Raw genomic sequence first — 53504 nt, 5'->3', positions numbered from 1 at the left:
CGAGGAGGGCCGCGCGCAGGCGGAGACCAAGGCGCTCGGGGCGGCGACCAACGCCGCCTCCGCGCTCGCCGCCCGCACCGAGGCCGAGACCGCGGCCCGCAACCAGGCCCAACTGGCCGGCCAGGCCGCCGCCGCGGAGCAGGCCGCCCACGACGCCGCGGCCGCCCAGCACGCCGCCACCGAGCAGGCCCTGCTCGACCGCCAGGCCGCCGAGGAGGCCGCCGCCGCCCAGGCCGCGCTGGCCGAGGAGGCTCACGCCGCCCGCCAGGCCGCCGAGGACGCCACCCGCGCCGCCGAGGTCGCGCGGGCCGCGGCCGAGGAGGCCGTGCGCGCCCAGGCCCAGCTCACCCGGGCCGCCGAGGAGGCCCGCGGTGCGGCCGAGAAGGCCACCGCCGCCGCCCTGGCCAAGGCCGCCCAGGCGCAGGTCGAGCGCGAGGAGGCCGAACGGCGTACCGCCGAGCAGCTCGAGGTCACCCGGCTGGCCGCCGAGGCCGAGGCCGCCGCCCACGCGGCCGCCGCCCAGGCCGCCGAGCGGGCCAAGGACGCCCAGGACGCCCGGATCGAGGCCGAGTCGGCGGCGCAGACCCAGGCCGAGCTCGCGAAGGCCACGCTGACCGCGCGGGCCGAGGCCGAGCAGTCGGCGCTGCTCGCCGAGGAGGCCCGGATCGCGGCGCAGGAGGCCGGCAAGGCCGACGCGGAGGCGGCCGCGAAGGCACGTCAGGAACGGGCCGCCGCCGAGTGGCGCACCACGGAGGCGCTCGCCGATCTCGCCGTCGCCGCCCAGGAGCACCAGGAGGCGCTCGACACCGCGGTGGCCGGCCGCCGCGAGGCCGAGGAGGCCGCCGCCGAGGCGGCCCGGGCCCGCGCCGAGGCCGAGGAGGCCGCCGCCCAGACCGCTCGTGACCGCAGGGCGGTCGAGGCGTCGATCCGCCACCACGCCCAGCTGGTCGAGTCGGCGATCCAGGACCGCCTGGCCGCCGAGCGACGGGTGGCCGAGCTCGCCGACGACCTGGCCAAGGCGCGAGCGGTGCTGGTGCGCCTCGGGGTCGAGGCCGACGAGCTCCCACCCGAGCGCGACGTCGAGCCGCCGCGCAGCGCGCTCGCCCAGCTCGAGGAGGCCGGGCTGGCCGAGGAGGAGCCGCCCGCCGAGCCGGAGGCCCACGCGGACGCCGAGGAGCCGGCCGAGCCCGCGGCCGAGCCGGACTCCGCGTCGGCAGCGCCGCCGGGAGGCGACCAGCAGGAGACGGGCGGCAAGGGCCGCTCCCGCTGGCGCCGTACGGTCGGCCGCTCCTAGCCCGGTCCGAGGTCTAGCGCAGCGCGACCGCGACGTCGTCGGCGATCCGCAGCACCGCGCGCCGGGCACTGCGCCCGATGCCGACCACGTTCAGGAAGCCGTGGATCTGGTCGTCGAACCGGGTGAGCGACACCTCGGTGCCGTGGGCGGCGAGCCGGTCGGCGTACTGCTCGCCCTCGTCGCGCAGCGGGTCGAACCCGGCCGTGTAGACCAGCGCCCGCGCGAGCCCGTCGGGCAGCTCGGCCAGCGCCGGCGCGAAGCGGGGGTCGCGCAGGTCGTCGGGGCTCCCGGCGTAGGAGGAGGTGGCGAGCTCCATGAACTGCGCCGTGAGAAAGAACCCGGCGCCGAAGGTGCGCGCGCTCCCGGTGTCGCGCTCCCCCAGCGTGGCGGGGTAGACGAGCACCTGCAGCGCGCACGGCAGGCCGGCCCGCGCCGCCTCGATCGCGATGCCCGCCGACAGGTTGCCGCCGGCGGAGTCGCCGCCGACGGCGATCCGGCCGGGATCGGCGCCGAGGTCGGCGGCGTGCTCGACGGCCCAGCGGTACGCCGACCACGCGTCGTCGTAGGCCGCCGGGAAGGGGTGCTCGGGAGCGAGCCGGTAGGTCACGGCGAGCACCCGCATCCCGGCCCGCTCGGCGAGCAGGCGGCAGGTGGCGTCGTGGCTGGCCAGCCCGCCGTACATGAAGCCGCCGCCGTGGACGAACACCAGCAGCGGGGAGGTCGCCGGGGCGCCGGTGGGCACGAACAGCCGAGCCGGTCGCCCGTCGGCGGTCAGGTCGCGCACCTCGCCGATCGGCTGCCGGCCCGCCGCCAGCAGCGCCTGGCGGTCGAGCGCCAGCCGGCCCTGCGGGATCGGCAGGGTCTCGACGGCCGGCTCGCGGGCGAGCCGCTGGAGCCGCAGCATCAGCTGGGTGTCGACGGCGAGGGTCTGGCCGTCGCGCACCACCGGGCGGCCGGCCAGCAGCCGTTGCGCCCGCTCGGGCAGGGCCATCGCGGCGGCCAGGACGGCGGCCTCGACGCGGATCAGGGCGCTCACCGGGCGAGGGTAGCCGGGGTCGCGGAGCGGCCCGACGGACACCTCCCGTTCACCCGGCGGTGCCACACTGACGAGCATGACCCTCGAGAACGTGTCGTCCGCCGATCCGACTGGCGTCGGGACGGGCGAGGGGGTGCCGGAGGAGAGCTTCGAGGTCGACCCGCCGTACGTCCCCGACCACGCCGCGCTCAGCGCCGTCGAGAAGTACGACGACCGGTTCCTCGACCGCGAGCTGTCGTGGCTGCACTTCAACCAGCGGGTGCTCGAGCTCGCCGAGGACCCCTCGCTGCCGCTGCTGGAGCGGGTGCGGTTCCTGGCCATCTTCACCAGCAACCTCGACGAGTTCTTCATGGTGCGGGTCGCCGGCCTCAAGCGCCGGATCGCGGCCGGCGTCGCCGTTCGCGCCGCCTCCGGCCTGCTGCCGCGCGAGGTGCTGGAGTCGATCTGGGCGACCACCCGTGAGCTCAGCCACCGGCAGGCGCGGCTGTTCCGCGAGGAGATCGTGCCCGAGCTGTCGCGGGCCGGCGTCGAGCTGGTGCGCTGGAGCGACCTCGACCGCGAGGAGCAGAAGCACTGCAAGCGGATGTTCAAGGAGCGGATCTTCCCGGTGCTCACGCCGCTGGCGGTCGACCCGGCCCACCCGTTCCCCTACATCTCCGGCCTCTCGCTCAACCTGGCCGTGGTGCTGCGCAACCCCAAGACCGACAAGGAGCACTTCGCGCGGGTCAAGGTGCCGCCGATCTTCGCCCGCTTCGTGCCGCTGGGCAACGAGCGGTTCGTGCCGCTCGAGGACGTGATCGGCGAGCACCTCAAGAAGCTCTTCTCCGGCATGGAGATCCGCGAGGTGCACAGCTTCCGGGTCACCCGCAACGAGGACCTGGAGGTCGAGGAGGACGACGCCGAGAACCTGCTGGCAGCGCTGGAGAAGGAGCTGCTGCGACGTCGCTTCGGCCCGCCGGTGCGACTGGAGGTCGAGGAGTCGATCAGCCCCGAGGTGCTCGACCTGCTCGTCTCCGAGCTCGGCATCACCCAGGAGGAGGTCTTCCGCCTCCCGGGCCCGCTCGACCTGCGCGGCCTGCACGGCATCGCCGACCTGCCGCGCGAGGAGCTGAAGTTCCCGGCCTTCGTGCCGACCACCCACGCCCGGCTGGCCGAGGTCGAGTCGGCCGCCCCGGTCGACGTGTTCAAGGCCGCCCGGCGCAACGACGTGCTGCTGCACCACCCGTTCGACTCGTTCGCGACCTCGGTGCAGCGGTTCATCGAGCAGGCAGCCGCCGACCCCCACGTGCTCGCGATCAAGCAGACCCTCTACCGGACGTCCGGCGACTCCCCGATCATCGACGCCCTCATCGACGCTGCCGAGGCCGGCAAGCAGGTGCTGGTCATCGTGGAGATCAAGGCCCGCTTCGACGAGGAGGCCAACATCCGGTGGGCTCGCAAGCTCGAGCAGGCCGGCTGCCACGTCGTCTACGGCCTGGTGGGCCTCAAGACCCACTGCAAGGTGGCGTTGGTGGTGCGCGACGAGCCCGACGGCATCCGGCGCTACACCCACATCGGCACCGGCAACTACAACCCCAAGACCTCGCGGATGTACGAGGACCTGGGGCTGATCACCACCGACGAGACGATCGGCGAGGACGCCGCCCACCTGTTCAACAACCTGTCCGGCTGGTCGCGCAACGCGTCGTACGACCAGCTCCTGGTGGCTCCCGACTCGGTGCGCGACGGGCTGATCGAGCGGATCCACCGCGAGATCGGCCACCACCGGGCCGGCCGGCCGGCGCTGATCCGGTTCAAGGCCAACTCCATCGTCGACGAGGGCATCATCGACGCGCTCTACCTCGCCTCCCAGGAGGGGGTGCCGGTGCAGCTGCTGGTGCGCGGGATCTGCGCGCTGCGCCCGGGCGTCCCCGGCCTGTCGGAGACGATCGAGGTGCGCTCGATCCTGGGCCGGTTCCTCGAGCACAGCCGGGTCTACTGGTTCGACAACGGCGGCGAGACCGAGGCCTGGATCGGCTCGGCCGACCTGATGCACCGCAACCTCGACCGCCGGGTCGAGGTGCTGGTGCGGCTGCCCGGCGAGCGCAGCGTGGAGGAGATCCGGTCGCTGCTCGACCTGGCGTTCTGGCACGACACCGGCGCCTGGGTGCTCGGCCCCGACGGGACCTGGGCCCACAACGGCGGCGGTGCCGACCACCAGGAGACGCTCATCGAGCGGCAGCGCGTCCGCCGTACCGCTGGCTGACGGTCGGCGCCGGCGGCCGACGGCTGTTTCGCGAGCGCCGTCGGCGTGTCGCCCGGCGTGTCGTGCGCCTCCGGAGGGTCGCGGTCCAGACCGTGGGCGCCACCGGGGTCCCGACTTGCCAGTCCGGGCGCGCGATCCCCTAGCCTTGAGCCGTTCTTCTCCGCCTCACCAGGAGTTCCACGTGCGTTTCCGCATCCGCCCGGTCGACACCGCGTTCTACGACCTCTTCACCGAGTCGGCCAGCCACCTGGTGGTCGGTGCCGGACTCCTCGCCGAGATGCTCGGCGAGAGCGCCGACCGCGACGACGTCGCGCGGCGGATGAGGGAGGCAGAGCACCAGGCCGACGAGACCACCCACACCCTGTTCAAGAAGGTCAACTCGACCTTCGTCACGCCGTTCGACCGCGAGGACATCTACTCCCTCGGCTCGAGCCTCGACGACGTGATGGACCTGATGGACGAGGCCGTCGACCTGATCCTGCTCTACGAGGTCGTGTCGCTGCCGCCGGAGCTCTCCACCCAGGCCGAGATCCTGCAGCGCTGCGCCGAGCTGACCGCCGAGGCGATGCCGAAGCTGTCGTCACCGGCCTCGCTCGAGGAGTTCTGGATCGAGGTCAACCGGCTCGAGAACGCCGGCGACAAGAACCACCGCCGCACCCTGGCCAAGCTGTTCAGCGGCGAGTTCAAGACCATCGAGGTGCTCAAGCTCAAGGACATCGTCGAGTCGCTCGAGGAGGCGATCGACGCGTTCGAGAAGGTCGCCAACATCGTCGAGCAGATCGCCGTCAAGGAAAGCTGACTTCGTGGACCTCGCGATCGTCATCGCGGTCGTCGTCGTCGCCCTGGTGTTCGACTACACCAACGGCTTCCACGACGCGGCCAACGCCATCGCCACCTCGGTCTCCACCCGCGCGCTGACCCCGCGGGTGGCGCTCGGGATGGCCGCGATCATGAACTTCATCGGCGCCTTCCTGGGCCAGGAGGTCGCCAACACCGTCGGTGGGGTCATAACCCCCGACGGGGAGGGCTCGCACGGCCTGGTCATCGTGATGGCCGGCCTGCTCGGCGCCATCGCCTGGAACCTGCTGACGTGGTACTTCGGCCTGCCCTCGTCGTCCTCCCACGCCCTCATCGGCGGCCTGGTCGGTGCGGCGCTGGCGTCCGGCTCGGTCGTGAAGTGGGACGTCATCCTCGACAAGATCGTGATCCCGATGGTGGCCTCGCCGCTGTTCGGGTTCACGGCGGCGTTCCTGCTGATGCTGGCGATCATGTGGGCCTTCCGCCGGCGCAACCCCCACAAGACCCAGCGCGGCTTCCGGATCGCGCAGACCCTGTCGGCCGCCGCGATGGCGCTCGGCCACGGCCTGCAGGACGCCCAGAAGACGATGGGCGTGATCTTCCTGGCCCTGGTCACCGGCGGCTACGCCGGCGCGAACGACGACCTCCCGATCTGGGTGATCCTCGCGGCCGCCGCCGCCATCTCGGCCGGCACCTGGGCGGGCGGCTGGCGGATCATGCGCACCCTCGGCCGCCGGATCATCCACCTCGACCCGGCCCGCGGCTTCGCCTCCGAGACCGTCGCCGCCGGCGTCCTCTACACCACCGCGTTCGTCTTCGAGGCCCCGATCTCCACCACCCACACCATCACCTCCGCCGTGATGGGCGCCGGCGCCACCAAGCGCTTCTCCGCCGTCCGCTGGGGCGTCGCCCGTTCCATCGTCACCGCCTGGGTCCTCACCTTCCCCGCCGCCGGCGCCGTCGCGGCGTTCCTCTACATCGTCTGCAAGTACGTCTTCCAGCTGCCCTGAGCCGGCCCTTTCGAGGGTCCTCGGCAGGGCACGGCTCGGGGTAGTCACGGACGTTCGGCAGGTCCGACACGCCGCATCGCCTGCCGTACGTCCGTGACTACCGCGGTGCGGTGCTGGCCGGCCTGGCCCGGGTCTCGGTGGCCGGCGGCCGGTAGTCACGGGCGATTGACAGGTCGCCAGAGCGGTCTCGCATGCCGTACGTCCGTGACTACCCCGGACGGCGGTTCACCCGCCACGACGCCGCAGCAGCCGCTCGCGCTCGGCGCCGTCGAGGGCACGGCGCTGCGCAACGGTGCGGGTCGGGGTCCACCACGCAGGCGGGTCGATGGTCCAAGGGCGTGCGCCCTCGGCCGCGGAGCGCGCGCGCCGATGTGCGCCCACCACCCTCGGGACGATCGTGGCGAGCGGGTCGCGGAGGTCGCCGGCCACCATGGTCACGTACTCCAGACCCAGGCTGCGGAACCTGCTCTCGCGGTCGAGGTCCTGCGACCGGCGGTCGTCGGCGAGGTGCAGCCGACCGTCGTACTCGCCCACCAGTCCGGCCTCGGCGTCCAGGAGGTCGGGTGTGCCGACGTGCTGTCCGGAGCGGTCGAAGATCGGGACGTTGCACAGTGGCGGTGGCAGTTCCGCGTCGAGCACCCAGTGCAGGCGAAACAGTGTCTCTCTCGGCGACCAGCTGTTCTCGTCAGCGAGGGTCAGCGCGCGCCGGCAGCGGGGCACCCCGGTCCAGCCGTTCAGCCAGGTCGCCGTGTAGTCGCCCGCCTCGTCGATCGAGACGAGGTCAGCGTGGGCCGCCATGTCCATGGCGACAACCGCGCGGCGGTCGTCCGGCGCGTAGCGCATCTCGAAGGTCAGCGACCGCACCGACGTCGTCACCGGGAGCCCGTCGACGACGGTGAGGTCGTGCGGCGGCAGCCGTTCGCTCGACACCGCGACGCCGGGCTGCGGCCGGATCTCGTCGTGGGTCACCGCGATGCTGACCGGCCGGGGCCCGACGCCACCGGGCCTGGTGCCGTCGAACCAGGCAGCGCCCGACCACCGCAGGGCGGCCCAGCCCGTGACCCCGCCGTACGCCGGCACCAGGACGCCGGCCTCGACGATGCGCTGCTCGGGTAGCGAGGGGTCAACGGTCGCTGGTACGTAGAAGCCCCGGCTGGTACGACGCCAGCCGGCCCCGACCGCCTGACCGCGGGTTGGGCCGGAGCGACCCCTCGGGTCGCGGCGTACGGGTACGACGACCTCGTGCCGGTCGGGGTGCACGTCCATGACAGGACGTCTTCCCCGGTCTGGCCGGTCCGCGAATGCCTGTCCACAGGGACCGGCTCGGGATAGTCACGGGCGTACGGCATGCGGATCGCCCGAATCCACCTGCCGAACGTCCGTGACTACCGCACCGGGGCCCGCCGACCACGCGCCCCCACCCGACCACGCTCAGCCGAAGCGGCCGGAGATGTACGCCTCGGTGGACTCGTTGTCGGGGTTGGTGAACATCTTCTTGGTGGGGTTGAACTCCACCAGCTGGCCGGGCTTGCCGGCGGCGCGGAGGTTGAAGAAGCCGGTGTCGTCGGAGACGCGCGCGGCCTGCTGCATGTTGTGGGTGACGATCACGATCGTGTACGACGACTTCAGCTCGTGGATGAGGTCCTCGATCGCGGAGGTGCTGATCGGGTCCAGGGCCGAGCAGGGCTCGTCCATCAGCAGGACCTGGGGCTCGACGGCGATGGCGCGGGCGATGCACAGCCGCTGCTGCTGGCCGCCGGAGAGACCCATGCCGGGCTTGTCGAGCCGGTCCTTGACCTCGTTCCAGAGATTGGCGCCCTGCAGCGACTTCTCGACGATCGCGTCGGCCTCCGACTTGCGCATCCGCTTGGAGTTCAGGCGGTTGCCGGCCAGCACGTTGTCGTAGATCGACATCGTCGGGAACGGGTTGGGCCGCTGGAAGACCATCCCGATCTGGCGGCGTACGGCGACCGGGTCGATCGTGGGGTCGTAGAGCGACTGCCCGTCGACCACCACCTTGCCCTCGACCCGGGCGCCGGGGATCACCTCGTGCATCCGGTTCAGCGACCGCAGGAAGGTCGACTTGCCGCAGCCCGAGGGCCCGATGAACGCGGTCACCGACCGCGCCTTGATGGTCATGTTGACGCCCTCGACCGCGAGGAAGTCCCCGTAGTAGATGTTCAGGTCCGAGACGTCGATGCTCTTGGCCATGATGTGTGTCCTTGATTCCCTGTGTCAGCGCCCGGTCTTGGGCGCGAAGATGGCACCGATGAACCGCGCGAGCAGGTTCAGCAGCATCACGATGGCGACGAGCACGAGCGCGGCGCCCCAGGCACGCTCGGTGTTGAAGGCCTCGTAGCGACCACCGGTGGTCACCGACGAGAAGATGAAGACCGGCAGCGTCGCCATCCGGCCGTCGAACGGGTTGAGGTTCACCGACGTCGTGGTGCCGACGATGATCAGCAGCGGCGCGGTCTCGCCGGCCACGCGGGCGATCGCCAGGGTCACCCCGGTGATGATGCCCCCCAGCGCGGTCGGAAGCACCACCTTGACGATCGTGCGCCACTTCGGCACCCCCAGGGCGTACGACGCCTCGCGGAGCTCGTCGGGCACCAGCTTCAGCATCTCCTCGGTGGCGCGCACCACGATGGGGATCATCAGCACCGACAGCGCGATCGCGCCGCCGATCCCGAACCGCACGCCCGGCCCGAAGATCAGCGTGAACAGCGCGAACGCGAACAGGCCGGCGACGATCGAGGGGATGCCGGTCATCACGTCGACGAGGAAGGTGATCGTGCGGGCCAGCCGGTTCTTCTTGCCGTACTCCACGAGGTAGATCGCGGCGAGCACGCCGATCGGCACCGAGATCACCGTGGCGCAGGCGGTGATGATCACCGTTCCGAGGATGGCGTGGTAGATGCCGCCGCCCTCGCCGAGCACACCGCGCATCGAGTTGTTGAAGAACGCCCACGAGATCGCGCTGTGCCCGTTGCCGATCACCTCGTAGACGAGGCTGACCAGCGGGATCATGGCGAGGCCGAACGTCGTCCACGCGACCGTGGTCACCAGGCGGTCGATGGAGGCGCGGCGGCCCTCGACGGCGGCCGACCACGCCGGCAGGCCGACGAAGAAGACGACCCAGGCGACGATCGCGACGGGCACCAGGCCCCAGCCGGCGATCAGTGCCACCAGGCCGCCGACGCCGAGCGAGACGACCCCGGCGAGCAGGGGCGCCCATCGCGGCAGCTGGGGGCGGGTGAGGCTGAGGGTGGCGGCCGGCAGCTGCGGCGCCTCGGGAGTCTGGAGGTCAGTCATGGTCACGCCTTCACCTGGCCCCGGGAGGCGATCCAGCGTCCCAGGAAGTTGACCGCGAACGAGACGACGAACAGCACCAGGCCGCTGAAGATCAGCACGTTGATCTTGGTGCCCGACGCGTTGCCGAAGTTGAGCGCGATGTTGGCCGCGATGGTCGAGGGGTTCTGGCCCGAGACCAGGTTGATCGTCACGAGGCCGCTCACCGAGAGCACCATCGCGACCGCCATGGTCTCCCCGAGGGCGCGGCCCAGGCCCAGCATCACCGCGGAGATGACGCCGGAGCGGGCGTAGGGGAAGACCGTCATCCGGATCATCTCCCAGCGGGTGGCGCCGAGGGCGAGGGCGGCCTCCTCGTGCATCCGCGGCGTCTGCGCGAAGACCTCGCGGCAGATCGCGGTGATGATCGGCAGCGCCATCACGGCCAGCACGATCGAGGCGGTGAGGATGGTGCGGCCGGTGGTGGCCGGGCCCTCGAAGAACGGCAGCCAGCCGAGCGTCTCGGACAGCCACTGGTAGACCGGCAGGATCGCCGGTGCCAGCACCGCCCGACCCCAGAGGCCGTAGACGACGCTCGGCACCGCGGCCAGCAGGTCGATCAGGTAGCCCAGCGAGCGCGCTACCCGGCGCGGGGCGTAGTGGGAGATGACCAGCGCGACCCCCACGGCGAGCGGGGTGGCGATGATCATCGCGATCAGGGCCGCCAGCAGCGTGCCGTAGAGCAGGGGCCACACGAACAGGACGATGTTGTCCTTGCCGTAGGCCTGCTCGCCCGAGGCACTGATCGCCGGGGCGCCCTCGACCAGCAGGAAGATGCCGACGCCGGCGAGCGCGACCATGATCAGGATGCCGGCGCTGCGCGCCAGCCCGGCGAAGACCGCGTCCCCGCGCTTGGTCGACGTCTCGGTGTCGATGACACCCGTCGGTTCGGTGGTGGCCACCAGGTTCCTCTCGTGCGGTGGTACGGCGTTCCGGGGTCCGGGCCCGTGGACCCGGACCCCGGTGCGTCGTGTGGTGCCTGGGGTCAGCCGACCTGGATCGCGTCGACGATGCCCGCGACCTCGGTGCGCAGCTCCTCGCTGAGCGGGGCCGAGCCGGCCTCGGCCGCGCCCTGCTCCTGACCGGCCTCGCTGACGATGTAGCCGAGGTAGGCCTTGGCGAGCTCGCCCTCGTCGCCCGCGGGGTAGCTCGGGCAGGCGATCAGGTAGGACGTCAGGACGATCGGGTAGGTCCCGGCCTCCTGGGTCTCGTGGTCGAGGTCGAACACGATCGAGTTCGCGTCGCGACCCTCGACCCGCGGCGAGACCTCGAGGATCTTCGCGGCGGCCTCGGGCGTCGGGGCGACGAAGTCCTCGCCGACCCCGATGTTGGCGACGCCGAGGTCACCGGCCTGGCTGGCGTCGGCGTAGCCGATCGCGTTGGTGCCGCTGCCGACCGCGGAGACGACGCCCGAGGTGCCCTGGGCGCCCTCGCCGCCGTACTGCTGCGGCCAGACCTCGAGCGCACCCTCGGTCCAGACGTCGCCGGCGACGGCGTCGAGGTAGTCGGTGAAGTTCTCGGTGGTGCCCGACTCGTCGGAGCGGTGGACGGGGTTGATGTCCGCGTCCGGGAGCGTCGCGTCGGGGTTGTCGGCCGCGATCTCCTCGGCGTTCCACTTCGTGATCTTGCCGGCGAAGATGCCCGCCAGGGTGGCCGGCGACAGGTTCAGGTCGTCGACGCCCTCGACGTTGTAGATGATCGCGATCGGGCTGATGTAGTTGGGGATCTCGATGGGCGCCGAGCCCTCGCACCGCTCCGTGGCGGCGGTGAGCTCGCCCTCGTCGTCGGTGAGGTAGGCGTCGGAGCCGGCGAACGGGAAGGCGCCGGAGATGAAGCTCTCCCGGCCACCGCCCGAGCCGACCGGGTCGTAGTTCACGGTGACGTCGGGGTTCTCGTCCTGGAAGCCGACGATCCAGGCACCCTGGGCGGCCTCCTGCGAGGACGCGCCGCCGCCGTTGAGCTCACCGGCGAGGCTGCTGGAGCCGCCGCCGTCGCCGTCGGTGCTGCCGTCGCCCTCGTTGTCGGCGCCACAGGCGCTGAAGACCAGCGCGAGGGCGGCGATGCCGGGGACGATCGCCCGGCGGATGGAAGTGCTCTTCACTTCGGTTCTCCTGAGTCTTCTCGGGTCACTACGCCAGCGAAGTTAGGCAGCGCAGGTGTCCGGCTCCGGGGTCGTCGGTGAACGAGGAGTGAACTCGGGAGGGCCGAACGGCCACGCGCGCGCGAGGGTGAGACGGACAACACGTGAACAAGCCCGGGAGCGGGCGCGGAGGCCTTGACTCAGCGGCTGGTGTGGCGCTCGGCGGCCACCACCCGGCCGCGGCGCAGGTGGAGCACGAGCATCTCGCCGGGCTCGAGGCCCGGCTCGGTGACGTCCGGCGCCACCCCGGCGGCCTCGGTGACCCACGGCAGCACCGGACGGTGGGTGCACACGACGGTCCCTCCCGCGTCGGCCTTGCGCTCGAGCAGGTCGTCGACGACCGAGCGCACCAGCCGCTCGACCCCCCGCTGGCTGGCGCCCTCCTCCGAGAGCACGTCGTCGGTCTCGAGCTTCCAGCCCGTGGTCCCGGCGAACGGCTCCAGGGTCTCCACGCAGCGCGTCGAGGACGAGCTGACCAGCCGCCGCACGTCGTACGCCGCCAGCTGGGGCACCAGCCGGAACGCCTGGACCCGGCCAGACTGCAGCAGCGGGCGGGTGCGGTCGTCGGCCCGCCACGACTTGCGGCTCCGCGCGGTCGCGTGGCGCAGCACCACGAGGGTGTGGGTCTTGCGCCGCAGCCCGACGGCCTCCTCGAGGGTGGCCAGGTCGTGGGGGTAGCTGAGCCGGTCGCGGGCCGCGTCGAGCTCGAACCAGCCGAGCCGGTCGACCTCGTCGTTGGCCTCGTAGCCGCTGACGTCGGGGCTGCCCACCGCGCGACCGGTCCAGTAGCTCACCCGCTTGGGCCGGCCCTTGACCGCGTAGCGCTGCGCCGACAACGGCGGGCCCAGCCGCACGTGCAGGCCGGTCTCCTCGGCGACCTCGCGCACCGCGGCGACGCAGGCGTGCTCGCCCCGCTCGAGCTTCCCCTTGGGGAACGACCAGTCGTCGTACTTGGGGCGGTGCACGAGCAGCACCCGCTTGCCGGGACGGAACACGACCACGCCCGCTGCCTCGATCACCGCGGGGTCCCGCGGGGCTGGGGCGCTCGCCATGGCGACTAGTCTCACACCAGTTCGTCGACGACAGGAGACCAGGTTGCCCCGCTGGCTGCCCACGCGGGCGCGCAGGCCGCTCCTGGCCCTGCTGGTCCCGCTGGTCCTGGTGCTCGTCGCCGCCGTCGCGGTCGTCGGGGTGCGCGTCTGGCAGGACCACTCCCGCACCGAGCTCGAGCGGGCGGTCGACCTGGCGCCGTCGGGGTCGGAGCGGTTCGCCTGGACCGACTGGGCCGGCGTACGCCGCGAGCTCGACGCCCCCGAAGGCGACCTCGACGCGCTGCTCGACCTCGGCTTCGACGCCGACCTCACCTCGGCCTCCTCGATGGTCGACTCCGCGGCGTTCCTCGACGACCTGTTCGGCTTCTCGCCCGAGAACGTCGAGTGGGAGCTGCTCGCCCAGGGCGAGTCGGGCGCCGTGGCGCTGCTGCAGATGCCCGACTCCGTCGACCTCGAGGCGCTCGGCGACGGCCTCGAGGGACTGGGCTTCACCCGCCCCGACGAGGAGGACGGGGTGTGGGTCGGCGGCGAGGAGCTGATCGCCGACCTCGCGCCCGGCTCGGGCATCTCACCCCAGTTCCAGAACCTCGCCATCGACGCCGATGAGCACCTGGTGATCGGCAGCGACAACGCCGACTACCTCGCCACGGCGCTCGACGGCGACCGCGGCGTCGACGGCGTCGAGCAGGTGGTCGGCCGCGCCGGCGAGCCGCTCTCGGCGGTCGCCTACGCCGACGACCGCGCCTGCACGGCGCTGTCGATGGCCCAGGCCGACGGCGACGACCAGGCGGAGGCCGACGAGCTCGTCGCCGCCGCCGGCGAGGTGAACCCGCTCACCGGCTTCCTGCTCGGCTCGCTGCCCGACGGCACCGCCCGGGTCGTGATGTCGTTCGAGGACGACGACCAGGCGCGGCGCAACGCCGACGCCCGCAGCACCCTCGCCTCGGGCCCGGCCCCCGGCCAGGGCGGCGGGTTCGCCGACCGGTTCGAGCTCGGCCGGGTCGAGGCCGACGGCGAGGTGGTGACGATGGAGCTCGAGCCCGTCGAGGGCAGCTTCATCGTCTCCGACCTCGGCTCCGGGCCGGTGCTGTTCGCGACCTGCTGACCCGTCAGCGGGCCAGGGGCCGAAAGCCGCGCAGCCGCAGGCTGTTGGTCACCACGAACACCGAGCTCAGCGCCATCGCGGCCCCGGCCAGCATCGGGTTGAGCAGCCCCGCGGCGGCCAGCGGCAGCGCGGCGACGTTGTAGGCGAACGCCCAGAACAGGTTGCCCCGGATCGTGCCGAGCGTGCGCCGCGAGAGCCGGACGGCGTCCGCCGCAACCCGGAGGTCGCCGCTCACCAGCGTCAGGTCGCTGGCCTCGATGGCGGCGTCGGTGCCGGTGCCCATCGCGATGCCGAGGTCGGCGGTGGCGAGCGCCGCGGCGTCGTTGACGCCGTCGCCGACCATGGCCACGGTGCGGCCCTCCGCACGGAGGTCGGAGACCACCGCGACCTTCTGCTCGGGGAGCACCCCGGCGACCACCCGGTCGATGCCGACCTCGGCCGCGACCGCCCGGGCCGCGCGCTCGTGGTCGCCGGTGAGCAGCACCGGCTCGAGGCCCAGCCCCCGCAACGAGGCGACCGCGGCGGCGGAGGTGTCCCTGACCGTGTCGGCGACCGCGAGCACGCCGCGGGCCCGGCCCGCCCAGCCGGCGGCGACCGCCGTCCGACCGGCGGCCTCGACCTCGTCGACCGCGGCAGCCACCTCGGCGGGCACCTCGAGTCCGTGCTCGACCAGCAGCCCGGTCCGGCCCACGAGCACCTCGCGCCCCTCGACGGTGCCGAGCACCCCGAGGCCGGCCAGCGCGCGGAACCCGGTGACCTCCGGGTGCGGGCCCGGGCCCGCGACGGCCCGGCCGATCGGGTGCTCGCTGGCGGCCTCGACCGCGCCGGCCAGCCGCCTCAGCTCCGCCTCGTCCTGCCCGGCCGCCGGCCGCACCTCGACCAGCGCCATCCGGCCGGTGGTCACCGTGCCGGTCTTGTCCAGCACGACCGTGTCGACCCTGCGGGTCGACTCGAGCACCTCGGGCCCGCGGATCAGGATGCCGAGCTGGGCGCCGCGGCCGGTGCCGACCATGAGGGCCGTGGGCGTGGCCAGGCCGAGCGCGCAGGGGCAGGCGATGATCAACACCGCCACCGCGGCCGAGAACGCCGTCGTGGCGCCCGACCCGGTGCCGAGCCAGTAGCCGACGGTGCCCACCGCGAGCGCGATGACCAGCGGCACGAAGACCCCCGAGACGCGGTCGGCCAAGCGCTGCGCCTGGGTCTTGCCGTGCTGGGCCTCCTCGACCAGCCGGGCCATCCGGGCCAGCTGCGTGTCGCTGCCGACCCTGGTGGCGCGGACGACCAGCCGCCCGGAGGCGTTGACGGTCGCGCCCACCACGGGGTCGCCGGGCCCGACGTCGACGGGCACCGACTCGCCGGTGAGCATCGAGACGTCGACGGCCGAGGCGCCGCTCTCGACGACCCCGTCGGTCGCCACCGTCTCGCCGGGGCGCACCACGAAGGTGTCGCCGACCGCCAGCGACCCCGCCGGCACCTGCTGCTCGACCCCGTCGCGGAGCAGCGTCGCCTCGCGGGCGCCGAGCGACAGCAGGGCGCGCAGGGCGGCTCCGGCCCGGCGCTTGGAGCGCTTCTCGAACCAGCGCCCGGCCAGCAGGAACGTCGTCACACCAGCGGCGGTCTCGAGGTAGACGTTGCCCAGGCCGTCGCTGCGCTCGATCCCGAACGAGAACCCGTGGGTCATCCCGGGGTCGCCGGCGGTGCCGAGGAAGAGCGCGACGAGCGACCACGCGTACGCCGCCAGCACCCCCATCGAGACCAGCGTGTCCATCGTGGTGGCGCCGTGCCGCAGGTTGACCCACGCGGCCCGGTGGAACGGCCAGGCGCCCCACACCGCGACCGGCGTGGCCAGGGTCAGCGAGGCCCACTGCCAGTGGTCGAACTGCCAGGCCGGCACCATCGCCAGCACCACCACCGGCAGGGTCAGCAGCGCCGACCCCACCAGGCGCTGACGCAGCGCGTCGAGCTCGGGGTCGGGCACGACGTCCGGGTCGGCGGCGTCCGGCCCGCCCCCCGGCTCGGGCTCCGGCTCGGGGAGCGCCGCGGCGTACCCCGCCGCGGCCACGGTGTCGAGCAGCAGCTCGGTAGCGACGGTCGGCGGGAACGACACGCGCGCCCTCTCCGTGGCGTAGTTGACCGACGCGGTCACGCCGTCGAGCTTGTTGAGCTTGCGCTCGATCCGGTTGGCGCACGAGGCGCAGGTCATCCCGGTGATGGCGAGCTCGACGTCCTCGAGGTCAGTGTGCTCCGGACTCGTCGTGCCCATGCTCGTCACCTCCGTCCGTGACGGTGACCGTGAACGGCACCATCCGCACCGTGCCCTCGTGCTGGAACTCCAGGAACAGCCGGTAGCGGCCGGCGCTCGGGAACGTGGTCGCGAACGTCACCGCCGGGCCGTGGTGGTCACTCTCCTCGGGGTGGACGTGGAGGTAGCCCACGTCGCCGTCGCGCAGCGCGACCAGGTGACCCAGGGCGCCCAGGTAGGGCTCGAGGTCGGTGACCGGCACGCCGTCGCGACTGACGGTCGCGGTCAGCGTGGTCTCGTGACCCGCGGCCAGCCCACCGGCGAGCGTGACGTCGTAGCCACCGACGGCGCCGTCGAGGCGATCGTCCCCCAGCGGCCTCGGCGTCGTCGTGCCCGCGACGTGGAGGTCGGTGCCGAGCACGACCGGGTCGCCCGCGGCGGGGTCGAGGTCGGCCAGCACCCGCCAGGTGCCGGGCGTCAGGTCGACCCGGGTGGTCCAGGTGCCGGTGGCCTCGTCGAGCTCGGGGTGGACGTGCTGGAACCCCGTCAGGTCGCGGCGGACGACGACCAGGTGGAGCTCCTTCTCGTGCTGCACCTCGTAGTCGACCACCGGCTCACCGTCGGGTCCGCGCACGACGAAGGCCAGGCCGCGCCTGCCGGCGGTCGCCACCGGCTCGGCCAGCTCGATCGAGAAACCGTCGGCCGAGCGCTCGAGCCCCACCGGCCCTGCGTGCCCGCCTGCTTGCCCGGCGGTGTGCCCGGCGGTGTGCCCGGCGCCGGCCTGCTCGGGCTGGTGCTCGGGCTGGTGCTCGGGCTGGGCAGCCGGGGCGGGCGAGCCGGTGAGCCGGCCCAGGCCCAGCGCGGCGGCGAACACGACCGCGAGTGCCCCCACGAACGCCGCGACGCGGGCCGCGGTGCTCATGCCAGCTCGTAGCCCGCCTCGGCCACGGCCGCGGCGACGGCGGCGCGGTCGAGCGGGGCGGCGCTGGTCACGACGACCGCACCGGTCTCGAGCGTCACGGCGACGTCCTCGACGCCGGGCAGCTCGGTCAGCTCCTCGGTCACCGACGCGACGCAGTGGCCGCAGGTCATCCCGCTGACGGTGTAGGTCTGGGTCTCGCTCATGGGGCTCCTCCTCGTCAGGACCGGACCAGGCGCGTGATCGCGTCCATGGCCTCGGTCACCTTGTCGCGCGCCTCGGCGTCGCCGGCCCGGGCGGCGTCGACCACGCAGTGGTTCATGTGCTCCTCGAGCAGCGCCAGCGAGAACGACTGCAGCGCCTTCGTCATCGCCGAGACCTGGGTGAGGACGTCGATGCAGTACTGCTCCTCCTCGACCATCCGCTGCAGGCCGCGGGCCTGCCCCTCGATCCGGCGCAGCCGCTTGAGGTGGTCCTCCTTGCGGTGGAGGTAGCCGTGCTGGTGCTCGCTCATGGCGATAACCCTACCCCCCTAGGGTATGAATGCAAGTGCGCGGGAGGAGGCCCCGATCACGGCCGCCCGGACCCGGCGAGTGCCAGGGGCGGACGTTCAGTCGGCGGACGGAGCCTGCGGCGACTGGGGCACGACGCCGAGGATCTCGTCGATCTCGGTCGTGGAGAGGTGCTCGTCGGCCTCGCTGGCCGCGATGATCAGGTTGGTCGTGAGCTCGACCTCACCGAGCAGGTCGGAGTCCTCGAGCGTGACGTCGAACTGGTCGTACACCCGAACCTCCCTCGCGCCCTCGGCGTCGTGGAGAACGCCTGGTGAACTCTTGGGTCCAGCGTACGTGGTCGCGCAGCACGGTGGACCTGATCCGTGCGGGTGGTCCTGCGACCACCCGGGATGACCAGTCGGTACCCGGGCGGGGACCGAACATGCTCGAGGCCCCCACCCACAGGGGGTGGAGGCCTCGAGGGATGTCAGACCAGGAACAGGTCAGACGGGACGGACGTTCTCCGCCTGCGGGCCCTTCGGGCCCTGGGTGACGTCGAACTCGACCTTCTGGTTCTCGTCCAGGGACTTGTAGCCCTGGGTCTGGATCGCCGAGTAGTGCACGAAGACGTCGTCGCCGCCGTCCTCCTGCGCGATGAAGCCGAAGCCCTTCTCAGCGTTGAACCACTTCACGGTGCCCTGAGCCATTGCTCGTTTACTCCTTAGTCGGGGCGAGAGATCGTCACTTCGACGACCCCGCAATAGATGCGGTGACACGTCGCTCCGACTCGTGGATGGGAACCACGAAGCAGAAACGCCGTTGGATCACGTACTCCTTAGGCGTCAGACCAGCTGGAACTTGCACCTGTTGCTGTCACGACAGTACCAACTGCGGCGCCAGCGCAAACATCGCGGGCGACCGAAATCCCATCCTTCGGCGTGAAAGTTCCGCGTCGAGGGCGTGACGAGCGGGCGAACCGGGCTCGGGGGCGGGGTCCGGTGCCGCTCGGGCGGTCACGGCGGGTACCCCAGGGGGCATAGTCGGAACGGGTCATATCGGCGCCCCGATCGGGCAGATCGGCACCGATCTCCTTGCCCCTCCGCGACCCCCGGTCGAGGCTGCGGGTGACCTCCCCCAAGGTCGGCCGGTCGAGCGTCCCCCCACGGTCACCGGCCCCGACCGCCGACGTCCGCGCCCCCCGGCGCGGACGGGGCCCGCACCCCCCGGACGGCCCATGCACCCCCAGCAGCGGATCCGCACCGTCGTCGCCGCGCTCGCGCTCGCCGTCACCGGCTCCAGCCTCGCGCCCACCGGGCTGACCCCGGCGGCCGGCGCCGCTTCGGGCGGGCGGACCTACTACGTCTCCCCCACGGGCTCCGACAGCGCGTCGGGCACCAGCCCGCTCCGACCGCTGCGCACCCTGGCCCGCGCCTCGCGGCTCCCGCTGGCCGCCGGCGACCGGGTGCTGCTCCAGCGCGGCCGGACCTTCGCCGGACGCCTCGAGATCAGCCGGTCCGGCACCCCCGGGCGACCGGTCTCGCTGGGGGCCTACGGCGCGGGCGCCCTGCCCGTGGTCACTGGCGAGTGCATCACCACCACCGGCTCCCACGTCGAGGTGACCGACGTGCACGTGCGCGGCTGCTCGGTCGGCGTCCGGGTGCAGGGCCGGGCCACCACGCTGCGCCGGATCCGGGCGACCCGCAACATCCAGGGCGTCGACATCCTGCCGGGGGCCACCGGCGCCAAGGTGCTGCGCAGCCGGTTCCTGGACAACAACCGACTGGCGCCCGACACCCCCGGTGAGTGGGACGACTACGGCGCGATGGGCGTCGTCGTGCAGGGCGACCGCGCGGAGATCGCCTACAACTACTTCGAGGGGCAGGTCGCCGCGTCGCCGGACTTCGGCACCGACGGCTCGGCCATCGAGATCTACGGCGGCATCGGCACCTCGGTGCACCACAACGAGGGGCGCGACAACCGGGCCTTCACCGAGCTCGGGCACGCGCGCACCGACCGCACGACGTACGCCTACAACGTGTCGGTCTCGTCGGTGCGGTTCGCGGAGTTCCTCGTCACCCGCGGGGCCGGCGACTTCTTCGGCCCGGTCACCCGCACGGTCGCCCTCAACAACACCGTGCGCCACACCGGGCACGGGTCGCAGGGCTTCTACGTCGGCGGCACCTCGACGCCGAGCACGCTGACGATCCGCAACAACATCTTCGACGTGGCGGGCCGGATCGGCTACGCCGAGGGCAGCATCGGCGGGGGCGGCAACCTCTACTGGAACGGGCCGGTCGAGACCCGGATGCTGCCGGGCGACCGGGTGGCCGACCCGCAGTTCGTCAACCGCAGCGGCCGCCAGCTGGTCCCCCGCGCCTCGAGCCCCGCCGTCGACCGGGTGCGCAGGCCACCCGCCCGGCGCGACCTGCGCAACCGCCGCGTCCCCACCGACGGCAACGGCGACGGCCGCCGCGTCGGCGACATCGGCGCCTTCGAGGCGGGTCCCCGTCGGCACCCCTGAGCCCGCGCCCCGGGCCTCTGGGAGGATGGCGGGCGCCGGGGCCCCTAGCTCAATTGGCAGAGCAGGAGACTTTTAATCTCTTGGTTGTGGGTTCGAGTCCCACGGGGCCTACCGCTCGTGCGCCGCGCCCTGTGTGGCGGCTCACCCCACGGGGCGTATGCCCCGGCCGTCCCGGGGCACCATCATGGGACCAGCCCGGACCGGGCATCGGGGCTCCCCGGTCTCTTCCTCCGCACGACTCGAGGTTCACATGAACACCCAGCAGCACGCGCCCGACCCCGACCGCGAACCGGCCTACGCCGACCTCGTGGCCGAGTTCGGGTACGACCCGGTCGCCGCCCCGTCGTACGAGCCCGCCTCCTGGACCCAGGGCCTGCCCGTCGCCCAGTAGGTGATCCGCGGTCACCCGGCCTCCGCCTAGCGGCAGGCCAGGTAGGACCGTGAGGCCGCCTTGGTGCGGCCCTTCCTGGCGGGCTGGAGCACGACCACCGCGCGCAGCGTGACGGCCTTCGTCGCCGGCAGGTTGCGCAGCACCACGCGCCTGCCGCGCTCCACCTTCCGCACGGTGCGGACCTTGCGCCCGTCGACCAGCAGCCGGACGGCGGCCGCCCGGCCCGGGCCGGCGCGCAGCACGATGGCTGCGGAGCCGGCCGCGCAGTCGCGCCCGGTGGGCAGGTCCACCAGCGAGCGGCCCGCGCCCCGCTCGGGGCCGGTGGCGGTGCCGGCCTCCGCGAACGTCGCCCGCAGCCTGCCGGCGCCGCTGACCGACAGGTCGCCGTCCGCCGCGCGGGCGCCGCGCACACCGCGCAGCGTCAGCTGGTGGAGTCCGGCCGGCAGGAGCACCCGCACTGCGCGCCGGTCGTCCGGGAGGGTGGTGGTCAGGTCGGCGACGATCGAACCCCCGGTGCGCAGCCGGGCCTGGGCTTCCCCGAGGCCGGCGTTGTCGACCTGGAGGGTCAGCCAGCCGGGTCGCGGGAGCTGGAGCGGCACCACGAGCTGGGCGGCCTGGACCGCCCGCGCCTGGCAGGTCGCGACGTAGTCGGCGTCGAGGGCGAGCTCGTCGTCGACCACCAGCTCCACGGTCTGCGGTACGCCGCCTCGGGTGGTGATCCGCGGCACCGCGCGGACCTCGCCGCGGATCTCGGTCGACTCCGCGGGCGGGAGGGCGGAGTGGATCGTGGTGTCGACCCCAGCCGTCCGCGGCACCTCGGTGCCATCGGTGGGCACGGCGTAGGTCGTAGGCGTGGCGCTGCCGGCCGAGCCGGCGCACGTGTCGGACCACGCCCGCGCCAGCAGCTGGAGCCGAGGGGACTCCGGCGGCGAGGCCGATGCCGGGGAAGCGGGGACCAGGTTCAGCGCACCGACGGCGAGGCCGGCGCCGGTGAGCGTGGCGAGGAGGCTTGAACGGGAGCGAGGCACGACGGACTCCTGAGGACTTGTCGGGAGCCGTAAACTACCATCGCTAGTTTGGCGGGACAACCTCGTTTCGTGGACGACGCCGACCCGGCGCGGCTGGCGCCGGGTCGGCGGACGTCCCCTCAGCGCGCCTCAGGCGGAGCAGGCGGCGTAGGAGCGGGTCACCGTCTTGACCTTGCTGGGCTTGCCCTTCCGCGCGGGCTTCAGCACGACCACCGACCGCACCGTCGCGGCCTTCGCGTCGGCGAGACCGGTGAGACGGACGGTCTGGCCCTTCTTGGGGGTGCGAACCGTCTTCTTCTTGGCGCCGTTGACGTAGAAGGTCGCCTTCCTCACCTTCCTGGCCGACTGCTTGAACGCCGCGGCGACCGCGTTCCCCGCGCAGTCGCGGGCGTCGGGGAGGGCGACGAAGGTGCGCCCACCGCCGACAGCGGCCGAGGTGGCGGCACCGGCCTCGGTGAAGCCGACCCTGACCGAGGCGGTGCCCGCGGTGTCGAGGTTGCCGGTCTCCACGCTGTGGCCACGGCGGACTTCGGTGTGGAAGAAGTAGGTGCCCGCGACGAGGTAGGTGCGCAGGCTGGCGGAGTCATAGGGGTGGTCGGTCTCGTGGTACCAGTCCTGGGTGCCCGGGGTGTCGAGACCCGTGGCCAGCTCACCGGCGCGGCGGTTGTCGATGTCGGCGGTGAACCAGCCCGGCTCGTCGATCGTGAAGGTGAAGCCCAGCTCGACGCTCTGCATGGAGTAGGCGTTGCACGAGGTGGGGGCGGGCTTCGCCATCTTCAGCGCCGTCCGCAGCGCGATGTCGGCGCTCACCAGTCGACCACCCTGGGAGCGGATGGTGGCGGTGCCGCCTGCCCGGTTGGTCACCGAGGTGCGAGGCCCGGGGTCGGCGGGGTCGTGGACGGTTCCGGTGCGCAGCTGGCCGACCTGCCGCGGGACGCCGTTGGGCGCGACCTGGACACTCTCGGTGCCGGACAGCGTCGTGTGGTCCTCGCACGCGTTGGGGCCGGCGGCGCTGGTGTCGACGTCGAAGGAGCCGCTGCTGGTGCTGGGCGCGGCGGAAACGGTGGGGGCGAGAGCGACCAGCGCGGCGGTCGCCAGCGAGGTGGAGACGGCCAGGGCGAGGGTGCGGTGCGACATGGGTGCCTTTCGGGTTCGGGAGGGTGGCCCGACGGGCCAGGACGTGGACGTACGGCGACCGTAGGTGGTTCCGGGGTCGCCGTACGCGGTCGTGCAGGTGCAGCAGTGTCTAGGCCGAGCAGGCGGTGTAGGACCGGGTGACCGTCCTGGTCCTGCCCTTCTTGCCCTTGCGGGGCGGGTCGAGCCGGAGCACCGCCCTGATCGTCACCGGCTGGGCGGCCGCCAGCCCGCGGAGCCGCACGGTCCGGTTCGGCCGGGGGTTCCTCACCGTCCGGCGCTGGGCACCGTTGACGAAGAACGTCGCCTTGGCGACCTTCCGGGCCGGTCTCCTGAACGTCGGGGTCACCGCGCCGCCCGCGCAGTCGCGGGTCGCGGGGAGGCCCACGAACGACGTGCCGCGGCCCCGCGCCGGACCCGCGGCGAGCCCGCCCTCGACGAACGACGCGGTCACCACGGCCGTGCCCGAGGCGTCGAGGTCGCCGTCGACGGCGGCGTGCTGCTGACGGACCGTAGCGACGAGCTGGTGCTTGCCGGCCGGGAGGTGGACCCGGGTCCGCCGGTGGTCGGAGGGCAGCTGGCTGTCGAGGGTCGCGCGCGTCGCACCCCCCGTCCGCACCGTCGTCGTGACCCGGCCCGCACCAGCGTTGGTCAGGTCGAGGGTCAGGAACCCGCCGCGGGGCAGGTCGAGACCCACCACGAGGTCGGCGTACACCTCCTGGCTCACGCCGCAGCTCGTGGACGGTGGGGCATCCATGGCCATCTCGTCGGCCACCTCGAAGCGGACCTCCCGCAGGGCCCCGCCCGCCGTCGAGATGCGGGCGTGGCCGGTGATCGCACCGTCGACGGTGGTCTCGTCGCCGGAAGTGACGATGTTGTTGAACTCGCCGGCGAACGAGTCGGATCGCGCCAGCGTCGGCTGGTCGAGCGGCACCGGGTAGTGGTGCACCTCGTCCGTCCCCAGGTTGCCCATCGGGGAGCACTGCAGGGACTCGGCCTCTGCGTGCGCGCGCACGCCGATCTGAGCCCCGGTCACGGGGGGCGCGGCCCCGGCCGTCCCGGGTGTTGCCACGAGGACCGATCCGGTCAGCAGGAGCGCGGCGGTCACCGCCACGGCAGGGGGTCGCAGGAGGCTGGGCGCCATCGGTGCTCCTGGGTTCGTCGGGAGTCGAGCCAGAGAACGATAGGCAACGAGCGCCACGCGCGCGACCCATCAGCCCCGCCGTCTGGACCGTTGTGGACGGCGGGGTGTGGGGCGGGGCCGTCAGGGTTCCCAGGTGCCGGTGGGGTCGCGGCGGGCGGTGAGGCCATGGGGGCTGGTCCACTCGACTGTCTGTTGGTCGATCCGGTCGTAGGTCCACATCGCATGTGTCTTGAGGCGGTGATGCCGCCGGCAGAGCGGCACGAGGTTGCAGGAGCAGGTGGGTCCGCCGTCGTCGTACGCCACGGTGTGGTCGGTGTCGCAGCGGGCTGCTGGGCGGGTGCAGTGGGGGAAGGCGCAGGTGTGGAAGATCAGCTCGGCTTGGCGCTTGAGCCGGGCTGGGACCTCGGCGCTGTCGATCTGGTGGTGGGTGTTGAGGTCGATGACCTGCACGGGCTTCACCACGGTCGCCTTCCCGCACCAGTCGGCGACCTGGTCGAGGGTGACGGGCTCGCGGGTGTTGTCGAGCAGACCGACGGCTTGGTCGTGGAAGTGGACCACGACGGTGGTGTCGCCCTTCACGAGCTGACCCAGGGCATTCGCGCGTCGGAGGTCGAGGGGTTCGTCAGTCTCGATGGTCTTGGCGCCGGCCGCGATCGCGGTCTCGAGCTGGAGGGCGGTGGCGGTGTCGACCTGGGCGTCGACCCAGGCGATGCCGTGACGGCCGTGGGTGATCCGCACGTAGCGCTTGGCGAGCGCTGCTCGTCGGTCGCGCTCTGCCCGGTCGGGGTCGAAGCGGAGGATCGCTTCGGTGACGAGGTTCTCGACCTGCCTGGGCCCGAGCCGGGCGGCCTTGGTCTCGAGCTGGGAGTCGACGTGCGCCGCGACCGCGGGCGGCAGTGCGATGGTGTGCTTGGCGACGGTGCGGGCCTTCCAGGCCTGCACCTCGCCGGCCTGCACGCGTGCCCAGAGCCGCTTGAGGCGGTGGCGCAGCTCGAGGGCCTCGGCAAGCAGGAGCCGGGCGGCGTGGGTGGAGGTGCCGAGCGCGAGGCCGAGCTCGGCGACGCAGAACTCCGCCACCTGCGGGGTGCCCTCGCCGCCGAGGACGTCGGCGTCCTCCCACCTCTCCATCGCGGGGACGATCGACTCGGCGGGGTGCAAGTCGGCCCACTCGCACGCGAGCCTGAGCAGGTCTGCCTCGGCGCGGTCGCGGACGTACTTGGTGTCGCGGACCGCGGCGAGGAGCTCTGCCCGGGTGCCTGTCATGCTTCGATCCAAGCATCGACCACCGACAGTGCTCGGCCGGATTTCGCGTTGTCCACAACGGGATTCCGGTTTGTCACCCGATCGTTATCGCGGTCGGGAGGCGCCCACCGCTGGTTGAGGAAGTCGCGCTAGCGACTGTCTCGAAACCCCCGCCGGCCGAACGCAGACCGTCCCCACCCGGAGGGCTCTCGGCTCGCCGGGTAACTGAGTGAAGGACCTCGTCCTTCCTCAACCAGCGATGCGCCAAGCCCGCGCAAGCTGGCGGCGCGAGCTTGCGAGTGCCGGCCGTGCGCCGTCCCACCTGGTCGGGAGAGGCTCGGGGTCAAGGCCGCCGAAGGCGCCGCAGGGAAGCCTTGACGCCGAGACCCGACCAGGTAGGCGCGCGGGCGCCCCGAGTCAGCCGCAGGAGGTCTCCGAACCCTGGTCCAGGGAGGGCGTTCGACTTGCCGGGTTTCGAGGCTCGTCGCTAGCGCTCCTCGCACCTCAACCAGCGCCAACCGTGACCATCGCTGGTTGAGGAAGTCGCGCTAGCGACTGTCTCGAAACCCCCGCCGGCCAAACGCCTGCGGGTACCGCCGACCCCGCGCTTGTTGACGCCGCGGTGCGCCCACCCGGCGTCAATTAACGACGGGTCGGCGATACCCGGGCTGCCCGCGGTGTTGCGGGAGGGCTCTTGTCTCACCGGGTAACGAGTGAAGGACTTCGTCCTTCCTCAACCAGCGGTGGGGCAAGCGCCCGCGCGTGCTGGCGGCGCGAGCTTGCGAGTGCCGGCAGTGCGCCGTACAGCAGGCCGACCGAGGCTCGCGGTCAAGGACGCCCAAGGCGCCGGAGGGAATCCTCGACGGCGAGCGTCGGCCTGCTAGCCGCGGGCGCCCCGAGTTGGCCAGCGGAGGGACCCGAATCCCGAGGAAGGGAGGGCTGTCGTCCCACCGGGCAACGAGTGAGGACCACTCGGACGCACGAACGGCGGCCCGGGAGCCCCGGGCCGCCGTACGCGGTCGATCGTGGTGGAGCAGGTGGGTCAGCCGGAGCAGGCGGTGTAGGACCGGGTGACCGTCTTGGTCTTGCCGGGCTTGCCCTTGCGCGGCGGGTCGAGCTTGAGCACGGCCTTGACCGTCACCGGCTTGGCGTCGACCAGGCTGCCGAGCTTGACGGTCTTGCCCTTCTTGGCGTTCTTGACCGTCGTGCGCTTCTTGCCGTTGACGAAGAACGTCGCCTTCGCGACCTTCTTCGCCGGCTTCTTGAACGTCGCAGTCACCGCGTTGCCCGCGCAGTCACGAGCGGCCGGCAGGTCCACGAACGCCTTGCCGCCACCCTGCGCCGCGGCCGGAGCCGCGCCGCCGGGCACGAACTGGGCGGAGACCGAGCCGGTGAGCTTCTTCGACGCGACGCTCCCGCGCACTGCTTCCCGGGTGACCTCGAACTCCGCGTAGAACTCGTAGTCGCCGACCGGCAGGAACACCCGGCTGGTGTTGTCGTAGACGTCGAACTCCGACCAGGTGTCCTGCTCCTGCTGGTCCCCGTTGTCGTTGCGCTCGATCCAGGCCTCCGCGAAGGTGAACCCGCGGGAGGTCGTGTCGATGGTCAGCCACCCTGCCTGGGCGATCTTGAACTCGAAGTAGATCTCCGTGTAGCCCCGGAGGCGGGTGTCGCAGAGCTGGTTGGCAGGGGTGGACATGGAGTAATCCCCGGTGACCTTGAAGTCCACGGAGCGCAGGCTGCCCGCAGCCGCCGCGACGCGACCGGTGCCGGCCTGGCGGCTGTGGACCGTGGTGACCTCGGCCGGGACGTTGTCGTTGGTCACGGTCGCGTCGTAGGTGTGCCCCGCCGATCGCGCCTCGTTGTCGGTGACGAAGTCCTGCTCCTGGCCCGCGAAGGGCACCGACTCGGTGCAGTTGCCGCTCTGGTTGGACGCGGAGGCCGAGGACTCGATGTAGGCGTTGGTGAGGACGGGGGCGGCGTGAGCCGCGGGCGCGACGGCGGCGATGCTGAGGCCGAGCGCGCCGGACGCCACGAGGGCCGCAGCGCGGCCGAGCACGGGGTGCTTCATGTTGCTCCTTGGTTGTGGGACGAACCCACGGAGCCTAGGGTGCGCGCGCCGACGCGACCATGGCCCGTACGGGGCATTGCCCGTCACGCGACCGTGGGCCGCCCCCGACAACGAGGGCGACCCACGACGCTGGTCCGGTGCCCCTCAGCCGGAGCAGGCGGTGTAGGACCGGGTGACCGTCTTGGTCTTGCCGGGCTTGCCCTTGCGCGGCGGGTCGAGCTTGAGCACGGCCTTGACCGTCACCGCCTTGGCGTCGACCAGGCTGCCGAGCTTGACGGTCTTGCCCTTCTTGGCGCTGTTGACCGTCTTGCGCTTCTTGCCGTTGACGTAGAACGTCGCCTTCGCGACCTTCTTCGCCGGCTTCTTGAACGTCGCGGTCACCGCGTTGCCCGCGCAGTCACGAGCGGCCGGCAGGTCCACGAACGCCTTGCCGCCACCCTGTGCCGCGGCCGGGGCTGCGCCGCCCGGGACGAAGCTGGCCGTGATCCGGGCGCTCATGTCCCTGACGATGTTGCCCTGGGTGGCGCGGTGGTCGCGGTAGGTCTCCGCGTAGAAGCGGTACTCACCGGCCGGCAGCCATACCCGGTCGGTGCCGGTGTGGTTCTCGAACTCGGAGTAGTGGTCCTGGTCGGTGTCGGGACCGGACTGGTTCTCGACCTCGATGTAGGCCTCGACGTAGTTGTAGCCCTTGCTGGCCATGTCGACCGTGAACCAGCCGGCCTGCGCGATCTTGAAGTTGAAGTCGGTCTCGATGTAGCCGTAGGCATAGGTGTCGCACCCCTGGGCCGCGCCCTTCGCGGCCGTCATGCTGAATCGTCCGTTGGTGCGGAAGTCGGCCGACGCGAAGTTGCCGCCCAGGGTCGCCACCTTCATCGAGCCGTTCTGCCGGCTGACCACGTCGGTCCGGTCGGACGCGTCGTTGTCGTTGACCACGGCGCCCGTGTAGCTGTGACCGAGGGTGAGGGTCTGGTTGTCGCTCGTGGTGAAGTCCTTGCTGCTGTTGGCCGAGGGGCTGGTCGCGGTGCACGCCGCTGCGTTGTTCTGCTTGTACGCCGTGGCGTAGGTGTCGATCTCGCCGTCGGTGATGACCGGGTCGGCGTGGGCCGGGGTCGCCACGGCACTGATGGCACCGAGGGTGAGCGCGGCCGAGGCCGTGCCGATCCCGAGGCGGGCCAGAATGGGGTGCTTCATGGGGTGAGGTGCTCCTCGCAGAGAGTAGGTTGACCGCGCCAGCCTAGGTAAAGCCGCTGGGCGCGACCATGGCCCAGACGGGGCATTGCCCGTCACGCGACCGTGGGCCGCCCCCGACAACGAGGGCGGCCCACGACGCTGGTCCGGTGCCCCTCAGCCCGAACAGGCGGTGTAGGACCGGGTGACCGTCTTGGTCTTGCCCTTCTTGCCCTTGCGCGGCGGGTCGAGCTTGAGCACCGCCTTGACCGTCACCGGCTTGGCGTCGACCAGGCTGCCGAGCTTGACGGTCTTGCCCTTCTTGGCGCTGTTGACCGTCTTGCGCTTCTTGCCGTTGACGTAGAACGTCGCCTTCGCGACCTTCTTGGCCGGCTTCTTGAACGTCGCGGTCACCGCGTTGGCCGCGCAGTCACGAGCGGCGGGCAGGTCGACGAACGCCTTGCCGCCACCCTGTGCCGCGGCGGGGGCCGCGCCGCCGGGGACGAAGCTGGCGGTGATCCGGGCGGTCATGGTCTTGGAGACGTTGCCGTGGACCGCGTACTGGTTGCGGTAGGTCTCCGCGTAGAAGCGGTACTCACCGGCCGGCAGCCAGACCCGGTCGGTGCCGGTGTGGTTCTCGAACTCGGAGTAGTGGTCCTGGTCGGTGTCGGGGCCGGGCTGGTTCTCGACCTCGATGTAGGCCTCGACGTAGTTGTAGCCCTTGCTGGCCATGTCGACCGTGAACCAGCCGGCCTGCGCGATCTTGAACTCGAACTCGGTCTCGATGTAGGCGTAGGCATAGGTGTTGCACGCCTGGGCCGCGCCCTTCGCAGCGGTCAAGCTGAACCGCCCATTGGTGCGGAAGTCGGCCGACGCGAAGCTGCCACCGGCGGTGGCCACCTTGATCGAACCGCTCTGCTGGCTGACCACGTCGGTCCGGTCGGACGCGTCGTTGTCGTTGACCACGGCGCCCGTGTAGCTGTGGCCGTTGGTGAGGGTCTGGTTGTCGCTCGCGCTGAAGTTCTTGTCGATGTCGACGTCAGGGGCGGTCTGCGTGCAGGACGCGCCGCCCTGCTTGTACGCCGTGGCGTAGGTGTCGAGCTCGCCGTCGGTGATGACCGGGTCGGCGTGGGCCGGCGCGGCTGCCACGGCACTGAGGACGCCGAGGGTGAGCGCGGCCGAGGCCGTGCCGATCCCGAGGCGGGCCAGGATGGGGTGCTTCATGGGGTGAGGTGCTCCTCGCAGTGGGTCGTCGGTTGACCGCGCCAGCCTAGGTAAAGCCGGGCGAACGCGACCATGGCCCAGACGGGGCATTGCCTGGCAGACGTGACCGTGGGCCGCCCCTGACAACGAGGACGACCCACGACGCTGGTCCGGCTCTTATCAGCCCGAACAGGCGGTGTAGGACCGGGTGACCGTCTTGGTCTTGCCCTTCTTGCCCTTGCGCGGCGGGTCGAGCTTGAGCACGGCCTTGACCGTCACCGGCTTGGCGTCGACCAGGCTGCCGAGCTTGACGGTCTTGCCCTTCTTGGCGCTGTTGACCGTCTTGCGCTTCTTGCCGTTGACGAAGAACGTCGCCTTCGCGACCTTCTTCGCCGGCTTCTTGAACGTCGCAGTCACCGCGTTGCCCGCGCAGTCACGAGCGACCGGCAGGTCCACGAACGCCTTGCCGCCACCCTGTGCCGCCGCCGGAGCCTCCCCGCCCGGCACGAACCGCGCGGACACCGTGGCGGCCGACCGCTTCGTCGCGAAGCTCCCGCCCGAGGCGAAACGACGAGCCTCGAACTCGGCGTAGAACTCGTACTCACCGACCGGCAGGAACACCCGACTGGTGTTGTCGAAGACGTCGAACTCCGACCAGGTGTCCTGCTCCTCCTGCTCGGGAGAGTCGTCGCGTTCGATCCAAGCCTCCGAGTAGGTGAATCCACGCGAGGTCGTGTCGATGGTCAGCCAACCTGCCCGAGCGATCTTGAACTCGAAGTAGAGGTCGGTCTCTCCGCGCAAGCTGGTGTCGCACAGCTGGCCGGCAGGGACGGACATCGACTGCTCGCCGGTGACCTTGAAGTCCACCGATCGCAGACTGCCGCCCGCCGCCGTGACCCGGGCGGTGCCGGACTGCCGACTGTGGACGGTGGTCACCTCCGCAGGCGCGGCGTTGTTGGTCACGGTGGCGTCGTGGCTGTGCGAGGCGGAGCGGGTCTCGCTGTCGGTGACGAAGTCCTGGTTCTGGCTGGTCGAGGGCACCGACTCGGCGCAGTCGCCGGACATGTTGCCCGCGGAACCCACCGAGTAGATGTAGCCGTCGGTGATGACCGGGGCGGCCTGGGCGGGTGCGGCCACGGCGCTCAGGACGCCGAAGGCCAGCGTCGACGACGCCGCCAGGGCCATCGTCCGAGCGATGGTGCGGTGCTTCATGGAGGTAGCTCCTCGGGTAGTGGGGTACAACCCTCGGAGACTAGGCAGCGCCCGTCGTGGTGACCATGGCCCGGACGGGGCATTCGCGGGAGTGACAGGAGTGCTGCGGCGCCGCTACGGCCGCTCGACCACGGCCGCCGCGTCGGCGTAGGAGTGCTGGCTCGTGGTCGAGAAGTAGTTGATGCCGATGAAGTTGAACCACAGCGTCGCCATGCCGACCAGCGCCAGCAGCGCGGCGTTGCGGCCCTTCCAACCGGCGGTGGAGCGGGCGTGGAGGTAGGCGGCGTAGACGACCCAGGTGATGAACGCCCACACCTCCTTGGGGTCCCAGTTCCAGTACGACGACCACGCCTGGTGGGCCCAGATCGGACCGGTGATGAGCACCGCGAAGGTCCACACCGGGAAGGCGAAGGCGTGGATGCGGTACGCCGTGCGGTCGAGCGCCGCCAGCTCCGGGACCCGCGACATGATCGGCCCCACGGGGCGGCGCATCTTGACGAGGTACGTCGCCGAGAGGATCCCGCCGAGGGTGAACGCACCGGTCGCGAGCACCGCGGAGACCACGTGGATCACCAGCCACGGCGAGTTCAGCGAGTCGCTGAGCGGGCCGACCGGGTTGTAGAGCCAGATCACCGCCACCATCAGCAGGGTGACGACCAGGCCCACGACCAGGGGCGCCATCCAGGCCAGCCGGAACCGGCGGTAGAGCCCGACGTAGCCGGCCGCCACGACGAACGTGCCGGCCATCGTGAACTCGTACATGTTGCCCCACGGCACCCGGTTGGGGTCGGCGGCCAGCCCGCGAGCGACCAGCGCCACGAGGTGGGCGACCAGGGCCAGGACGGTCACGGCCAGGCCGATCCGGGCGAACCGCGCCACCCGCTCCTCCCGGTCGCTGCCGGACCCGAGGTCGTCCGCAGGGCCGGTGGCGACCGCGACGCCGCCACCCTCGGCGGCCTCGGTGGTGGCCGTCTCGTGCTGCCGGCGGCCGGCGAGCGCCGACCACTCGACCAGGTGGGCGACCAGGGCCAGGAAGTACAGCCCTCCGGCCACCGCGATCGCGGTGTTGCTCAGCGCGCTCCAGTCGGCGTCGCTCACGTCTTCTCCTCCTCGGCGAGGGCCTCGACGAGCTCCTCGATCACGGTCGTCACGTCGCCGCCGCCGGTGCGGTCGAGGGCGGCCACCGTCACCAGTGTGCCCCCACCCCCCGCGACGGCCCGCACCCAGACCCGGCGGGGCCGGATGAACAGCGAGCCCAGCAGCCCGACCAGCGCCAAGACCACCCCGGCGAGCGCGATCCGCTTGCCCGGCGTCTGGCTGATCTGGATCCGGTTCCAGTCGACGACCCGCTCGAACGTCACGCTGCCCAGGCCGTCGGGGAGCTCGGCGGTCTCGCCCGGCGAGAGGTCCAGCCGCAGGTCCTTGCCGTCCTCGCCCTCGACCTTGGTGGCCTTGGAGGTGTCGAGCACGTAGACCGACTGCGACGTGGAGTCGGCGGCGTCCATGTCGAGGTCACCGCGGTAGACCGACATCGACAGCAGCGGGTTGCGGGGCCGGCCGGGCACGTTGGTGAGGTCGCCGTCGGGCGTCATCACGAACGTCGGGAAGAACAACCCGTCGAGGCCGATCTGCTCGGGCCGGGCGTCCGGAGCCTTGACCACGCCGAACGACAGCAGGTCGGGGCCCTGCGGCAGGAAGATCGTGGGACCGGAGTAGGCGATGTTGCCCTCGCCGTCGCGCACGGTGATCACCGGCGCGTAGCCGTGCCCGATGAGGAACAGCTCGGTCGACCCCACCTTGAGCGGGTGGTTGACGCGCAGCCGGTACTCCTTCTCCTCGCCGTCGCGCTCCCGGTAGGTGAGGTGGGAGGCGAAGCCGCGCGAGGTGCCGATGCCCGGGCCGTCCTCGATCCACTCGACGTCGAAGTCGTCGACGGTGAAGACGAACGGGTCCATGTCCTCGGCCTGGAACAGCGTGCCGGGCACCAGGTCGTCGTAGGAGTTCGGGGTGTTGGCGACCGGGGTGCCGACCACCACGATCATCCCGCCCTTGTAGCCGAAGAGCCCACCCATGGCGAAGCCCACCAGCACCACCACCACCGACAGGTGGAACAGCAGGTTGCCCACCTCGCGCAGGTAGCCGCGCTCGGCGCTCACCGCGTCGTCGCCGTCGGCCGCGGCCCGCACCCGGTAGCCGCGCTCGCGCAGCACCGCGCGGGCGCGGGTGAGCACGGCCTCGCCCCCCAGGTCGGTGTCGTACGACGCGTGGTCGGGCAGCCGCTCGAGGTTGCGCGGGGCGCGGGGCGGCTCGGCTCGGATCGCCCGCAGGTAGACCCAGGTGCGCGGCAGGATGCAACCGATCAGCGAGACCATCAGCAGGATGTAGACGGCCGCGAACCACACCGAGCCGTAGACGTCGAACAGGCCGAGGCGGTCGTAGATCGGGGCGAGGGTGGGGTGCGCCTCGCGCCAGCGGCTGGTCTCGAGCGAGTCGAGGTTCTCCTGGGGGATGACCGACCCCGGCACCGCGGCCAGGGCGAGCAGGAGCAGCAGGATCAGCGCGGTGCGCATCGAGGTCAGCTGGCGCCACGCCCAGCGCAGCAGCTCGCGAGGGGTGAGCTCGCCGGCACGCCGGTCGGTGCGCTCGGTGCGCGCGTCCGGGGTCTGGGTCACAGGCCGACCGTCCAGTAGTCGGCGAGCTGCACCTGCATCCAGGCGACCGCCTGGTCCCACCAGCCGGTGAGCAGCAGCAGGCCGACCACGATCAGCATCACGCCACCGAAGACCGACACCGCGCGCTGGTGGCGGCGCACGAACGCCACCGCGGTCATCGCCCGGCGCCAGGCCAGGGCGGCGACGACGAACGGCACCCCCAGCCCCGCGGAGTACGCCGCCAGCAGGATGCCCGCGCGCAGCGAGCTCTCGTTGAACGCCAGCCCGAGGATCACGCCGAGCGTGGGGCCGACGCACGGCGTCCAGCCGAGCCCGAACAGGAAGCCGAGCAGCGGCGCGGCGGCCAGCCCCACCGCGGGCACCTTGTGGATGCGCACGTCGCGCTGGAGCAGCGGCACCAGCCCCATGAAGGCCAGGCCGAGCACGATCGCGAGGACGCCGAGCACGACGTTGAAGGTGGTGCGGTTGACGTCGAGCCAGCGCACGACGCTCGAGCTGGCGACGCCCAGGGTCACGAAGACCGCCGAGAAGCCGGCCACGAAGAGCAGCGCCCCGGCGAGCATCCGGCCGCGCTTGGCCTCGCCCGAGGCGACGTCGGCGCCGGAGAGGCCGGTGGCGTAGGAGAGGTAGCCGGGCAGCAGCGGGATCACGCAGGGCGAGAAGAACGACACCAGGCCGGCCACCAGCGCGAGCGGGACGGCCAGCACCAGCGAGCCGGAGGCGACGTTCTCGCCGAACCACTCACCCATCGGCGGGCTGCCCGGTCTGCCCCTCGGTGGGCACGTCCTCGGCCAGCAGGTCCTCGACCAGGTCGCCCAGCGTGGCCCGGCCGGGGATCGCGCCGAAGATCAGCGCGCCGAGGCGGCCCTGCCGGTCGAGCAGCGCGGTCGCGGGGATGGTGCGCGGGTTGATCTTGTCGCTGAACTCCAGCAGCACCGTGCTGCCGGGGTCGAAGAACGACGGGAACTCCATGCCCTGGGTGCGCTCGAAGGAGGCCGCGGTCTCCACGCCGTTGTCGCGGACGTTGACGCCGACCAGCGCGACGTCGTCGCCCTCGTTCTCGCTCGCCCAGTCGGTGAGCAGTGGCATCTCCTTGCGGCACTCCACGCACCAGGCGCCCCAGACGTTCACCACGACCACCTTGCCGCGGTAGTCGGCGATGTCGATCGGCTCGCCACCCACGGTGGTGCCGACCGCCTCGACCGGGTCGCCGCGCTCGTCCTCGGGGATCTGGAAGATCCGTCCCGTGCCCTCGTCGTAGCCCTTGCCGTCGGTGCCGCCGAGGTCGCTGCAGCCGGCCCCCGCCAGACCGACCAGGACCAGCAGGAGCACGAGCAGTCGCGAGCGCATGGTCAGGGTCTCTCCTCGTCGGGAGCGCCGCCGGCCGAGAACGGCGCCTTCCGGTCCTGCACCGGAATCAGGTCGCCGGCGGGCTCGCTGTAGGACACCTGCGCGATCTGGTCGCCCACGAAGTGGAACGACGTCAGCGAGCACAGCGTGCACTGGCGCTTGCGGGGGTCGTGGATGAACGAGCGCTTCTCGACGTGGAGGCGCGTGGTCCAGATCGGCAGCTGGTGAGACACCACCACCGCCTCGTGGCCCTGCGCCGCGACGCGGGCGTCGTGGACCGCCGACATCATCCTGGCCACGATCTGCTTGTAGGGCTCGCCCCACGACGGGCCGAGCGGGTTCCACAGGTGGCGCCACAGCCGCGGGCGCTTGAGCAGGGTGCGGGCGCCCTCACCGAAGCTGATGCCCTCGAAGACGTTGGTCGACTCCAGCACCCGCTCGTCGAGCACGACCTCGAGCCCGCGCGCGGCCGCCAGCGGCGCGGCCGTCTCCTGGGCCCGCTCCAGCGGCGAGGAGCGCAGGTGCACGATGTCGCGGTCGCCGACCGCGTCCGCGACCCGCTGGGCCATCCGGGTGCCGAGGTCGGAGAGGTGGAAACCGTCGCGGCGCCCGTAGAGGACGCCCTGCGGGTTGTGCACCTCGCCGTGGCGCAGCAGGTGGACGATCGTGTCGGGGGTCTGGCTCATGCGGGGCCCTCCTGGGCGGCAGCGGCGGCCCGGGCCGCCCCGGGCAGCGCGTCGAGCACGGTCTGCACGGCGCGGTCGTCATGGGCGGCGGAGACGAACCACGCCTCGTACGCCGACGGGGGCAGGTGGACGCCGGCGTCGAGCATCGCGTGGAAGAACGCGGCGTACGCCGCCGAGTCGGTGCGCGAGGCGTCGTCGAAGTCGCGCACCGGCCCGCCGTCGAGCAGGAAGATCGAGAACATCGTCCCGGTGGCCTGCACGACGTGGGGCACCCCGGCGACCGACAGCGCGTCGGAGGCGGCGGTCTTGAGGGTGTCGGCGACCGAGCCGAGGTGGGCGTAGACCTCGTCGGTCGCGAGCCGCAGCGTGGTGAGGCCGGCCGTGGTCGCGACCGGGTTCCCCGACAGCGTGCCGGCCTGGTAGACGGGCCCCTCCGGCGAGAGCTGCGCCATCAGGTCGGCCCGGCCACCGAACGCCGCCGCCGGGAAGCCGCCGCCCATCACCTTGCCGAACGTGACCAGGTCGGGTCGCCAGCCCTCGACCGCACCGTCGAGACCCCACTGGCCGGTGCGGGTGACCCGGAAGCCGGTCATCACCTCGTCGCTGATGAACAGCGCCCCGTGGCGGCGGCAGGTCTCGGCCAGGAACCCGTTGAAGCCGGGCTCGGGCGGCACCACGCCCATGTTGCCGGGGGCGGCCTCGGTGATCACGCAGGCGATCCGGTCGCCGTGGTCGGCGAAGGCCGCCTCGACCGCGCCCCGGTCGTTGTAGGGCAGCACCAGGGTGAGCGCGGTCGACGACTCCGGCACGCCCGGGGTGCCCGGCACCGAGAACGTCGCCAGCCCGGAGCCGGCCGAGGCGAGCAGCGAGTCGACGTGGCCGTGGTAGCAGCCGGCGAACTTCACCACGACGTCGCGACCGGTGGCGCCGCGGGCCAGCCGGATCGCCGACATGGTCGCCTCGGTGCCGGAGGAGACGAAGCGCACCCGCTCCACCGACGTCCGGGCCACGATCTCCTCCGCGAGCTCGACCTCCGGCTCGGTGGGCGTGCCGTACGACGTGCCGCGGCGCACCGCCGCCTCGACCTCCGCCAGCACCTCGGGGTGGGCGTGGCCGAGCAGCATCGGGCCCCAGGAGCAGATCAGGTCGACGTACTCGCGCCCGTCGACGTCGGTGAGCCAGGCGCCACTGGCCGACCGGATGAACCGGGGGGTGCCGCCGACGGCGTTGAATGCCCGCACCGGCGAGTTCACGCCGCCGGGCGTCACCGCCCGGGCGCGCGCGAACAGCTCCTCGGAGCGGGGCGCGGAGGTCGGCACGACGTCGGGCACCCTGCCATTGTCACCGAGGCGCCTGACCGGCCCGCGCGCAGGTCGGCCACGCCCCGGCCCCGAGTGGCCTGGCCCACCCCCGGCGCGGCCGGTCCCCGCGCCGACTCGTCGTTACTCGGCACGAGTAACGACGACTCGGCGGCCTGGGGTCAGCCGGCGGAGAGCTCGACCAGCAGGTCGCGGACCGCGGTCGCGGCGATCCGCTCGCCCACCGCACCGGGTCGGTTGCACAGCAGCACCGGCGCGTCCTCGTCGCGGGCGGGCAGCCGGCCGTGGGTGCCGCGCACCGGCGCCGGGTCGAGCGGGACCACCTTCATCGCGTAGCGCAGCCCCGCCTTCTTGCGGGCCAGGGTCAGCGCCGCCTTCACCTTGACCGCGGGGTCCTGGGGGTCGAAGAACAGCTCGGCGGGGTCGTAGCCCGGCTTGCGGTGGATCTCCACGCCGCGCGCGAAGTCGGGCGCGCGTTCGTCGTCGTCCCAGTAGTAGTAGGTGAACCAGGCGGTGGGGTCGGCGACCAGCACCAGGTCGCCGGCCCGGTCGTGGTCGAGCCCGTACGTCGCCTGGCCGGCCCGGTCGAGCACCTCGGCCACCCCCGGCAGGTCGGCGCAGATCTTGCGCACCGCGTCGAGGTCGGCCGGGTCGTCGACGTAGACGTGGGCGACCTGGTGGTCGGAGACCGCGAACGCGCGGGAGGTCCACGGGTCGAGGTACTCCATGCCGTCCTGGGTGTGGACCTCGAGCAGCCCCTCCCTGCGCAGCGCCCGGTTGACGTCGACCGGGGTGTCGGCGGCGGTGATGCCGTACTCCGAGAGCACCACGACGGTCGCGCCGAGCCGCTCGGCGTCGTCGAGCAGCGGCGCGAGCGCGGCGTCGACCTCGCGCGCCGCCCGCGCCGCCTCCGGGGCGTCGGGGCCGAAGCGCTGGAGGTCGTAGTCGAGGTGGGGCACGTAGGCCAGCGTCAGGTCGGCCCGCGGGAGCAACCGTCGGGTGGCCTCGACGATCCACTCGCTGGAGCGGATCGACGCGGTCGGTCCCCAGTACTGGAACAGCGGGAACTCGCCCAGCTCCCCCACCAGCTCGTCGTGGAGCGCTGGCGGGCGGGTGTAGCAGTCGGGGGCCTTCTTGCCGTCGGCGTAGTAGATCGGCCGCGGGGTGACGGTCCAGTCGGTGGTCGCGCCCATGGCGTACCACCAGCAGACGTTGGCCACCTTGTAGTCGGGCCGCTCGCGGCGGATCGTCTCCCAGACCTTCTCGCCCTGCACCAGCTTGTTGTGCTGGCGCCAGAGGAAGACCTCGCCGAGGTCGCGGAAGTACCAGCCGTTGCCGACGATCCCGTGCTCGGCCGGCGGCAGCCCGGTGAGGATCGTCGACTGCACCGAGCAGGTCACCGCGGGCAGCACGGTCTCGAGCACCGCCTGGGATCCGGCGTCGGCGAGGCGGCGCAGCCGCGGCATGTGGCGCAGCAGGTCGGGGGTCAGGCCGACCACGTCGACCACCAGCAGCTTGGGTGCGGTGCCGGTCTGGGGACTGGTCATGGGGCTCTCTCCCGGGTTCTGTGCAGGGGTACTTGGACGGAGGTCAGACGGGCGTCAGCCCGAGGTCGGTGAGGGCGTCGCGCACCCAGGCCAGCTCGGCGGCGAGACCCTCGGCGAGCGCGTCGTCGTCGGCCGGGACGCCGCCGGGCAGCACCGACCAGGTGTAGGTCTCGACCTCGAGGTGCTCCACCCGGGCGCGCGGCCCCCCGAGCAGGGCCTCGAGCGAGGCGCGCAGGTCGGCGCGGCTGTTGCGCAACGGCGGTCGCGGGTCGGCGTGGACGGGCACGTGGAAGTGCACCCGCCACGGCGACCCGGGGGCGAGCGGGGCCGCGCCGTCGAGGGCGTCGGGCAGGTCGTCGCGGGCGAGCAGCGGCTCGCCCGCCCGGTCACCGGTCCGGCGCACCTGGTGGAGGAACCGGTCCTCGGAGTAGCCCGCCAGCGCGGCGCGGGTGCGGGGGTCGGCGGGGTCGTCGACCACGAGGGCCGCGGCCGGCTGGGCCTTGACCACGGCGAGCCCGGCGGCGTCGAGGCGCTGCAGCGCGCCGGCGGCGTCCTCGAACCCGACCGCGAGGTGGCACAGGTCGAGGCAGACGCCGATCCGCTCCCGGTCGACGGCCCCCAGCCGGTCGACGGCCTCGGCGACGGTCTCGATCACGCAGCCCGGCTCCGGCTCGATCCCGACCACGACGCGCCGTCCGGTCTCGGCCTCGACCTTCTCCAGCCCGGCGGCCAGCTCGGCCAGGAGGGCCTCGGCGGCGCGCTGCTGCTCCTCCGGCCAGGGGTGGTGCCAGGCCAGCGGGAGGGAGGAGATGCTGCCGCGCCGGGCGTCGTCGGGCAGGAGGCCGGCGAGCACCCGGGCCGCGGCCAGGGTGTAGTCGAGCCGGGCCCGCTCGGCCCAGGTGGGGAGGTAGACCTCCTTCTTCACCGGGCCGGACTGGAAGTGGGCGTAGGGGAAGGCGTTGAGGGTGACGATCTCGACGCCGTGGTCGTGCAGCCGAGCGCGGATCTCGGCCACCGCCGCGGGGTCGTCGTCGAGCCGGTGCGCGGCCTCGGCCGGCAGCCACAGCCCGAGCCCGACCCGGTCCTCGCCCAGGCGCTTCCTCAGCCGGTCGCCGAACCGGGTCGCCTGGGCGACGAGGCCGGCGACGTCCTCGGCGGGGAGCACGTTGGTGCCGTAGCCGAGGTGGACGACGGTGCCGTCGGGGTGGCGCAGCCGCACGACTAGTCCCGGCCGCCGCGCAGGATGGAGTTGCCCTCGAACGTGGCCCCGGGGTCGGCCGAGCCGGCGACGTCCTCGAGCACCAGCCGGCCGGACTGCCCGAAGAACTCCACCGGGTTGCGCCACAGCACCCGGTCGACGTCGTCGTCGCTGAAGCCGGCCTCGAGCATCGCCTGCCCGGTCTTGGCGGTCTTGAGGGGGTCGCTGCGGCCCCAGTCGGCGGCGGAGTTGACCAGCACCCGGTCGAGGCCGCGCTCCTGGAGGATGCGCACCATCCGGTGCTCGTCCATCTTGGTGTCGGGGTAGATCGAGAAGCCCATCCAGCAGCCGGCGTCGTCGACCTGGCCGACGGTGACCTCGTTGAGGTGGTCGACGACGACCATCCCCGGCGCCAGGCCGGAGGCCTCGACCAGCTCGAGGGTGCGGCGGGTGCCGGCCTCCTTGTCGCGGTGGGGGGTGTGCACCATCGCGGGCAGCGCGAACTCCACGGCGAGCTCGAGCTGGCGGGCGAACGCCTTCTCCTCGGCCTCGGTCATCGAGTCGAAGCCGACCTCGCCGACCGCCACTACGCCGTCCTTGTCGAGGTAGCGCGGCAGCAGGTCGATGACCTCGGCGCAGCGGGGGTCGTTGGCCTCCTTGGGGTTCAGCGCGATCGTGCAGTGGTGGGCGATCCCGAACTGGGCGGCGCGGAACCGCTCCCAGCCGACCAGCGAGTCGAAGTAGTCGAGGAACGAGCCGACGTTGGTGCGCGGCTGGCCCAGCCAGAACGCCGGCTCCACCAGCGCACGCACCCCCGCGGCGTGCATCGCCTCGTAGTCGTCGGTCGTGCGCGAGCTCATGTGGATGTGGGGGTCGAAGATGCGCATGGTCAGGCCTTCCTGGGCTCCGTGGTGCGGTCGTGGGCGGCGACCACGGTCGCCACGTCTGCGGGCACCTCGCGACCGGCGGCCCGTCGTTCGGTGGCGAAGCGCTCGGCCATCGCGGCCAGCTCGGCGTCCGCCCGCTCCTCGAGGCCGGCGACCTCGGCGACCGGCACCCCCGTGAACAGGCACTTCAGCACGCCGTGACGCCACGCGTCGTCGGGCAGGTGCCGGGCGTGGTCGCCCATGGCGGCGGCGACCAGGCGGGTGTCGTTGGTGCGCAGCGCGTCGAGCAGGAGGTCGCTGCCGTCGAGCCCGGCCGACGGGTCGAGCCGGTTCAGCCCGAGCAGCACGGCCCGCTTCTCGTCGCTGTCGCCGAACCGGTAGAGCTCGACCAGCTCGGCGCGCAGGCGGTCGCCGTCGAGCGCGGCAGCCGCGGCCGCGAGCAGCTCGACGCGGACGGCGTCCTGGGCCAGCACGTCGTGACCCGCCAGCGGGCCGCGACCGGTGCGACGGGCCGCGCCGGCGAAGAGCCGCCCGATCCGGGCGGGCTCCGCGGTCACCTCGGCGACCATCGAGTCGAGGGCGGCGGCGCCCTCTGCGGACAGGTGACGGCGCAGCTCCGCCGGATCGACCAGTGGGAGCAGGGTGGTCATCGGCTGCCTCCGGTGGCGGACGGGATGGACGGCCGTGCGGCCAACCGGTCGAGCGACGCGCGCAGCGCGGCCAGGCTCGACCGGGCCACCGCGGGGGCGGCGTGGGAGTGGCGGGGCAGCTCGACGCTGGCCAGGCCGTCGTAGCCGGTGTCGACCAGCGCGCCGAGGACGGCGTCGAGGTCGAGCTCGCCGGTGCCGAGCTCGAGGTGCTCGTGGACGTCGCGCACCATGTCGTCGACCTGCACGTTGCCGATCAGCGGCCCGGCGACCCGCACCGAGTCGGCGGCCGGGCGAGGCTCGTTGCAGACGAGGTGGCCGAGGTCGAGGGTCAGCCGGAGGTGCTCCGGCTCGCCGAGCCGCCGGCGCAGCTCGAGCGCGTCGTCGACGGTCGCGACGAACATGCCTGGCTCGGGCTCGAAGCAGAGCGTGACGCCGAGCTCGGCGGCGAGGTCGAGCACCGGGCCGAGGCCGTCGACCACCCGGCTCCAGCCGTCGTCCGACGAGGCCTCGGCGGGCAGCGTGCCCGACCAGCACGACACCGCCTCGGCACCGAGCTCGTGACCGATGCGCACCGCGCGGCGCAGCAGCTCCACCCGGCGCTCACGGCCGTCGTCGCTGACCAGGGTGGGCTCGTGCTTGCGCCAGGGGTCGAGCACGTACCGCGAGCCGGTCTCGATCACGACCGCGAGCCCGTGCCGCTCGAGCGCGGTGCGGGCGCGGTCGACCTGCGCGGCGGCGTCGTCGGCGAACGGGTCGAGGTGGGGCTGGTCCAGGGTCAGGGCGACGCCCTCGTAGCCGAGCCCGGCGACCACCGCGCAGGCGTCGGCCAACCGGTGGCCGGCGAAGCCGTTGAGGCCGTAGCCGAGGCGCAGCCCGCTCACGTGGCGCTCACCCTCCGGGTGGCCCGGCCGAGCGCCGGGCCGGCGGCGGCGACGCCGGCCGCGGCGAGCAGCCGGCCTCGGCGGGCCAGCCAGGCGGCCTGGAGCAGCGGGAGCCCGCCGATGCCGACGCCGGTCGCGCGGCGCACGGTCGCGGCGTCGGGCGAGACCGCAGCGCGGGCCTGCGCGCGGGCGACCACGCCGGCGTACGCCGCGTGGAGGCCGACCGCGGCCAGGCGGGCCGGGCGCGGGGCGCTCCGGTCGCGCCAGGCGGCGACGGCCCCGAGGGCGGCCACCGTGCAGGTCGTGGCGACCGCACCGCGGGCGACCTCGCGGCTCCCGCCGTGCACCTCGCCCCGGCTGAGCGCGGTCACGCCGACGGTGTGGGTGGCGATCGCGGCGGCGGGGGCGAGCGCGTCGCGCGGCGAGGCGGTCGCGCCGAGAAGCACGTCGAGCCCCCGGGTCGAGCCCATCACCAGGGCGCCGGTCGGGCCGTCCTTGGCGACGGTGTCGTAGGCGGCGACGAGGACGGCGAGCGGCACCGACACCCGCAGCGCCGGGCGGCCGCCGACCGCGGCCGAGAGCCCCACGCCCGCGACGCCCAGCCCGGTGGCGACGGCGAGGGCCGCCGGGGCGGGCACCCGGCCCGAGGGGATCGGCCGCTCGGGGCGCTCGTCGCGGTCGACGGCGCGGTCGGCCCAGTCGTTGAGGGCCATGCCGGCCCAGTAGAGGAGCACCGACGCCGCGGGCATCGCCCAGCCCCGGGCGGACGGCGTCCGCGCGGCCCCGGCCCAGGCGTCGCCCGGGACCGTCAGCGCCGCCGGGAGGCGGACCAGCTCGGCGAGGTCGTGGGCCCTCACGGCCGGACCCGGTCGGCGCACCGCGCCGACCACGCGGTGAGCGCCTGCCACTGCTGGGCCAACCGGTGCTCCTCGGTGTCGAGCGGCGACTTGAAGAAGAACGCGAGCTCGGTGAGCGCACCGCTCTCGCCCACCTCGAGCGCCCGGCCGACGAGCCGGGCCAGGTCGAGCACCAGCGGCGCCGCGAGCGTGGAGTCGCAGCCCTGCCAGGTGAACTGCAGCGTCATCCGGGTGCCGAGGAAGCCGTCGAACCGGATCTGGTCCCAGGCGGTCTTCCAGTCGCCGAGGTCCTCGACGTAGTCGATGTGCATCGGCCCCTCCACCGGGTGGCCCAGCATCGCGTCCAGGCCGCTGCGCTTGGCCCGGGTCTTGCTGCTCGCCGCGGCCGGGTCGGCCAGCGTCGCGCCGTCGCCGCCGCCGAGCAGGTTGATCGAGGTCCAGGAGCGGACCGCCAGCGCGCGGGTGTGGAACATCGGGGCGAGGGCCGACTTCACCAGCGTCTCACCGGTCTTGCCGTCGCACCCGGCGTAGGGCAGCCCCTCGCGCTCGGCCAGCTCGCGCAGCGCGGGGACGTCGACGCCCGGGCTGGGGGTGAAGCCGACGTAGCCGCAGCCCGCGGCGAGCGCGGCGTAGGCGTAGACCGAGCTCGGGGCGAGCGGCGCGCGACCGGCGTCCCAGGCCGCCTCCAGGGCAGCGACCGACTCTGCATCGGCGCCGGCGTCGTGGGGCGGCTCGGTGCTGGAGACGTCGACGACGACCACCCGGTCGACGTCGGCGGCGAACTCGCGCAGGTCGCGCACCAGCCGCTCGGCGTCGGCCCGCTGGTCGACCGGCCCGTCGGCGTTCGGCGCCAGGCCCGGCCGGAGCCGCCGCTCCACGCGCTCGAGCTCCTCGGCCAGCGGCGCCAGCAGCGCCGCGGGCACCACGTCACCGGCGACCAACTGCTCGGCGCGCTTGACCAGCGGGGTGTCGGCGACGTCGTGACCGCCGACGACGATCGCGTCGTACGCCGCGAGGCCGGTCGCGTCGAGGTCGGGGTGCTCGGTCACGCAGCCCGTGGTGTCGACCAGCCGGGCGGCGAGGGCGCCCAGCCCGACCGTCGCGGTGGTCGCGAGCGATCCGCGCGCGCCGATGAACCAGATGCCGAGACGAGACAATTCGATCTCCGATGGTGCGGAATGGTCGGCCGGCGAATTGCCGCCCCCGCGTAACCTAGGTCACCTCACCCCTCCGTTTCAACGGTGGTCCGGCCGCTTTCGCAACCGCATTGCGGAAGTCGTGCACCCGTCCTGCGAAAGTCGCCCTCGATCGAGGTCTCCTGACCCTTGCCGGCCGGGACCGCGGATCCTCATCGTCGTTTCCCGCGTCACAGGAGTGGGGCAGGATCGTCACACCGGTGGCGGCCCCCACCCCGGGCGCTGCCGGAACCCTCGTGATCGGGTGACTGCCGTAACCTCGGTGTGACACGATTCGTTAGGACGTCAGCGCGTGCGTACGGAGGGTGCGCACCAGCCTCGATGGAGACCAGCAACGTCATGACCACTCAGCGCTTCGGCCGCCTGCAGAAGGCCACGGCACTCGTGCCGCTCGCCCTGCTGTCCGCCGCGTGGACCGCAAACCTCGCCGGCGTCGGCGGTGCTGCGGTGGCCACCGAGACCCCCAAGCCCACTCTCCCCGACGGCACCTCGGTGCCGTCGCAGGCGATCGAGGCGCCCGCCAGCGTCTCCACCGGCGAGGAGGGGCTGGGCGGCGCCGACGTCACGCAGATCGTCTCCACGTCCTCGACCTCGGGCATCCCGTCGGCCGCCCTCGCGGCGTACCAGCGGGCCGAGACGGTGATCAACGCCGCCGACAAGACGTGCAACGTCTCCTGGCAGCTGGTCGCGGCGATCGGCCGCGTGGAGTCCAACCACGGTCGCGCGAACTCCAACACCCTCGACTCCGAAGGCGTGGCCACGCCCGGCATCTACGGCATCGCGCTCGACGGCTCCAACAACACCGCCGTCATCACCGACACCGACGCCGGCCAGTACGACAACGACACGACCTACGACCGGGCGGTCGGCCCGATGCAGTTCATCCCCTCGACCTGGTCGGTCGTCGGGGTCGACGCCGACGGCGACGGCCAGCGCAACCCGCAGGACATCGACGACGCGGCGCTCGGCACCGCGGTCTACCTGTGCTCCGGCGACGACGACCTGTCGACCACGCCCGGCCAGCGCACCGCGGTCTACCGCTACAACCACTCCAACAGCTACGTCTCGCTGGTGCTGTCGATCATGGACGCCTACTCGTCCGGCGACTTCACCTCGATCCCGACCTCGACCGCGGCGGCCGGCTACCTGGTGCCCGAGTCGGAGCCGACGGGCGGCGGCAGCGGCTCCGGCGGCGGTGGCGAGTCCACGATCAAGAACAACGGCGGCAAGGGCAACAACGGTGGCACCGGCACGGTCGACCCGTCCTCGCCCACGCAGCCCGGCAGCGGCTCCGGCGGTGACGACGGCGGCAGCAACGGTGGTGACTCCGGCGGCGACGGCGGCGACGGTGGCGACGACGGCGGGAACGGCGGCGGACGCCCCACCCTCCCCCTGCCCTCGGTGAGCCTCCCGCCGCTCCCCTCGACCTCCATCAAGCCGGTCGACGACGTCCTCACGCTGACCCAGGCCATCCTGCAGTGCACGCTCGACGGCCTCAACGAGCTCCTGCAGCCGCAGAAGTTCCAGCAGTGCGTCAAGAACTACACGACCTGATCGACCAGGCCTGAGCGAGCGGCCCGTCCGGGGATCCCCCGGGCGGGCCGTCGTACGTCCGGGGGTCGGGAGCGGTCGCGCGGATAGTCCCTGACGAAATGGCCCCCTCCGGGGCGCTCAGGACGACCATTTCGTCAGGGACTACCGCAGCCCGCTGCCCGCGATCAGGAGGGGCGCTGGGACGGCGAGGGTCAGCGGGCGAGCAGCCGGGCGGCCTCGGCGGCCCAGTAGGTGAGCACCACGTCGGCGCCGGCGCGGCGGATCGAGGTGAGGGTCTCGAGGATCGCGGCCTCGCGGTCGATCCAGCCGTGGGCGGCGGCGGCCTCGAGCATGGCGTACTCGCCGGAGATGTTGTACGCCGCCACCGGCACCGGCACGGCGTCGCGCACCCGGCGGACGACGTCGAGGTAGGCGAGCGCGGGCTTGACCATCACCAGGTCGGCGCCCTCCTCGACGTCGAGCAGCGCCTCGCGGACGCCCTCGCGGCCGTTGGCGGGGTCCTGCTGGTAGGTGCGCCGGTCGCCCTGCAGCGAGGAGTCGACCGCCTCGCGGAACGGGCCGAAGAACGCCGAGGCGTACTTGGCGGAGTAGGCCAGCACCGAGACGTCGGTGTGGCCGGCGCCGTCGAGGGCGGAGCGGACCACGGCGACCTGGCCGTCCATCATCCCGCTCGGGCCGACCATGTCGATGCCGGCGTGGGCGTGGGCGAGCGCCATCTCGGCGTACGCCGCGAGCGTGCGGTCGTTGTCGACGCGGCCGTCGGGCGTGAGCACGCCGCAGTGGCCGTGGTCGGTGAACTCGTCGAGGCACAGGTCGCTCATCACCGTGAGCGCGTCGCCCACCTCGGCGACCACGTCGGTGATCGCGAGGTTGAGGATGCCGGCGGGGTCGATCGCCCCGGAGCCGGTGGCGTCCTTGTGCTCCGGGATGCCGAAGAGCATCACGCCGCCCAGGCCGAGCTCGGCGGCCTCGGCGGCCGCCCGCACCAGCGAGTCGCGGGTGTGCTGCACGACGCCGGGCATCGAGCCGATCGGCCGCGGCTCGGTGAGCCCCTCGCGGACGAACACCGGGAGCACCAGCTGTCGGGCCTCCAGCGAGGTCTCGGCGACCAGTCGGCGCAGCGACGGCGTGGTGCGCAGCCGACGGGGCCGGACCACCGGTCCGGCCACGTCGGGCTGCTCGGTCACGCGGCCGACCTCACTCGGCCTTGCGGCGGCGCGCCGACGGCTTGCGCTCCGACGGGCGGGTCACCGGCTGGCCGGCCTCGACCAGGCCCGGGCGGCGGGTCGCGCCGAAGTCGGCGAGCGCGTCAGCGAGCACCTCGACGTCCGGCTTGGGGGCCAGCACGTCGACCCGCAGGCCGTGCTCCTCGGCGGTCTTGGCCGTGGCCGGCCCGATCACCGCGATCACGGTCGAGGGGTGCGGCTTGCCGGCGATGCCGACCAGGTTCCGTACGGTCGAGGACGACGTGAACACGACCGCGTCGAACTTGCCGGACTTGATCGCGTCGCGCACCGGCGCCGGCGGCGGGGTGGCGCGCACCGTGCGGTAGGCCGTCACGTCGTCGCACTCCCAGCCCAGGTCGATCAGGCCGGCGACGAGGTTCTCGGTGGCGATGTCGGCACGGGGGAGGAAGACCCGGTTGATGGGGTCGAGCACCTCGTCGTACTCCGGCCACACCTCGAGCAGGCCGGCGGCCGACTGCTCCTCGGTGGGCACCAGGTCGGCGCGCAGGCCCCAGGCGGCGATCGCCTCGGCGGTCTTGTCGCCGACCGCGGCGATCTTCAGCCCGGAGAAGGCGCGCGCGTCGAGGCCGTACTCCTCGAACTTCTCGCGCACGGCCTTGACGGCGTTGACGGAGGTGAACGCGATCCACTCGTAGCGGCCCTCGACCAGGCCGCGGACGGCCTTGTCCATCTGCTGAGGGTTGCGCGGGGGCTCCACCGAGATGGTCGGCACCTCCTCGGGCACCGAGCCGTAGCCGCGCAGCCGCTGCACGAGCGGGCCGGCCTGGTCCTTGGTGCGCGGCACCAGCACCCGCCAGCCGAAGAGCGGCTTGGTCTCGAACCACGACAGCGTCTCGCGCAGGTCGACCACCTTGCCGACGACCGTCACGGCGGGCGGCGCCATCCGCGCCGCGCGGGCGTCGGCGGCGACGTGCTCGAGCGTGGAGGTGACGGTCTCCTGGCCGGTGGTGGTGCCGACCCGGGTCATCGAGACCGGGGTCTGCGGGCTGCGGCCGGCCGCTACCAGCGCGGGGGCGATCTCGCCGATCTGGCCGACTCCGGAGAGCAGCACCAGCGTGCGGTCGTCGCCGAACCGGCTCCAGTCGACGCTGCCGTCGCAGGTGACCACGGTGATCTCGCGGTGGTCCTTGGTGGTCAGCGGGACGCCGGCGTAGGCCGGCACCGACGACACCGACGAGACGCCGGGGACGACCTCGAAGCCGAGGCCCGCCTTGGCGACGGCCTGGGCCTCCTCGGGCCCGGAGGCGTAGAGGAACGGGTCGCCGGTCATCAGCCGGACCACGCGCAGGCCGCGCTTGGCGTGCTTGACCACGACCTTGGCGCGGGCGGCGTGGGTGAGCGGCTGGCCGTCCTCGCCGAACCCGCCGTCGACGAGCTCGGGGCCGGCCTCGACCGTGGTGGTCTCGCCGTCCTCGCCCTCGACCGGCTCGGGCAGGCCGAGCAGCGTGCGGACCAGCGGGGTGTGCTCCGGCGCCTCGGTGACGACGACGTCGGCCCGCCGCAGCAGGTCGACCGCGCGCACGGTGAGCAGGTCCGGGTCACCGGGACCGGCGCCGACGAACGACACCCAGCCCCGGGTCGCAGGGGCGGCGGAGGTGGTCTTGCCTCGGGTCATGCTCTGTGCACCTTGTCTTCATCGGGGCCGGCACCTGGATTGGTGTCGGACGGGTCGAGCTCGCCGGCTCCGTCGGCGAGCATCTCCTTCGCCAGCCGGCTGCCGAGCCCGGCGGCGTCGTCGAGGGGTCCGGAGGCCGACATCCGCACCGAGAGGGCTCCGTCGGGCGACAGCGCCACGGCGCGGACCCACAGCTCCTCGCCGTCCTCGCCCTCGACCACCTCTGCCAGGGCGCCGATCGGTGCCGAGCAGCCGCCCTCGAGGGTGGCGAGCACGGTCCGCTCGGCGGTCACGGCCGCGCGGGTGGCGGGGTGGTCGAGCACGGCGAGGGCGGCGGCGAGGTCGTCGTCGGCACGACACTCCACCGCGAGCGCACCCTGACCGGGGGCCGGGAGCACCTGCAAGGGGTCGAGCACCTCCGTCACCTCGTCCAGCCGGCCGATCCGGGCCAGGCCGGCGCGGGCCAGCACGACGGCGTCGTAGTCACCGGACCGGACCTTGCCGATCCGGGTGTCGACGTTGCCACGGATGCCGACCACGTCCAAACCGAGGCCGAGCGCCTGCAGCTGGGCCACCCGACGGGGTGAGCCGGTGCCGACGCGGCTGCCGACCGGCAGCTCGCCGAGGGTCAGCCCGTCGCGGGCCACGACCACGTCGCGGGGGTCCTCGCGGGTCGGCGTGGCCGCCAGCGCGATCCCGGGGTCGGGGGTGGTGGGCAGGTCCTTGAGCGAGTGGACGGCGACGTCGACCTCGCCGCGCAGCAGCGCGTCGCGCAGCGCGCTGACGAAGACCCCGGTGCCGCCGGCCGCGGCCAGCGGGGTGCCCGAGGCCTGGGTGCGGTCGCCCTCGGTGGAGATCTCCACCAGCACCACCTCGAGGCCGAGCCGCTCGGAGACCAGGTCGGCCACCAGGCCGGACTGGGTGGTGGCCAGCACCGAGGCGCGGGTGCCGATCCGGATCGGGTCGCTCGTCACAGCCCCTCCGGACGGGTCACGGCCTCGACGGCCTCGGGGTCGAGCGCGAACAGCTCGGCCAGCGCGGCGGCGTAGGACACCGCGCCGGTCTCGTTGGCCAGCTCCTTGACCCGCACGGTCGGCTCGTGGAGCAGCTTGTCGGCGACCCGGCGGACGGTGTGGAGGATCTCGGCGCGGGCGGTGTCGTCGAGCTCGGGCAGCCGGCCGACCAGCCGTGCCATCTCGGCGTCGACCACCGAGGTCGCCATCGAGCGGAGCGCGACCACCGTGGGGGTGACGCTGGCCTGGCGCCGGGCCGAGACGAACGCCGCGGTCTCCTCGGCGACGATCCGGCGCACCTCCCCGACCTCCTGGGCGGCGGGCGAGTCGTGCAGCGCCTCGGAGAGCTCGGCCAGCCCGAGGAGGGTGACGCCCGGCAGCTCCCCGACCGACGGCTCGACGTCGTGGGGCAGCGCCAGGTCGACGACCGCCAGCGGCCGGTCGTCGGTGCGCGCCGTCTCGACCATCGACCGGGTCAGCAGCAGCCCGGTGGCACCGGCGCAGGCGATCACCAGGTCGGCGTCGGCGACGGCCGTGGTCAGGTGGGACAGCGGTACGGCGACGCCGTCGTGGGCGCCGGCCAGGGCGGTGGCGCGCTCCACGGTGCGGTTGACGACCACGACGCCGGTGGCGCCGCGGCGCGCGGCGGTGGCCACGGCGAGCCCCGCCATCGCGCCGGCGCCGAGCACGACGACCCGCTGCCCGCCGAGGTCGCCGGGGGCGACCTGGTCGAGCGCGGCGGTCACGAGCGTGGGCGCCACGCTGTCGATGCCGGTCTCGGCCCGGGCGCGCTTGCCGACCCGCAGCGCCTGCTGGAACAGCACGTTGAGCGCGGGACCGACGGTGCCGAGCTCCTGGCCGAGCCGGAGCGCCTCGCGGGTCTGGCCGAGGATCTGACCCTCGCCGAGCGCCATCGAGTCCAGCCCGGCGGCCACCTGGAACAGGTGGGAGACCGCGCCGTCGTCGTAGTGGACGTAGAGGTGGCCGAGCAGCTCCTCCGTCGAGCCGTCGGCGCCCTGCAGCAGCAGCCGCGAGAGCTCCTCGACCGACCCGTGGAAGCGCTCGACCTCGGCGTAGACCTCGAGCCGGTTGCAGGTGGAGATGACCGTGGCCTCGCCGACGTGCTCGCTGTGGGCGGCCTCGTGGACGAGCTTGGCGGTGCCGCCGGGCCCGGGCGCGACCTGCTCGAGCAGGGCGACCGGGGCCGAGGCGTGGGAGATGCCGACGACCAGCACGCTCATGCCGTCTCCCCCTGGGCCTTGCGCTGCTCGTGGTAGGCGAGGATCTGCAGCTCGATGGAGAGGTCGACCTTGCGGACGTCGACCCCGGCGGGCACCGACAGCACGGTCGGGGCGAAGTTGAGGATGCTGCTGATCCCGCAGCCGACCATCCGGTCGGCGACGTCCTGGGCCGCGACGGCGGGCGTGGCGATGACGCCGATGGCCACGCCGTGCTCGCCGACGATGTCCTCGAGGTCGTCGAAGGGCCGCACCCGGACGCCGGCGACCTCCTCGCCGGTGCGGGTGGCGTCGGCGTCGAGCAGCGCCACGACCCGGAAGCCGCGGCTGCGGAAGCCGGAGAAGTTCGCGAGCGCGTGCCCGAGGTTGCCGATGCCGACGATGACGACCGGCCAGTCCTGGGTCACCCCGATCTCGCGGGCGATCTGGTAGCGCAGGTAGTCGACGTCGTAGCCGACGCCGCGAGTGCCGTAGGACCCGAGGTAGGACAGGTCCTTGCGGAGCTTGGCGCTGTTGACGCCCGCCGCGCTGGCGAGGTCCTCGCTCGAGCAGGTCGAGGTACCGGCCTCGGCCAGGGTCGTGAGGGCCCGCAGGTAGACGGGCAGCCGCGCCACGGTCGCCTCGGGGATGTCCCGGGCGGCTTCGGCCGAGCTGCGCGTGGTCACTTGCTCTCTCCCTGCTAGCCGCGGGCCCGGGCGGGAGTCCCGCGGCGCGCCCCTCGGCGCTGCTCACTGTAGGAGTTTGTGAACGAGAGAACAAAATGGACGGAGTGCGAACTAGCACACGTCCCGGAGGCTGGCCTCACCGACCCCCGGGTGGTACGGCGAGCGCCCCGCGGAGCCGCTGCTCGTCGACCCGCCAGAAGTCGTGCTGGCGGCCGTCGACGAACGTGACCGGGATCTCCTCGCCGAAGCGCCGCTCGAGCTCGGGGTCGCCCGCGATCGACACCTCGTCGTAGGCCTCGCCGAGCTCGGCGCAGACGCGCTCGACCACCGCCCGGGCGTCGTCGCAGAGGTGGCAGCCGGGGCGGGAGTAGAGGGTGACCCGGGCCGAGCCGCTCACTCCAGCAGCCCCACGGCGCGGCGCCGCTCGACGGCGCGGAGGCGGCCCTTCTGCACCTTGCCGGTGACGGTGTGGGGCAGCTCGTCGACGACCTCGACCCGACTCGGCCGCTTGAAACCCGCCAGCCGCGCGGCGCAGTGGGCGCGGACGGCGTCGGCCAGCCCGGCCGCGGCGCCGTCGAGGGGGCGGACGTAGGCCACCACCGCCTCCCCCGTCGACTCGTCGGCCACCCCGATCACCGCCGCCTCCGCGACGCCCGCGACCTCGCGGATCACGTCCTCGACCTCGACGGGGTAGACGTTGAAGCCCGAGACGATCACCAGCTCCTTGAGCCGGTCGACGAGGAACAGGTCGCCGTCGTCGTCGAGGAACCCCACGTCGCCGGTCGACCACCAGCCGTCGGCGTCCGGGCCGCCGTCGCCGTCGGGCCAGTAGCCGCCGAAGACGTTGGCGCCCCGCACCTGGATCTCGCCGGGGTCCTCGCCCTCGGGCGGCCGGCCGCCCTCGTCGACGAGGCGCACCTCGATGCCCGGCAGCGCCGCCCCCACCGAGCCGGGCTTGGCGGTGCGGCTGCACAGCGTGCTGGTGACGACTGGCGCGGCCTCGGTGAGGCCGTAGCCCTGGTGCACCGGCACGCCGGTGACCTCGGTGAACTCGGTGACGAGCTCGGGCGAGAGCGGCGCCGAGCCCGAGAGCATCATCCGCACCGGGCCGAGCCGCTCGGCGAGGCCCTCCAGCCCGCGCCAGTAGGCGAAGACCGGCGGGGCGACGGGCACCACGCTGCACGCCTCGTCCTCGATCAGGTCCAGGGTGCCCTGGGGGTCGAACCGGTCGGCGAGCACGAGCTTGGCCCGGTGACGCAGCACCCCGCCGAGCACGGCGTTGAGCCCGTACACGTGGAAGAGGGGCAGCACGCCGAGCACCACGTCGTCGCCGTGGATCATCGGCGGCTCGACGGCGGCGACCTGCTCGATGTTGGCGAGCAGGGCGCGGTGGCTGAGCATCGCGGCGCGCGGGCGGCCCGACGTACCGCTGGTGTAGAGGAGCGCAGCGAGCTTGTCGGGGTCCTGCAGCGGCGGCACCGGGCGGGCCCGGTCGGCGCGGAGGTGGTCGTAGGAGCGCTCGCCGGGCAGCAGCGTCCCGCCGACCACGACCACCCGCGGCGGGGTGACCCGGGCCAGCAGGTCGGCCTCGATCGAGCCGGCCGGCCGCTCGACGGCCATGGCCTCCTCGAGCAGCCGCACGGCCTCGCGGACGGTGCCGGCCGTGTCGGCGTCGGCGACGACGACCCGGCTGCCGGAGTCGACGATCATCCGGGCGACCTCGCCGGCGGCGGCCAGCGGGTTCACCGGCACCGCGACCGCCTGGGCGCGGAGCACGCCGAGGTACGTCGTCACGAACTCGATCCGGTTGCCGGCCACGATCATCACCCGGTGCCCGGCGACGACGCCGGCCGCGCCCAGCCCGGTGGCCAGTCGGCCCACCTCGTCGTCGAGCCGCGACCAGGTCATCGACCGGCCCCCCGACTCGACCAGCGCCAGCTTGTCGGGGCTCTCCACCGCGGCCGCCGCCAGCAGGTCCGCGACGTCGCGGACCGGGCTCGGCCCGACGGGAGGAGGCGCCATGGCGCGATGATTCCACACCGGTCTCACCCCCGCGGGTGGAAAGTGGCCCCTCCCACCGCGCCGAGCCGGCGTTACAAGGCACGACGAACCACCGCTCCGCGGGCCACG

At 73.0% G+C, this 53504-nt stretch carries 48 protein-coding genes, 1 tRNA gene and 1 pseudogene; 9 read left to right on the top strand and 41 right to left on the bottom strand.

All coding sequences use genetic code 11. The annotated features are described in order from the left end of the window. Positions 1-1294, top strand: a pseudogene (locus tag JT721_RS06540) (hypothetical protein); the annotation flags it as partial. A 13-nt stretch (positions 1295-1307) separates the two neighbouring features. On the opposite strand, the gene JT721_RS06535 reads toward JT721_RS06540, so the two are convergent. Then, the gene (locus JT721_RS06535) at positions 1308-2330 is read right to left on the bottom strand and encodes an alpha/beta hydrolase (RefSeq protein WP_307827920.1); all 1023 of its coding nucleotides are present in this window, start codon (positions 2328-2330) and stop codon (positions 1308-1310) included. A gap of 76 nt (positions 2331-2406) precedes the next feature. Between JT721_RS06535 and JT721_RS06530 the strand changes: the two genes are divergently transcribed. The 3 genes from JT721_RS06530 (at position 2407) to JT721_RS06520 (ending at position 6383) form a co-directional block, all read left to right on the top strand. Beyond that, complete coding sequence (locus JT721_RS06530) at positions 2407-4575, top strand: RNA degradosome polyphosphate kinase (RefSeq protein WP_205472147.1); 2169 nt, start codon at positions 2407-2409, stop codon at positions 4573-4575. A 181-nt stretch (positions 4576-4756) separates the two neighbouring features. Next, positions 4757-5374, top strand: coding sequence for a DUF47 domain-containing protein (locus JT721_RS06525; RefSeq protein WP_205472146.1), 618 nt, complete (start codon positions 4757-4759; stop codon positions 5372-5374). Between the two features lie 4 nt (positions 5375-5378). Next, a complete protein-coding gene (locus JT721_RS06520) occupies positions 5379-6383 on the top strand; it encodes an inorganic phosphate transporter (protein ID WP_205472145.1) in 1005 nt (334 codons plus the stop codon). A 225-nt stretch (positions 6384-6608) separates the two neighbouring features. On the opposite strand, the gene JT721_RS06515 is transcribed toward JT721_RS06520, so the two are convergent. The 6 genes from JT721_RS06515 to JT721_RS06490 form a co-directional block, all read right to left on the bottom strand. Further along, complete coding sequence (locus tag JT721_RS06515) at positions 6609-7649, bottom strand: hypothetical protein (RefSeq protein WP_205472144.1); 1041 nt, start codon at positions 7647-7649, stop codon at positions 6609-6611. Between the two features lie 165 nt (positions 7650-7814). Beyond that, the gene (gene pstB, locus JT721_RS06510; RefSeq protein WP_205472143.1) at positions 7815-8594 is read right to left on the bottom strand and encodes a phosphate ABC transporter ATP-binding protein PstB; all 780 of its coding nucleotides are present in this window, start codon (positions 8592-8594) and stop codon (positions 7815-7817) included. 24 nt (positions 8595-8618) lie between these two features. Continuing rightward, positions 8619-9698, bottom strand: coding sequence for a phosphate ABC transporter permease PstA (gene pstA, locus JT721_RS06505; protein WP_205472142.1), 1080 nt, complete (start codon positions 9696-9698; stop codon positions 8619-8621). A gap of 2 nt (positions 9699-9700) precedes the next feature. Then, positions 9701-10636 carry a phosphate ABC transporter permease subunit PstC gene (pstC, locus tag JT721_RS06500; protein ID WP_205472141.1) on the bottom strand — a complete coding sequence of 312 codons (936 nt, stop codon included), beginning with the start codon at positions 10634-10636 and terminating at the stop codon, positions 9701-9703. Between the two features lie 83 nt (positions 10637-10719). After that, the gene (locus JT721_RS06495) at positions 10720-11835 is read right to left on the bottom strand and encodes a phosphate ABC transporter substrate-binding protein PstS (RefSeq protein WP_205472140.1); all 1116 of its coding nucleotides are present in this window, start codon (positions 11833-11835) and stop codon (positions 10720-10722) included. A gap of 179 nt (positions 11836-12014) precedes the next feature. Continuing rightward, positions 12015-12926: an NUDIX hydrolase gene (locus JT721_RS06490; RefSeq protein ID WP_205472139.1), complete on the bottom strand. Its 912-nt coding sequence runs from the start codon at positions 12924-12926 to the stop codon at positions 12015-12017. Positions 12927-12969: 43 nt separating this feature from the next. On the opposite strand from JT721_RS06490, the gene JT721_RS06485 reads away from it, so the two are divergent. Then, complete coding sequence (locus JT721_RS06485) at positions 12970-14031, top strand: hypothetical protein (protein WP_205472138.1); 1062 nt, start codon at positions 12970-12972, stop codon at positions 14029-14031. Between the two features lie 4 nt (positions 14032-14035). Here the strand turns inward: JT721_RS06485 and JT721_RS06480 are convergent, their stop codons facing one another. From JT721_RS06480 to JT721_RS06455, 6 genes are all read right to left on the bottom strand, one after another. Next, complete coding sequence (locus JT721_RS06480) at positions 14036-16294, bottom strand: cation-translocating P-type ATPase (protein WP_205472137.1); 2259 nt, start codon at positions 16292-16294, stop codon at positions 14036-14038. Further along, positions 16266-17195 (bottom strand): hypothetical protein, encoded by a 930-nt coding sequence (locus tag JT721_RS06475; protein WP_205472136.1) that lies wholly within the window; start codon positions 17193-17195, stop codon positions 16266-16268. Before JT721_RS06475 ends, JT721_RS06480 begins: the two co-directional genes overlap by 29 nt. Next, positions 17192-17398 carry a heavy-metal-associated domain-containing protein gene (locus JT721_RS06470; protein WP_205472135.1) on the bottom strand — a complete coding sequence of 69 codons (207 nt, stop codon included), beginning with the start codon at positions 17396-17398 and terminating at the stop codon, positions 17192-17194. The genes JT721_RS06475 and JT721_RS06470 overlap by 4 nt, the downstream gene beginning before the upstream one ends. A 14-nt stretch (positions 17399-17412) precedes the next feature. Beyond that, entirely contained in the window at positions 17413-17706 is a 294-nt protein-coding gene (locus JT721_RS06465) for a metal-sensitive transcriptional regulator (RefSeq protein WP_205472134.1), read from the bottom strand. 96 nt (positions 17707-17802) lie between these two features. Then, the gene (locus JT721_RS06460; RefSeq protein WP_205472133.1) at positions 17803-17976 is read right to left on the bottom strand and encodes a hypothetical protein; all 174 of its coding nucleotides are present in this window, start codon (positions 17974-17976) and stop codon (positions 17803-17805) included. 213 nt (positions 17977-18189) lie between these two features. After that, positions 18190-18393 carry a cold-shock protein gene (locus JT721_RS06455; protein WP_056863399.1) on the bottom strand — a complete coding sequence of 68 codons (204 nt, stop codon included), beginning with the start codon at positions 18391-18393 and terminating at the stop codon, positions 18190-18192. Between the two features lie 527 nt (positions 18394-18920). Between JT721_RS06455 and JT721_RS06450 the strand changes: the two genes are divergently transcribed. The 3 genes from JT721_RS06450 (at position 18921) to JT721_RS06440 (ending at position 20598) form a co-directional block, all read left to right on the top strand. Continuing rightward, entirely contained in the window at positions 18921-20207 is a 1287-nt protein-coding gene (locus JT721_RS06450) for a hypothetical protein (protein ID WP_205472132.1), read from the top strand. Positions 20208-20245: 38 nt separating this feature from the next. Beyond that, positions 20246-20318: transfer RNA gene (locus tag JT721_RS06445), tRNA-Lys, on the top strand. A gap of 139 nt (positions 20319-20457) precedes the next feature. Next, positions 20458-20598 carry a hypothetical protein gene (locus tag JT721_RS06440; RefSeq protein ID WP_205472131.1) on the top strand — a complete coding sequence of 47 codons (141 nt, stop codon included), beginning with the start codon at positions 20458-20460 and terminating at the stop codon, positions 20596-20598. A 26-nt stretch (positions 20599-20624) separates the two neighbouring features. On the opposite strand, the gene JT721_RS06435 is transcribed toward JT721_RS06440, so the two are convergent. The 21 genes from JT721_RS06435 to JT721_RS06335 all read right to left on the bottom strand — a co-directional run bounded on the left by JT721_RS06435 (position 20625) and on the right by JT721_RS06335 (position 44003). Further along, a complete protein-coding gene (locus tag JT721_RS06435; protein WP_205472130.1) occupies positions 20625-21626 on the bottom strand; it encodes a hypothetical protein in 1002 nt (333 codons plus the stop codon). Between the two features lie 129 nt (positions 21627-21755). Then, entirely contained in the window at positions 21756-22763 is a 1008-nt protein-coding gene (locus tag JT721_RS06430; protein WP_205472129.1) for a hypothetical protein, read from the bottom strand. Between the two features lie 109 nt (positions 22764-22872). Beyond that, entirely contained in the window at positions 22873-23733 is an 861-nt protein-coding gene (locus JT721_RS06425; RefSeq protein WP_205472128.1) for a hypothetical protein, read from the bottom strand. Positions 23734-24024: 291 nt separating this feature from the next. Further along, positions 24025-25167 (bottom strand): HNH endonuclease signature motif containing protein, encoded by a 1143-nt coding sequence (locus tag JT721_RS06420; protein WP_205472127.1) that lies wholly within the window; start codon positions 25165-25167, stop codon positions 24025-24027. Positions 25168-26188: 1021 nt separating this feature from the next. Further along, positions 26189-27217 (bottom strand): hypothetical protein, encoded by a 1029-nt coding sequence (locus JT721_RS06415; RefSeq protein WP_205472126.1) that lies wholly within the window; start codon positions 27215-27217, stop codon positions 26189-26191. 144 nt (positions 27218-27361) lie between these two features. Beyond that, a complete protein-coding gene (locus JT721_RS06410) occupies positions 27362-28408 on the bottom strand; it encodes a hypothetical protein (RefSeq protein ID WP_205472125.1) in 1047 nt (348 codons plus the stop codon). Between the two features lie 153 nt (positions 28409-28561). Continuing rightward, positions 28562-29608 carry a hypothetical protein gene (locus JT721_RS06405; protein ID WP_205472124.1) on the bottom strand — a complete coding sequence of 349 codons (1047 nt, stop codon included), beginning with the start codon at positions 29606-29608 and terminating at the stop codon, positions 28562-28564. Positions 29609-29767: 159 nt separating this feature from the next. After that, positions 29768-30799 carry a hypothetical protein gene (locus JT721_RS06400; protein ID WP_205472123.1) on the bottom strand — a complete coding sequence of 344 codons (1032 nt, stop codon included), beginning with the start codon at positions 30797-30799 and terminating at the stop codon, positions 29768-29770. A 114-nt stretch (positions 30800-30913) separates the two neighbouring features. Further along, positions 30914-31897, bottom strand: coding sequence for a c-type cytochrome biogenesis protein CcsB (gene ccsB / locus JT721_RS06395; RefSeq protein ID WP_205472122.1), 984 nt, complete (start codon positions 31895-31897; stop codon positions 30914-30916). Then, the gene (locus JT721_RS06390; RefSeq protein ID WP_307827919.1) at positions 31894-33471 is read right to left on the bottom strand and encodes a cytochrome c biogenesis protein ResB; all 1578 of its coding nucleotides are present in this window, start codon (positions 33469-33471) and stop codon (positions 31894-31896) included. The genes ccsB and JT721_RS06390 overlap by 4 nt, the downstream gene beginning before the upstream one ends. Next, positions 33468-34220 carry a cytochrome c biogenesis CcdA family protein gene (locus JT721_RS06385; RefSeq protein ID WP_205472121.1) on the bottom strand — a complete coding sequence of 251 codons (753 nt, stop codon included), beginning with the start codon at positions 34218-34220 and terminating at the stop codon, positions 33468-33470. Before JT721_RS06385 ends, JT721_RS06390 begins: the two co-directional genes overlap by 4 nt. Beyond that, positions 34213-34821, bottom strand: coding sequence for a TlpA disulfide reductase family protein (locus tag JT721_RS06380; RefSeq protein WP_205472120.1), 609 nt, complete (start codon positions 34819-34821; stop codon positions 34213-34215). Before JT721_RS06380 ends, JT721_RS06385 begins: the two co-directional genes overlap by 8 nt. Before the next feature lie 2 nt (positions 34822-34823). Beyond that, positions 34824-35507: a histidine phosphatase family protein gene (locus JT721_RS06375; RefSeq protein ID WP_205472119.1), complete on the bottom strand. Its 684-nt coding sequence runs from the start codon at positions 35505-35507 to the stop codon at positions 34824-34826. Beyond that, complete coding sequence (gene hemL, locus JT721_RS06370; RefSeq protein WP_205472118.1) at positions 35504-36838, bottom strand: glutamate-1-semialdehyde 2,1-aminomutase; 1335 nt, start codon at positions 36836-36838, stop codon at positions 35504-35506. The genes JT721_RS06375 and hemL overlap by 4 nt, the downstream gene beginning before the upstream one ends. Before the next feature lie 149 nt (positions 36839-36987). Further along, complete coding sequence (locus JT721_RS06365; RefSeq protein WP_205472117.1) at positions 36988-38373, bottom strand: alkaline phosphatase family protein; 1386 nt, start codon at positions 38371-38373, stop codon at positions 36988-36990. Positions 38374-38416: 43 nt separating this feature from the next. Continuing rightward, positions 38417-39592, bottom strand: coding sequence for a metabolite traffic protein EboE (gene eboE / locus JT721_RS06360; protein ID WP_205472116.1), 1176 nt, complete (start codon positions 39590-39592; stop codon positions 38417-38419). 2 nt (positions 39593-39594) lie between these two features. Then, the gene (locus JT721_RS06355; protein WP_205472115.1) at positions 39595-40458 is read right to left on the bottom strand and encodes a TatD family hydrolase; all 864 of its coding nucleotides are present in this window, start codon (positions 40456-40458) and stop codon (positions 39595-39597) included. A gap of 2 nt (positions 40459-40460) precedes the next feature. Further along, complete coding sequence (locus JT721_RS06350; RefSeq protein ID WP_205472114.1) at positions 40461-41108, bottom strand: EboA domain-containing protein; 648 nt, start codon at positions 41106-41108, stop codon at positions 40461-40463. Then, entirely contained in the window at positions 41105-41989 is an 885-nt protein-coding gene (locus JT721_RS06345) for a sugar phosphate isomerase/epimerase family protein (protein ID WP_307827918.1), read from the bottom strand. Before JT721_RS06345 ends, JT721_RS06350 begins: the two co-directional genes overlap by 4 nt. Further along, entirely contained in the window at positions 41986-42846 is an 861-nt protein-coding gene (locus tag JT721_RS06340) for an SCO3242 family prenyltransferase (protein ID WP_205472113.1), read from the bottom strand. Before JT721_RS06340 ends, JT721_RS06345 begins: the two co-directional genes overlap by 4 nt. Then, a complete protein-coding gene (locus JT721_RS06335; RefSeq protein ID WP_240340261.1) occupies positions 42843-44003 on the bottom strand; it encodes an inositol-3-phosphate synthase in 1161 nt (386 codons plus the stop codon). The genes JT721_RS06340 and JT721_RS06335 overlap by 4 nt, the downstream gene beginning before the upstream one ends. A gap of 378 nt (positions 44004-44381) precedes the next feature. Here JT721_RS06335 and JT721_RS06330 point away from each other — a divergent pair, with 378 nt between their 5' ends. Then, positions 44382-45596: a lytic transglycosylase domain-containing protein gene (locus JT721_RS06330; RefSeq protein WP_205472112.1), complete on the top strand. Its 1215-nt coding sequence runs from the start codon at positions 44382-44384 to the stop codon at positions 45594-45596. A gap of 191 nt (positions 45597-45787) precedes the next feature. Here JT721_RS06330 and hemB read toward each other — a convergent pair whose 3' ends face one another. The 7 genes from hemB to JT721_RS06295 form a co-directional block, all read right to left on the bottom strand. Beyond that, a complete protein-coding gene (gene hemB, locus JT721_RS06325) occupies positions 45788-46783 on the bottom strand; it encodes a porphobilinogen synthase (protein ID WP_307827917.1) in 996 nt (331 codons plus the stop codon). 10 nt (positions 46784-46793) lie between these two features. After that, a complete protein-coding gene (locus tag JT721_RS06320; RefSeq protein WP_205472111.1) occupies positions 46794-48458 on the bottom strand; it encodes a uroporphyrinogen-III synthase in 1665 nt (554 codons plus the stop codon). Continuing rightward, on the bottom strand, positions 48455-49432 hold the full coding sequence (gene hemC / locus JT721_RS06315) for a hydroxymethylbilane synthase (RefSeq protein WP_307827916.1): 978 nt from the start codon (positions 49430-49432) through the stop codon (positions 48455-48457). Before hemC ends, JT721_RS06320 begins: the two co-directional genes overlap by 4 nt. Further along, positions 49429-50712 carry a glutamyl-tRNA reductase gene (locus JT721_RS06310; RefSeq protein ID WP_205472110.1) on the bottom strand — a complete coding sequence of 428 codons (1284 nt, stop codon included), beginning with the start codon at positions 50710-50712 and terminating at the stop codon, positions 49429-49431. Before JT721_RS06310 ends, hemC begins: the two co-directional genes overlap by 4 nt. Beyond that, positions 50709-51374, bottom strand: coding sequence for a redox-sensing transcriptional repressor Rex (locus tag JT721_RS06305; protein ID WP_205472109.1), 666 nt, complete (start codon positions 51372-51374; stop codon positions 50709-50711). Before JT721_RS06305 ends, JT721_RS06310 begins: the two co-directional genes overlap by 4 nt. A 136-nt stretch (positions 51375-51510) precedes the next feature. Beyond that, complete coding sequence (locus JT721_RS06300; RefSeq protein WP_205472108.1) at positions 51511-51771, bottom strand: glutaredoxin family protein; 261 nt, start codon at positions 51769-51771, stop codon at positions 51511-51513. Next, entirely contained in the window at positions 51768-53396 is a 1629-nt protein-coding gene (locus JT721_RS06295) for a class I adenylate-forming enzyme family protein (protein ID WP_205472107.1), read from the bottom strand. Before JT721_RS06295 ends, JT721_RS06300 begins: the two co-directional genes overlap by 4 nt. Positions 53397-53504 lie beyond the last annotated feature (108 nt).

Origin of the sequence: Nocardioides sp. SYSU D00038 (assembly GCF_016924665.1) — a bacterium.
Taxonomy (GTDB): Bacteria; Actinomycetota; Actinomycetes; order Propionibacteriales; family Nocardioidaceae; genus Nocardioides.
The sequence above is the reverse complement of the archived record's forward strand: the minus strand, read 5'-3'. Positions and strand labels throughout refer to the sequence as shown.

What these genes read in the sequence shown, in the direction of transcription:
- JT721_RS06425 (WP_205472128.1), bottom strand. Translation starts at nt 23,733, where the DNA reads ATGGGCAACCTGGGGACGGACGAGGTGCACCACTACCCGGTGCCGCTC.
- JT721_RS06405 (WP_205472124.1), bottom strand. Translation starts at nt 29,608, where the DNA reads ATGAAGCACCCCATCCTGGCCCGCCTCGGGATCGGCACGGCCTCGGCC.
- JT721_RS06440 (WP_205472131.1), top strand. Translation starts at nt 20,458, where the DNA reads ATGAACACCCAGCAGCACGCGCCCGACCCCGACCGCGAACCGGCCTAC.
- JT721_RS06410 (WP_205472125.1), bottom strand. Translation starts at nt 28,408, where the DNA reads ATGAAGCACCCCATTCTGGCCCGCCTCGGGATCGGCACGGCCTCGGCC.
- JT721_RS06295 (WP_205472107.1), bottom strand. Translation starts at nt 53,396, where the DNA reads ATGGCGCCTCCTCCCGTCGGGCCGAGCCCGGTCCGCGACGTCGCGGAC.
- JT721_RS06465 (WP_205472134.1), bottom strand. Translation starts at nt 17,706, where the DNA reads ATGAGCGAGCACCAGCACGGCTACCTCCACCGCAAGGAGGACCACCTC.
- JT721_RS06365 (WP_205472117.1), bottom strand. Translation starts at nt 38,373, where the DNA reads ATGACCAGTCCCCAGACCGGCACCGCACCCAAGCTGCTGGTGGTCGAC.
- JT721_RS06420 (WP_205472127.1), bottom strand. Translation starts at nt 25,167, where the DNA reads ATGACAGGCACCCGGGCAGAGCTCCTCGCCGCGGTCCGCGACACCAAG.
- JT721_RS06490 (WP_205472139.1), bottom strand. Translation starts at nt 12,926, where the DNA reads ATGGCGAGCGCCCCAGCCCCGCGGGACCCCGCGGTGATCGAGGCAGCG.
- JT721_RS06330 (WP_205472112.1), top strand. Translation starts at nt 44,382, where the DNA reads ATGACCACTCAGCGCTTCGGCCGCCTGCAGAAGGCCACGGCACTCGTG.
- JT721_RS06380 (WP_205472120.1), bottom strand. Translation starts at nt 34,821, where the DNA reads ATGCGCTCGCGACTGCTCGTGCTCCTGCTGGTCCTGGTCGGTCTGGCG.
- JT721_RS06310 (WP_205472110.1), bottom strand. Translation starts at nt 50,712, where the DNA reads ATGAGCGTGCTGGTCGTCGGCATCTCCCACGCCTCGGCCCCGGTCGCC.
- JT721_RS06355 (WP_205472115.1), bottom strand. Translation starts at nt 40,458, where the DNA reads ATGCGCATCTTCGACCCCCACATCCACATGAGCTCGCGCACGACCGAC.
- JT721_RS06350 (WP_205472114.1), bottom strand. Translation starts at nt 41,108, where the DNA reads ATGACCACCCTGCTCCCACTGGTCGATCCGGCGGAGCTGCGCCGTCAC.
- JT721_RS06480 (WP_205472137.1), bottom strand. Translation starts at nt 16,294, where the DNA reads ATGGGCACGACGAGTCCGGAGCACACTGACCTCGAGGACGTCGAGCTC.
- JT721_RS06415 (WP_205472126.1), bottom strand. Translation starts at nt 27,217, where the DNA reads ATGAAGCACCCCGTGCTCGGCCGCGCTGCGGCCCTCGTGGCGTCCGGC.
- pstA (WP_205472142.1), bottom strand. Translation starts at nt 9,698, where the DNA reads ATGACTGACCTCCAGACTCCCGAGGCGCCGCAGCTGCCGGCCGCCACC.
- JT721_RS06375 (WP_205472119.1), bottom strand. Translation starts at nt 35,507, where the DNA reads ATGAGCCAGACCCCCGACACGATCGTCCACCTGCTGCGCCACGGCGAG.
- JT721_RS06515 (WP_205472144.1), bottom strand. Translation starts at nt 7,649, where the DNA reads ATGGACGTGCACCCCGACCGGCACGAGGTCGTCGTACCCGTACGCCGC.
- JT721_RS06400 (WP_205472123.1), bottom strand. Translation starts at nt 30,799, where the DNA reads ATGAAGCACCGCACCATCGCTCGGACGATGGCCCTGGCGGCGTCGTCG.
- JT721_RS06320 (WP_205472111.1), bottom strand. Translation starts at nt 48,458, where the DNA reads ATGACCCGAGGCAAGACCACCTCCGCCGCCCCTGCGACCCGGGGCTGG.
- JT721_RS06385 (WP_205472121.1), bottom strand. Translation starts at nt 34,220, where the DNA reads ATGGGTGAGTGGTTCGGCGAGAACGTCGCCTCCGGCTCGCTGGTGCTG.
- JT721_RS06450 (WP_205472132.1), top strand. Translation starts at nt 18,921, where the DNA reads ATGCACCCCCAGCAGCGGATCCGCACCGTCGTCGCCGCGCTCGCGCTC.
- pstB (WP_205472143.1), bottom strand. Translation starts at nt 8,594, where the DNA reads ATGGCCAAGAGCATCGACGTCTCGGACCTGAACATCTACTACGGGGAC.
- JT721_RS06470 (WP_205472135.1), bottom strand. Translation starts at nt 17,398, where the DNA reads ATGAGCGAGACCCAGACCTACACCGTCAGCGGGATGACCTGCGGCCAC.
- JT721_RS06455 (WP_056863399.1), bottom strand. Translation starts at nt 18,393, where the DNA reads ATGGCTCAGGGCACCGTGAAGTGGTTCAACGCTGAGAAGGGCTTCGGC.
- JT721_RS06430 (WP_205472129.1), bottom strand. Translation starts at nt 22,763, where the DNA reads ATGTCGCACCGCACCCTCGCCCTGGCCGTCTCCACCTCGCTGGCGACC.
- JT721_RS06530 (WP_205472147.1), top strand. Translation starts at nt 2,407, where the DNA reads ATGACCCTCGAGAACGTGTCGTCCGCCGATCCGACTGGCGTCGGGACG.
- JT721_RS06475 (WP_205472136.1), bottom strand. Translation starts at nt 17,195, where the DNA reads ATGAGCACCGCGGCCCGCGTCGCGGCGTTCGTGGGGGCACTCGCGGTC.